The following is a 54,435-nucleotide window of genomic DNA, read 5'->3' on the forward strand; positions in this document are numbered from 1 at the left end:
GTAAATCAGGTCGGCGTCAACTCCTTTTGCAGCTCGCCGCTCAGCAACACTCCAAACTTCAGCGCCACTAAACTCAATCAACCCCCCCCGTCCCTGAGGAGCCGCGCATTCTACAGCCTGAAAGACCAACGTCAAGAACAATTTTCGAGTCTGGTGGTCTTAGAGCAGGAAATGTTGAGTTCGCTCCCGAGCAAGCCGCGCCAACCCGGCTCAAGCGCTCGGCCACAAGTATCAAGCGGCCTTCGGTGAGTACTCCTCGCAGGGGCCGAATCGATGCAGCCGGACGCACCACACTAAGCAAATCCGCTATGATCTCGCGCTCTTGATCGCCGCTCGAGCCGTCCCCGTTGGGTAGCACGCGCTCGATGCCTGGCACGGCGGATACTTAAGATGACTTGGCCTCGAGCCAAGGAGGAAGAATGGCGAGCATGAAATCTTGGGGCTCGTGGCTCATTTTAGGCGCAGGGTCGATCGGAATCGGATTCGGGACGGTCATCATGACCGACACGCTTCGCCTGGATCCCTGTCACCTTTGCATCTTTCAGCGCCTTCTGATGCTGATATTTGGCGGGCTCGCGATCGGCGCGGGACTTTCAGCTAGGAACCGCCCGACATCCTTAGCCCTGGGTACGCTCGCGCTTCTAACCGCAGTCGGCGGCGCCGCGACGGCAATCTATCAAAGCTGGATTCAGCTTCAACCGACAGGAGCAATTTCCTGCGTTGGCGCTCAACCGGGAACGATCGAGATCTTCGTGGAATGGCTGGGCGAACTCGCGCCTTCGCTGTTCCTCGCGACAGGCTTTTGCGAGGATGACGCCTTCAAACTTCTGGGACTCTCCCTCGCGAACTGGTCCTTGGTGTCATTCTGCCTTCTGGCGGTTGCGACCGCGTGGACAATCCGCCAATCGCTCCGCCCCACCACAGGGCGGTCGACTTCAATCGAGCACTCGAGAGCTTAAAGGAGATTTTGCATGCCCCTGAGCCGAAGACAGTTCAATAACCTCGTACTGACCGGATTGGTCGTCGCATCCGCACCGGAAGCCCTAAAGGCAGAGGAGCTGAAAGAGGGTCAAGACTGGCGCGCCATCAAGCCGCCTCAGCCCAGCGACGTCCCCGGGAAGATCGAAGTCCTGGAATTCTTCTCCTATGGCTGCCCGCACTGCAGCTCGCTCAACCCCTTGGCGAAGGCGTGGGCCAAGAAACAGCCAGAGGATGTTGCTTTTCGCCGCGTCCCGGTGACCTTCGGACGGCGCGCTTGGGCCAATCTCGCCCGCTTGTACTACTCGCTAGAGATCATGAACAGCTTGGAGAGGCTCGATCAAGAGATCTTCGACGCCATTCACGAGCAACGCCTTAAGCTGTATGCCGAGCCAGCGATGATCGATTGGCTGAAAGGGAAGGACATCGATACGGATCGATTCTCGGAGGTATTCAAGTCCTTCGATGTTGAGACGAAACTCGGGCGCGCCGATTATCTAGCCGGGAGATACGTCATTGACGCAGTCCCGACCATCACCGTCGGCGGGCGCTATGCCGTCCTGGCACGACGCGCGAAGACGCTGCCCGAAACCCTGGAGATCGCCGATCGGCTAGTGGAGAAAGCGCGCCTAGAAACGCCACCAGCCTAGCTTGACGCTGGAATCTTCCTCCACAAAATCGGAAGCACCGAGACTGAGCAAGGGTCCAGCTCAGACTAGAGTCCCGGCAAATGATCTCTTCTAACGCGCGACATTGATCACCGCGACCGGATTCCGCCACAGCCAACCCACGAAACCAAAGAGGCCGACAGCGGGCTTCTAGCCCACTGCCGGCCTCTAACGAATCGCTGCCGCAGCTTAGGGGACTAGACTAGGGCAGCTGATCCAGCCCAATCTTTGACGGGGCCCGAGCGCGAGGCGCGTATGAACGGATCGCCAAAGGAGTGATAACGATCAAGGCTGCCAGCAACAGCAGAATCTCGAAGGCGTAGACGAAAGCGTAGCCGGTTGCCGGATTAACCCATTGGGCCCCGAATGCGCCGCCGTCGGCAAGCCCGGAGACGATGTCGCGCAACGCACCTCCGAGCGCAACGGCAACACCGTTTGCCGTGGCCTGAACCGCGCCCCAAGCGCCCAAAGCTAGGCCACTGTGACCGCCTTCCGCCATGTCCATGGCAGCTGTCAAGGTACCCACCGCCAGCAACCCCGACCCGAACCCGATCAAGCCCGTCCCGATTCGAAAGACGTGCTCTGAACTCAGGGCCGCGGCATAAATGACCGCTGCAAAAGCGAAGACCCCAATGATCGCCCCGGCCGCACTGATGCGATAGGCATTACCTCCTCGCCCTAAGAGATATCCCGACAAGACAAAAGCGATCAAAGTCCCGCCCGCCAACAAGGCGGTCAGCGCGGTGGTCTGCGAGACCGTCATCCCAAGCACCTGGCCACCGTATGGCTCGAGAAGAATGTCTTGCATCGTGAAGCCGGCGGTTCCGAGGCCGACGACAACAAGCAGCTTTCCCGCTTGCCCGCCTTGCGCAAAGTCTCGCCAAGTTTCCAAGAACGGCGGACGCTCAACTGGCTTCGCAGCCCGCTCCGGATCGATCGCCTCTTGCTTCCAAAGTGCGACCACGTTCAATGCGATGGTGGCGACAGCCGCACCTTGAATCAGCTGTATGAGAAGCTGCTGCGAGAAGTTCGTCAGCAGCTGCCCGAACAGCAAAGCGCTGAGCAACATGCCGAGCAGCAAGGTGACGTACAGGAGCGCAACCACCCGCGGGCGTTTGTCCGGCGGCGCGAGATCGGTGGCCAGCGCAAGACCTGCAGTCTGCGTCGTATGGAGGCCCGCCCCAACCATCAAGAAGGCCAAGGCCGCACCGACCTTTCCAAGAAGATTCAGGCTATTCTCTACGTCGGCGAGAAGAAGCAGGGCGAACGGCATGATGGCAAAGCCACCGAACTGCAGCATGCTGCCGAACCAAATGTAGGGGACGCGCCGCAGACCGAAGGCAGAATGATGATAGTCAGACCGGTGGCCAATCAGCGCCCGGAACGGCGCGAAAACGAGCGGTAGCGCCACCATGGCTGCAACGAGCCAGGTCGGCACATTCAGTTCCACGACCATGACCCGGTTCAGAGTGCCCGTCAGCAGAACCATGGCGATCGCTACGGAAACCTGAAACAGCGACAGTCTTAAGAGTCGCTTCAGGGGTAGGTCCGGCGTCGCCACATCGGCGAACGGCAACATCTTCTTAACCAACACACGCCACGCAAGCAACCGTGGATCTACAGACTCACTCATGCCGAATCTCTACTCCGGAGTTGAAACGGGGCTGAGACCTACAGCAGATCGCAAGCAGGCGGTCCGGCAAAATCTCACACAAAACCCGCAGAAGGTCCAAACGAAAAGGCAGGCCTATGGAGCCATACCGCCGAAAAATCGCGATGTTACGCCCCTGCGCGCTGCATTGAAAGGGATGAGATCAACTCCGGCGCGCACTCATCAGGGACACACAGAGGTTTTCAGAGCGGCGCGGGGAAATCGGCCCATGGAAACAACGGTCAAGCCAAAATTACAACCCTATCTTCCCAGGCAGAAGGAGGTCATAGCGCCTTGTGAATGCGGAGGAGAGAGCATCGGAGGGGGCTTTCAAGAAAACATGCGGTGGATGAGAGGTGCAGAATTGCTCTGCATCCCATCCACCGCATCGACGTACTGCAACGTACGCCTTCTCGGATCCAACGTCACCTTGAAATGACGGGCTCCGAGCTGCAGAGGATCACTGCCAGCCGAGACCGACGGCGAACACGACCCAATGGACGGCGATGGCCAGAACCAGCAGGGCGTAGAAAAGGGGCATCAGCCAAGTAGCAGGATTCAGAACCAGCCAGATCTTCCAATCGTCTTCGGGGTTTCTGGGCTTTGCGACGTCGCTCATTGTATTGACCTCTTTTAGTCGAGAGCTAAAACTAGATTACCACCAAGGATTGGCAGCAATAACGAACAGGTGAGCCAGAGCGGCCAGACCGACGAAAGCGGTGTAGGTCACTTTGAACTGCTCGTGGAACTCTTTTGCTTGTTGCTCGGTCAGACCCGACAAGGATTGCTCGGCCATTGTAAATCTCCCAAGGGATTAGTGCGATTGCCTCTGTCTTTACAGACGGCAGCTATTCCACCGCGGCAACATCTGCCACGACGATACGAATTCAGCTAGCAGCAGCTTCAGCCGGCGCAGCTTCGACGGCCTCAGGAGCCGGCGCATGCCAACCTTGATCCTCAAGCGAGAACGCAGCGACGTGAACCAGAACTGCCAATGCAGCGAGGGCGATGAAGGTCGGAATCAACCAGGTAGCAGGATTGACAACCAGCCAGAATTTGTAGTCATTTTCGAGGGGCTTGTAGCCCATGAACTCAATTGCCATGATTCGTGATCTCCGATTACCACCAAGGATTCGCTGCAATGACGAACAGATGCGCCAGAGCTGCCAGGCCGACGAACGCAGTGTAAGTCACTTTGAACTGCTCGTGAAACTCTTTAGCTTGCTGCTCGGTCAAACCCGAGAGACTCTTCATATCAGCCATTGTTTGGCCTCCGTAAATTCTGATATCAACATTCACGCAACCTGTTGAGAACTTTGCTGCTTCCTCGTTCGGAGCCCTGTGACGGCCTCGAAGGTTCTCAACCTGGTTCAACACATCAGGACCCCGTCTAGATCCTGGGTGTCATCTTAGCTTGACATGGGTATATGTCAAGCCCCTTAGACAGCGTTCGATTGTAATGCGCGCCCAACTTGAGCGAGCGCAATATTTTGTGCTTCCGACGCCGGGAAAACGCTGTTTTTGGGCACTCTTGGAGCGGGAATAGTCGGGGAGAAGACGCGGTAGAGACTGGCCAATCGACTGAGTCAGGGGGGGGGCTTCCTGAAGCGGCTCGCGACAACATGAATCAATCTGGGCAGGCGACAGGTTGAGGAACTCAAGCCTGAGGTCACGCGGAGGACAAGAACAAGGCGGCCAGTCTTCGCGAAGAGGACGCAGCAAACCAAGCACAGGAGAGGAGAGGAGAGGAGAGGAGAGGAATCGAACAGAGAAGGTTAAAGCACGACCGCAGAAGGCGGAGAGCAAGGCCAGTGAGCCAAAACGCAACCGGGCGCGCTTATAAGCGCGCCCGGCCAACCGCAGCGACAGCTGTCGCCACGCATCTCGCTAGACGATCAAGCGTGCCAGCCGAGACCAACAGCGAAGACGACCCAGTGAACAGCGATCGCAACAGCGAGCACAGCCAGCAGGTAAGGCATCAGCCAAGTAGCAGGATTGACGACCAGCCAGATTTTCCAATCGTCTTCAGGATTTTTTGGTTTTGCAACGTCGCTCATTGTATTGACCTCTTTAAGTCGAGAGCTAAAACTAGATTACCACCAAGGATTGGCAGCAATAACGAACAGGTGAGCCAGAGCCGCCAGACCAACGAAGGCGGTGTAGGTCACTTTGAACTGCTCGTGGAATTCTTTTGCCTGTTGCTCGGTCAGACCCGACAAGGATTGCTCGGCCATCGATAAACCTCCCAAAGGGATGAATGAAATTGCCTCTGTATTTACAGACGGCAGTTATTCCACCGTGACAATGTCTCTGCCACGACGATACAAATCAGCTAGCAGCAGCCTCAGGCTCGACAACCACGACTGCCTCAGGAGCCGGAGCACTCCAACCCTGATCTTCCAGCGAGAATGCGGCGACGTGAACCAAAATGGCGGTCGCAAGAACAGCGAGAAGCGTCGGAATCAGCCAAGTGGACGGATTGACGACCAGCCAGAATTTGTAGTCATTTTCGAGGGGCTTGTAGCCCATGAACTCAATTGCCATGATTCGTATCTCCGATTACCACCAAGGATTCGCTGCAATGACGAACAGATGCGCCAGAGCTGCCAGACCGACAAATGCGGTGTAGGTGACTTTAAACTGCTCGTGGAATTCTTTTGCCTGCTGCTCGGTCAAGCCCGAGAGACTCTTCATATCAGCCATTGCTAGGCCTCCATACTCGATAAGTAGTGTCGCCATTTGCACGCTGGCGGTGGAGCAATCGGCAGCTTGCCGCCAGATGTACGCCAGCCCCAAATCTTGGGACTTTGAAACTTTAGGACCCCTCTGCGATCCTGGGTGTCATCTTAGCTTGACACAGTGAGATGTCAAGCTGGTTTTACATCCGCCAAGGCCCAGAAGACTAGACTCTTACCAGCTTCGCGAATCCTTTTGATCCAGCGCAAAAACTGGAGAAAACGCGAGTGAAGTTTCCGGCCTTGGGAAAGGTCTTTAGGGCAGCCTCGACCATCGCCAAACGACCGTACCGGGCGGGACGGACCTGCACAGCCTCAAGCGAGCCAGTTTTTTAGGTAGGTAATGAACACCGCCATCACAGCGATGGCCAGGGTGGCGATCACGGAAACCTTCCCCATGTAAAAAAGCATGGAGATCACCGGACTGAGATTTGGCATCCCAACTGGCGGATCCTCCTCCTGCCCCGCGTCGTCCGGTGCCGCCGGCGCCGACGGCTCCGGGGATGCTGCCTGCGTCTTGGGCTCGGCAGACTCAAAGGCGTAGGGAGAAGTACCGACAATCTTCATGAACCGAGGGCTCGGGCCGCCGTCATCCTTGGTCATGACAACAAGCTCGGTGTCAACCGGCAGCTGCTCGATCGCGGCGAACTCCGCCGCGAAGGCTTCAACGCTGTCTGCGTCGCCTTCATGCTCCCAGGACGACGCCTTCTCAGGCCAAGTTCTTTTCGCCGCAAACTTCACGAGCATTTCCTCTCTATATAGATGTGATTCGGGTTGGGGAGAGCGGCCTTGCGTGGAGGCAAGCAGCCTCATTGAGACGCAAGGACAGAGAGCGCCCGGGACTCAGCAGTGCATCCGCGCTATCAATGCCACAGTGGCAATGCCGCAGTGGATGCAGTTAGCCTACTGGAATCAGGGGATTGTATTTCGGCTGCGACCGCTTGTCATCGTAGCGCACTGACGGTGGTCAACGATGACACCTGCGCTGCTCCCAAACAGGGCTGACACCCAGCGTTAAGTACGCAGGCGCCAGTGCGCCCTGGGGCTCCACTGCAAGCGATTTTCTCGCACGCAGCAGTGCCCGTCGCGGTAGAGTCCATCTTTCTTGCAAGCTGGATGACGATTATCCGAGCATGCGGATGTCGATCCATTCCAAGCTGTTCCTCACCATACTCTTCGCCTGTCTCGTGGTCCTCGTCGGCTCGCACGCTGTGGTCCAGTGGTCCTTCCAGCGCGGCCTGGTCGAACTCGCCGACGCGCGAGAGCAGGACAGAATCAATCGCATCGCGGATCGACTCGTCGATATCTACCGCCGCCAGCTGTCCTGGGAGCCGCTGCTCGAAAGCCCGAGCCTGTGGGTAAGCGCACTCGTCGGTCGGCGCGAGCCCTTCTTCGAGATCGGCCCCGAGCCCGGACGACTGGATCGCCGCCCACCATGGATGCGGCACGCCCAGCCCCCGGCTGGCGTCTGGCCGCCCCATGAGGCGCTGGATCATCTGAGCAATCGCGAGCGCCCCGCACCCCTCGAGCTGCGACTCATGCTTCTGGATGCGCATGGCAAGGTGCTCTACGGCCGGGAGCCCTTCATCGCGGATGCGCGCCGCATCCCACTCGAACTCGAGGATGAGACGATCGGAGAACTCGCCCTGCTGCCGGGATCGCCCATTCCGGAGTCTGCGGAGCTGCGCTTCCGCGCCACCCAGGGAGACCGCCTCTGGATGATCGCCTTGGCTACCTTGCTGCTGTCAGCCGCCCTCGCCTATCCGCTCTCGGTTCGCTTTGTCCGTCCGGTACGCAGTTTTCAAGACACAGCACGACGCCTGGCCACGGGCGACTTCAGCGCCCGCGTGCGGACCTACGGTAGTGACGAAATTGCCCGGCTCGGCGGCGACATCAACGCCCTAGCCGCCGCACTCGACAAGAACGAGCGCGCACGCAGACGCTGGGCAGCCGACATCTCGCACGAGCTGCGTACACCCATCGCCCTACTGCGCGCCGAGATCGAGGCGCTACAAGACGGCATGCGCCCCTTCGATCGCAGCGCTTTGGATACGCTGCACGGCGACACCCTGCGGCTCGGGCGCCTTGTCGACGATCTCTATGAACTCTCGACATCCGATCTCGGCGCGCTTGGATACCGGATGGAAGAAACTGACGTCGTCGACGTCTTGGCCTCAGACGCCGATGCGTTCCGCCGGTCATTCTCAGACGCCGACCTAACGCTCGCGCTCAACATTGAGCCGACTGAGCCCGTCTACGTCCATGCCGACGCCCAACGCCTCTCGCAGCTCTTCCGCAACCTGATGAGCAACAGTCAGCAATACACCGACCCCGGCGGGGGCCTCAGCATCGCGCTAAGCCGCCGCGACAAAGAAGTCCTCATCGACTTTCAGGACACGCCACCCGACGTGCCGACGGAGGCACTCTCGAAGCTCTTCGATCGGCTCTATCGTGTTGATGCCTCGCGGAGCCGACACACCGGCGGTTCCGGCCTCGGCCTCGCCATCGTCAAGAACATCGTAGACGCCCACGACGGCACCATTTCCGCCCATCCCTCGCCAACGGGCGGCCTTTGGCTGCGCATAACGCTGCCTGTCGCCAGCTATGCGCGCATTCGCAAGAAGAAGCTCAAGCCCCTGCAACTATGACCAACCGCAACAAGCCACTCATTCTGATTGTCGAGGACGAGGAACGCCTCGCCACCCTCGTCGCCGACTACCTCAAGGCAGCAGACTTCAGCGTCCATCGCTTGAAGGAAGGCACCGGCGCTGTCGAATGGACCCGCGGCGAGCAACCAGACCTCATCCTCCTGGACCTGATGCTCCCAGGAAAGGATGGCCTGACCATCTGCAAGGAGATCCGCGCAGAGAGCCAAGTGCCCATCATCATGGCCACCGCGCGGATCGAAGAAATCGATCGCCTCCTCGGCCTCGAACTTGGCGCCGACGACTATGTCTGCAAGCCCTACAGTCCCCGTGAGCTGGTCGCCCGCGTCAAGGCCGTGCTTAGACGCACGGCTCAAAGCAGCCAAAGCCGCTCCCTAGGCCCCCTCACGCTCCTGCCAGATCGACTGCGGGTGCGCTGCGAGGACAGAGAGATCGAACTCACAGCAGTCGAATTCGCGCTCCTAGAGACACTGCACGAATCCCCCGGCCGCATCTTCTCGCGCGACCGGCTGATGGATCGCATCTATAAGGATCACCGCGTCGTCTCCGATCGAACCATCGATAGTCACGTCAAGAAGCTGAGGCGCAAGCTTGCTGAACTCGTCCCTGACCGCGAACTTATCCACTCCGTGTATGGCGTTGGCTACCGATACGAGGAATCAGAGGACTGACCAACGCCTCGCGACGCGTCAGGGTCGGCATGGAATGCATCGACACTCTGGGCCGGCTACCCTTCACCGGCGAAAAGGCGTCCGACCGGCAAGGGATGTCTCCAGGCGCCCCGGCATCCCACGCAGCTGGACCCACTTACTCAGGATCCAAATCTTTCCATGATGCCGAGAATTTCCTAAAGATTTTCTCGTCAGCATGAGCGTCGGCGTCACATGCACCCAGGCCGAACAAATCCGTCACACAAACCTGACTCAATAGTCACTTTTATGCGACATATTTGTACCATTTTGGCCTTGACGTCCCTAGGCATTAAGGCTCCTAAATTGCCCCTTCAAGACTAAATATCCTTACAGATCCGTAATTCACACCCTTAGCGACTGTCCTGCGTTTAGCTTTGGGCACGCTGCGTGCTAAAGGGACCAACTCGAACCTCCTTAGTGGGTAGCTCACGGAAGCTTCTCTGCAAGAAAGCAGGCGAGGCAAGACGAAGGGCGACCAGTGAAAACCGTCAGAATCTTTTGGATCAACGATAATGAAGCAACGAAAAACCTTGACGCGCGCTGCACTTACACTGGCTTTCCTCAGTGTCTCTGTTGCGGAGGCAGCCACATACACTTTTGATTTTTCAGGCGGAAATGGCTCGATCGGAAACACAGCGACCTTCACCGACACCACCGGGACCGTCTCGGTTGATGCGAGTGGGTGGACCCGCTCAAGAAGTACCAACGATCAGGTTAGCCTGGGCCAATGGGAACCTGGTCTGGGCGTCCAGTTCTCGGGAGACAACTCGCACACGGTGGATAACTCAGGGCCCGATGATTTCGTGCTATTCGACTTCGGCAGCTTGGATGTGACGGTGGAGACCATCACGCTCGCGCGCTACGGCGATGCCGACATATCCTACTCGTCCGGCTCAGTTTGGGATGGCAACCTAACTCATCAAAATAATCGCGGGGGAAGCGGGGGAAGCGAACTAACAATTGCACTGTCAAGCCTGGCCCCCGACAGCCTCTGGCGCTTCTTTGCAAAGATCGGAGACCGTGACGACAGCTTCAAGATCTCGGGCATGACTGTATCCGCAGTCCCGCTGCCAGCGGCGGCTTGGCTGTTTGGGTCTGCAGTGCTCGGTTTCGTAGGCATCGGCTATCGGCAACGCAGCCACGCCTCCTGAGCCTGCATCGGTGAGCTAGGGCTTGCGATTTCAGCCGATTCGCAGCCCACCAGGCATGGCCAAATCAACGCCTCGACTCAGGTCGAGGCGTTTTTCGTTCCGCGCGAAGTCGAGAACAAGGCCCGCGGTTTCAGTCCGCTGACTCGACGCCCCTCCCCTTCAGCAACTCCGCACTTGCAGGCAGTCCATCGCGACCAGCGGCGCGTCTCACTGTAGACTCTGCGATCCAGACACCGCACTCATGATCCAGAGTAGCCGAGCCGCACCATGAACCGCTCGATCAACATCCTCATTCCCATCCTGATCGCCCTGCTGACGGTCGCGGCTTGGTGGCTCTTGAACCGACCCAACGAGGAGCCGACATGGCCCAGTCGGATTCAGGGCTTTTCCTTCTCGCCGATGCAGGCCGATGACGATCCGAGCCAGGATCGCTTTCCTTCCGTCGAGGATATCGAGAGCGATCTCGCCTTGCTGGAAGGAAAGGTCCATGCCGTGCGGACCTACACCCTAGAGGGCACCCTCGGGGCTGTACCAAGCCTCGCTGCCGAGCACGGCCTAAACGTCACCTTGGGCGCCTGGATCGGCGACCGGCGAGAGGACAACGAGCAAGAGCTGGAGCGGCTGAGGGAGGTCCTGGCGAAGGGCAACCGCAATGTCGTCCGTGTCATGGTTGGAAACGAGGCCATTCTGCGCGACGACGTCGAGGTCGCGGAGCTGATCGAGTATCTGGAGCGCGTGCGCAAACTGACTTGGCTGCCGGTCAGCACCGCCGAGCCTTGGCATGTCTGGCTCAAGTACCCGGAGCTGGTCGAGCACGTCGACTTCATCACCATCCATCTGCTGCCCTACTGGGAAGGTGTCCCGCTCGACCAAGCCGTGGACTATGCGGTCAGCCGCTACGACCAGGTCAAAGAGGCTTACCCCAACAAGCCGATCATCATTGGCGAGGTCGGTTGGCCGAGCAATGGACGGCGCAACCGCGGCGCCGAGGCCTCGCCGGCCAACCAAACGCGCTTCCTGCGCCGCTTCCTCGCCAAGGCCGAGGCAGAGCACTACGTCTATTACGTCATGGAGGCCTTCGATCAGCTCTGGAAGCTGAAGACCGAGGGCGCGACGGGCACCTACTGGGGTGTCTACAACTCCAACCGCGAGCCCAAGTTCGATTTCACCAAGCCCGTCGTGCGCATCCCACACTGGCGCGAACTCGCGGGTCTATCCGTCGTTATCGGGGTCCTCTTGCTCGCCTTCCTTTACCGCGACAGCTCGACCCTCTCGAAGCGCGGCAAGAGCTTCCTGGCGCTCATTACCTACGCGATCTCGACCGCTGCCGTGTGGATCGTCTACGACTACACCCGTCAGTACATGACACCGGCAACCACTGCCGTGGGGCTTCTGCTCTTGATCGGCGGCGTCGGTGTGATCGTGCTCCTCATGGCAGAGGCCCATGAGTGGGCGGAATCCGTGTGGCTGCGTCAGTGGCGCCGCCCCTTCCCGCTGCGTGCCGTCCCGGACGATCAACTGCCGTTCGTGTCTGTCCATGTTCCGGCCTACAACGAGCCGCCAGAACTCTTGAAAGAGACGCTGGACGGCCTCGCGGCCCTGGACTATCCCTACTTCGAGGTCCTGGTGATCGACAACAACACCAAGGACCCGGCAGTCTGGCAACCCGTGCGGGACTATTGCGCGCAGCTCGGCGAGCGCTTTCGCTTCTTCCACGTGGATCCCTTGGCCGGCTACAAGGCAGGCGCCCTCAACTTCGCACTGCGCGAGACCAGCCCCATGGCCGAGGTGGTCGCCGTCATCGACGCGGACTACATCGTCAAACCCGCGTGGCTGCGCCACCTGGTACCGGCCTTCGCGGACCCCGAGGTCGCCATCGCACAAGCTCCCCAAGACTACCGCGACGCCCATCAGAACGCCTTCAAGGCGATGTGCATGGCCGAATACCGGGGCTTCTTTCACCTCGGCATGGTGACCCGTAACGAGCGCAACGCCATCATCCAGCACGGCACCATGACCATGATCCGGCGCAAGACGCTCGATGAGATGCAGGGCTGGGCCGAGTGGTGCATCACCGAAGACGCAGAGCTAGGACTGCGGCTGTTCGAGGCCGGCTACAAGGCGCTCTATATCCCCTGTACCTACGGCCGCGGGCTGATGCCAGATACCTTTGCCGATTTCAGAAAGCAGCGCTATCGCTGGGCCTATGGAGCAGTACGCATCTTGCTGCGCCACTGGCGCGAGCTTTTCGGAACGCGCAAGACGGCCTTATCCGCTGGCCAGCGCTATCACTTCGTGGCCGGCTGGCTGCCGTGGTTCGCGGATGGCTTCAACCTCTTGTTCAATTTCGCGGCGCTGGCCTGGTCCGTAGCCATGGTGCTCTACCCGCTCCAGGTCACCCCGCCCTATATGTCGATCGCCCTGATACCGCTCGTGCTCTTCGGCTTCAAGATGTCAAAGAGCCTCTTCCTCTATCGTCGCCGCGTCATTGCGACCTTCCGGCAGAGCCTCGCGGCCGGACTCGCGGGCCTCGCGCTCTCCCACACCATCGCCCGCGCCATGTTCGGGGGGCTGGTCACGGGCAAGCTGGGCTTCTTCCGCACCCCCAAGATGGCCGAAGCACCCGCCGTCATTCGCGCCCTGGGTGATGCCCGGGAGGAAGCGCTGCTGGCCTTCGCCTTCCTACTCGCAGCCTTTGGGGTCATGTTGCGGGATGATGCCTTTATGTTGGATGTGCGCATCTGGGTCGCCGTGCTCGTCGTCCAGGCCATTCCCTACTTAGCCTCGGTGCTGGTTTCCCTGACCAGTGCCTGGCAGCACCTTTCAGCCGACCTCATCGGCCCCATGTCCGATATGGGCTGCGAGACGACCGCGGCCGTCGATCAATCCGTCAGCCGCGAGGCCTAGGGCGGGGCTCAGAGGCTGTCTGGAAATCATCGTAGAGGCTCCGAGGATCCTTGAGGGCGCAAAATGCTCGCAGATGAGTCAAATTTCGATGAAGCTTCCGACCATCCAAGGCCCGTCGGGATCGGGATCGGGATCGGGATCGGGATCGGGATCGGGATCGAACCGACGATAGCGATTCCGATCCCGATAGCGATCCCGACGGCATGACTCGTCGGTCTGAGGCGAAGCCTCCCTAGGAGTTTCCAGACAGCTTCTCAGAGCCAAACAGACAAGCCAGCCGTCGGACTGGGGAGGGAGTCTTAACCCGGCTTTCAGTGATGGTTCCGGATCTCGGAACCTCCTGGAAAACCTCGCGCGACACCTTGGAGCGACCACGCGCTTTCACGATATCTGACGAATTCAGGGTTTACCCCACATAGGGTTTTCCCTAGAATCGCGCCTCATTACAGCATTAGAGGCATCCCAAGCACGCGCGACAGGGGATGCGCCCTTGATGAATGAGGTTTCCTGCATGAGAAAAACGCTTTTCACGGCTGCACTACTGGCCAGCTTCGTACCCTTCGCCACCACTGCATTGGCCGCGAGCGCCACGCCTGGTCAGACGCAAAAGGGCGTCGCGTCTTACTACCATGACAGCCTGAACGGCAATAAGACCGCCAGCGGCCAGATCTACAATAAGAATCGCCTAAGCGCCGCGCACAAGACGCTCCCGCTTGGCACCAAGGTGCGCGTGACGGATACCAAGACCGGCCGGAGCATCGTCGTCAAGGTCAACGACAGGGGCCCATTCGTGAAGGGGCGCATCATCGATCTGTCAAAAGCCGCCGCTCGCAAGCTCGGCATCGTCAAGCGCGGCGTCGCCAAGGTTGAGGTCAAGGTGTTGAGCACACCGAAGGGATAGCGATCAGCAACCAGGGGGCATGTGGAAAGATGCCCCCTGCAACGTCACAAGACCGACCTCAGACCGCCTCCCCGACCGCCTCCCAGCGAAAATCTACTCCCAGCGAAACATCCAGGTCGCAAGGCCCAGGAAGAACACGGCGAGCACGAGCAGCAGCCCGACCTGAGGCAGCACATCCACGACCCCCGCCCCATCGATCATCACCTTACGCGCCGCCTCGACCAAATGCGTGAGGGGCAGCAGCCGCGAGAAGGACTGCGCCAAGGCACTCGTCCCTTCCATCGAGAACCACACGCCTGACAGCAACAGCATGGGCCAGGAGATGAGATTCAGCAGACCATCCGCCACCTCCTCGGTGCGCAGACGTGCGGCGACGATGAGCCCCAGACTGATGGTGCACAAGGCGCCGGCCACATAGACGAGCCCCAGCGCGATGAAGGATCCGCGCATCGGGAAATCCAGCACCAGCTCGGCACCGAGATAAACGATCAGGCTCGCACTCAGCACCACAAAGAGGCGTGAGACCACCTGTGCGGTCAGAAACTCCCAGGGCCGCAGCGGCGTCGCCTTGAGGCGCCTGAGCACGCCGTTCTTGCGATAGCGCACGATCACCCATCCGACACCCCAAAGACTGGAGAACATGACATTCATCGCCAGTACCCCGGGAAGCACCCAGTCGACATACCTTAGGGCCTCACCGGTGACCGTGGCGCGCCGCGGCATCCCCTCCGGAAGCGCGCTATAGGCCCCCAGCAGCAACCGCTCCGCGAGATAGCCATTGGCGGAATTGAGATTCACCCAATAGCTCGGGCTCGCGCGCAGATCCAGCAACAGGTCCAGCTGGTGGCGCTCGATCTTGAGGATGGCAGCTTCGGGCGCGTCGAAGGCGACGAAGGTCAGATGCTTCAGTGCCAACAATGGGGACTCGACCGCCGTGAGGTCGCCGTCCGGCGCGATGACGCCGACCTTCAAGAGTCCCTTCTCATCGGTTTGAAAGATGAAGGCGAAGGCCAACACCATCAGAATAGGCATGAGCAGGTTCCAGCCCAGCCCCGCGCGATCCCGATAGAACTCGCGATTTCTGGCGACGAGCACAGTGATGATGCGCTTCAGCATGATTCAAGCCCTGAGCGCGTGGCCGGTAAGCTTCAAGAAGAGATCCTCGAGATTGGGTGTCGCCACGCGCAGCTCGCTCAAGTCAGCGCCAATGCGCTCCAGCTCGGCGAGCATCGCGGACAGGTCTTCCGCGTACAGCTCGATCTCGCCGTTGCCGGCGAGTGCGCCCTCGAGCAAGGGCGTCTGGTCCGGCCACGCGGTATCCGGCAGGCGAATCACGCGCGCAGGAAAGTGCTGTCGAACCAACTCCGCGGGACGGCCCGCGGCGATGATGCGGCCACGATCCACGATGGCAACGTGATCGCAGAGCCGCTCGGCCTCCTCCATGTAGTGGGTCGTCAGGATCACCGTGGTCCCGCGCCGTCGCACGCGCTCGATCAAACCCCAAAAGTTGCGGCGCGCCTGAGGATCCAGGCCAGTGGTCGGCTCATCGAGAAAGACCAGCTCCGGATCGTTGACCAAGGCGATCGCGAGCAGCAGCCGCTGGCGTTGGCCACCCGAGAGCTTGCGCGTGTCGCGATCCAAGATGTCACCGAGATTGCACAGGCGAATCAGCTCGTCGCGATCCGCGCTCTGGCGATAGAGGCTGGCGAACATCTCCAGTGACTCACCAACCGTCTGAAACTCCTGCAGCGCCGTCGCTTGGAACTGGATGCCGATGGATTCGGCATGGGTGCGGTTCAGGGGTTGGCCCTTGAAGAGAATCGTGCCCGAGGTCGGCGCCTGAATCCCTTCCAACATCTCAAGCGTCGTCGTCTTGCCCGCGCCATTGGGACCGAGCAAGCCATAGCACTGCCCCATCTCGACGGCGAAGCTGATGCCATCCACGGCGCGCACACCTGGATAGAGGCGTACAAGATCCCGGGCTTCGATAAGAGGTGTCATTCGCAGCGGCTATCCGGTGTTGCGCATGCCCGCCGCGACCGCGTTGATGGAACGCAGTAGAGGGTCGAGCCAGGCTTCGCGTTTCTCTTCATCCTCCTCTGCGCGATAGCGCTCGAGGACCGCCACCTGAATGTGGTTGAGCGGGTCAAGGTAGATGTTGCGGCGGGCGAGCGAGTGTTGCAGGTCGGGCGTCTCCTCCATGAGCGTTCGCAGACCCGAGACATTCAGCACCTGCGTCAGGGTGCGCCTGTACTCGTCCTCGATAATCTTGAAGATGGTCATCGCCTGCTCTTGATTCTCCGCGAGTCGGAGGTACTCGCGGGCGATGCGCATCTCGGCCTTGAACAGCGACATCTGGGTATTCGACAGCAAGGCACGGAAGTAAGGCCACTCCTGGTACATCTTCTGTAGCTTCGCCAAACGTTCGACGTCAGTGCCGCGATAGCGCTCGATGGCATAGCCGATGCCCAGCCACGCCGGCAGCGTGTGGCGCGACTGGCCCCAACCGAAGACCCAGGGAATTGCCCGAATCGAGCCGAGCGAGCGGTCGGCCTTCTTGCGGTGCGAGGGTCGCGAGCCGATGTTGAGCAGCGCAATGCCATCGAGAGGCGTGCATTCGTAAAAGTAGTCGAGGAAGCCGTCGGTCTCACGCACCAGCTTGCGATAGGCCTCTTCGCCATAGCGCGCCAGCTCATCCATGATCCCCAAGTAGTCGTTACGCTCTTCCTGCGGAGGCTCGATCAGACAGCGGCTCGCCTTGATGAGCCCGCTGATCCCCAGGGTGAGTTCGTAGCGCGCGGTCTCTGGATTGGAATAGCGGTAGGACAGCACCTCACCCTGCTCGGTGAACTTGATCTGGCCATGCACGGTATCCACGGGTTGCGCCAGAATGGCTTCATGAGTCGGACCGCCCCCGCGCCCCACAGTACCACCGCGACCGTGGAAAAGCCGGCAGGCAACGCCTCGATCGTCCGCCAGTGCGATCACCTTCTTCTGCGCCTCGAAGAGATTCCAGCTCGAGGACAGGATGCCGCCATCCTTGCAGGAATCGGAGTAGCCCAGCATGACCTCTTGCTGATTCCCGGACGCCTTGAGAAGTCCTTGGTAGGTCGGATTGTCGAGCAGCGTCTGCATGACCTGCTCGATATGGCTCAAATCGTCGATGGTCTCGAACAGCGGCGACACCTGGATGCTGCAAAACCAGCCCTCGGCATCCTTGCCAACCAGCCCAGCCAGGCGCGCCAGCAACATCGCCTCCATGACGTGGCTAGCAGAATGGGTCATGGAGATCACGTACTGACCGAAGGCCTTCTCACCAATCTCGGCGCGCATCCGCGCGACGACCTCGAAGACCTCCAGCGTCTCCCGAGTCTCGGCGGTCAGTGTCGCCTTGTCGATGACAAAGGGATGCGGATGGGCGATGGCCTCGGCCAGTGCCATGAGTCGCTGCTCCTCGGTGAACGCCTGGTAGTAGGGCGCCCCGGCCTGACGCGCGAAGAGTTCGGTAACCGCTTCGGTGTGCCGTGTCGACTCTTGACGGATATCCAGATGAACCAGGTGAAAGCCGAAGGTCTCTGCCAGCCGGATCAAGTCCTGCAGCGGCCCCCGCGCGGCGTTGGCGTCGCCATGATGCACCAGTGAGTCGCGGATGAGATAGAGATCGTTGAGGAAGTCCCGCTCGTCGCTGTAGCCCTCGGGCAGTCCCTCATAGTCCCGCCCTTCCATCCGCGCCAGCACGCGGTCCAAGTTCGCCCTTAGGCGGTGACTCATCATCGCCAGCTTGCGTCGATAGGGCTCATAGAGGAAGAGCCGCTGGCGCTGCCCCATAGTATCGACCCAGTAGTCTTCGTCGGCGTCCAGGCTGTCGAGGAATTCGGGGGAGGGCTGACAGAGGGCGCTGGAGTGGCTGAGCATCCGCCTGAGACCCTTGATGCGCTCCAGATAGAGTTCCAGCACCAGCTCAGCATGCATGCGCACCGCGAGTTCCGTGGTCTCGGGCTTGACGAAGGGATTGCCGTCGCGATCACCACCGATCCAAGAGCCGAAGCGGATGAAGCTGGGCACCCGGATCCCGCATGTCGCCCCATAATTGCGACGCACCGCTTTCTCCAGAAAGCGGTAGACCAAGGGCACCGCATCGAAGAGGGATTCGCGGAAAAAATGGAGCCCTTGCTGGACTTCCTCCATCACCTGCGGCTTGTGCACCCGCACCTCGTCCGTCTTCCAGAGGATCTGGATATGGGTGAGGATCTCCTGCAGCTTCTCTTCCAGCTCCTCCTCGTTGAGCTTGCGCCGATGCAGATCCTGGCCGACGAGGAAGATGCGGCGAAAGGTATCGGAAATGGTCCTGCGCTTGGACTCGGTAGGATGCGCGGTGAACACCGGCAGATAGACCAAGTGCTCCAATAGACTCTGGAAGTTCTCGGGGCTGACACCCTCCTCCGCGAACTTGCGAATCGTGTCATCAAAGGAGCCGATCCAGAGCCGCTCGCCAGCGGAGATCAGATCCATGCGGCCCAGGTGGGCATTTAGCTCCTCGGCGACGTTCACCAGGCCGAAATAGATGGTGAAGGCGCGAATCACCTCCGACAGGGTCTGGTGATCCAGCCCCTCGATGCGCTTCATGAGCTTGTCGCGCAGCTCCGCGTCTTCCTCCTCCCGCAGCTGCATGAAGCCGTCGCGCAGCCGCTCCACGATGACGAGGACGCGCTTGCGACTGTGCTCGCGCAAGACCTCGCCAAGGAGTGCCGTAAAGAGCTGGACATCACGCTCCAGCGTCTGTTCTTGGGTCAAATCGTTCATTGGGGTAGTACTCGATACCGACGGCCGAAACAGGGCAATGTGGTGCGGATACTACCCCGCCCGAGCGCGGCGAACAAAAACCATATCCTTCATAGGGAACCCCGGTGGTTGGCGCGAGCGGGCATCCTCAAAGGCTGGCGCATCGCCGGCCTCGTCTGGACAAGGCAACCAGCCGGTCGCCTTCAGCTATCGACGCGCAGACAATGCACGCTGAAAAGCTGCTCGGGATCCGTCCAAACCTGCTCCGACTCGAAACCGGCGTCTCGTGCAAGGCACTGAAAATCCGCGATGCTGTACTTATAGGAGCACTCGGTATGAATGGTCTCGCCCTTGCCGAAGGGAATCTCGCGCCCAGCGACCCGCACAACCTGGTCGCATAAGCTCTCCAGATGCATCTCGATCCGGCTGACCTCGACGTTGAAGAAGGCCTTGTGCCGAAAGTCGCTCGTCTCGAAGTCGGCGCCCAGCTCGCGATTGATCCGGGTGAGCAGATTCAGGTTGAACGCGGCGGTAACCCCCTGGGCGTCGTTGTAGGCCGCGTTCAGGATGCTCGGATCCTTGCGCAGGTCGACCCCGATGAGCAGCCGGCCGCCCTGCCCGAGCACTGCAGCCACGCGCTGCAGGAGCGCCCGTGCCTCGGATGGCTCGAAGTTGCCGATGCTGGATCCGGGAAAGAAGGCCGCGAGCTGGGTCCAGCCGGAATCCAGCGGCAGCTTGAAGGACCCGGAGTAGTCGGCGCAGGCGGCGCGAATCCGCAGATCAGGGAAGCGTTCGGCCAAGGCCTGAGCGGACTCCAGCAGATGTTCCTTGGAGATATCGACGGGCACATAGACAGCCGGCCGCAAGGCCGTCAACAAGGTCTGAATCTTGAGACTGCTCCCGCTGCCCAGCTCGATGAGGACGTTCTCACGCCCCAAGCGATCGGCCATCTCCTCGCCGTAGACATCCAGGATGCCGATCTCGGTCCGGGTCGGATAATACTCGGGCAGCTCGGTAATGGCGTCGAAGAGTTTCGAGCCACGCTGGTCGTAGAACAGCTTCGGTGAAAGCCGTTTCGGCGACCGTCCCAAGCCCAGGAGAACTTCCTCGCGCAGATCGGCGATCGTCGGATGATCATCGTAAAAGCTGACCCGGGCGTCTGGCGTCGGCCCTGCCGAATCCGCAGCATCTTCTCGGGCTGAATTTTCTGTGTTCCGATAGGCTGCTGCTGCAGCGGTTTGCATCATCTGAGTGTCTCCGCGAGTCGGAATCCTTTGAACTGCCAGCGCTCGACTGGATAGAAAAAGTTGCGGTAGGTCGGGCGGATGTGGTCCAGCGAAGTGGCACAAGAGCCACCGCGGAGCACCATTTGGTTCGACATGAACTTGCCGTTGTATTCCCCGAGCGCGCCGGCCGGCGCACGATAGCCCGGATAGGGCAAGTAGGCGGAGCCGGTCCATTCCCAGACATCCCCGAAGAGCTGCTTGAGCCCCTCACCCTCGGGTGCAGGACGCGGATGCAGCCAGCCGTCGTCGACAAAGTTACCCGTGATATCAGCCTCCTCGGCGGCATGCTCCCACTCGGCCTCCGTAGGCAGCCGCTTCCCCGCCCAGGTCGCGAAGGCCTCGGCCTCGTAGTAGCTCAGGTGACAAAGGGGCTCCGCAGGATTCAGCGGACGCATCCCGGACAGCGTCATGAGCTGCCATGCGCCGTCCACCTGCTCCCAGTAGAGCGGACAACGCCAGCCTCGCGCCTGCACCTCGGCCCAGCCGTCCGAGAGCCAGAGCGCCGGGTTCTCATAACCACCATCGCCAATGAACTCGAGATACTCACCATTGGTCACCGGGCGATCCGCAAGCGCGAAGGGCTCGAGGAAGGCCCGGTGCCGGGGGCGCTCGTTGTCATAGCCGAAGGCCTCGTGCGGACCGCTGGTTTCAAGGCCCAAGCTCACAACGCCGCCCTCGAACGCCCTCCAGCCCAAGGGCACGGGATCCGCGATAGGTGACTGGGGCAGGTCTTGGATGTAAGCAGGGCGCAGCGGGTTATAGGCGAAATGGCGCTTGATGTCGGTGACGAGGAGCTCTTGATGCTGCTGCTCGTGATTCAGACCAATCTGCAAGCGCATGGCGACCCGTGGCCAGTCCGATGCATTGCATTCGGCAAGGAGCCGAAGCATCGCCGCATCGACATGGTGGCGGTAGTCGTAGACCTCGGCAACCGTCGGGCGAGACAGCAGCCCGCGCTCCGCACGCGGCCAGAAGCCGGCGCCAGTCTGCTCGTAATAGCTGTTGAAGAGGTATTCGAACCGCGGATGGAAGACGCGATAGCCCGCTAGGAAGGGGCGTAGTAAGAAGGTCTCGTAGAACCAGGACACGTGCGCCAAGTGCCACTTGGGCGGACTCGCCTCCACGACCGTTTGCAGACCATAGTCCTCGGTCACCAGGGGCTCGCACAGTCTCTCCGAGAAGGCTCGGACGCGCCTGAAATCTGCACTCAGCGCATTGCGCAAATCATCGGCCCCGTCCTGCGTGGTTGGCGTTTCCTGCATGGTTTCCTCGTTGGTGGGCTCCGACGCCGTTGGGCTCCAACGCCGCGCGCCCAGCCGAATTGATCCAGTTGCTCGATCGGTTACTCTGCCCTAAACGTCCCACTCAGGTCGCAAAGGGCCGCCTTTCAGGGTTGATGCGCGGACGAACCGATCAACGCCGGGCGCGCATCTGACCGCTGATTGTGCGGCCAGCTTGAACCATTTCCACCAAGTGAGTGGGTCGGGATTGCAGGTGAGCGGGAGCGGAGAGAAAGCAGACCAGCAAAAGATTGATGTCGCAGAGGCTCTCGAGGCATCGCGCGCGGCGACGCTGCACGAACGCCGTATCAGGCATTGATCTCACCGCATCGAGGGCGATCAGCGCTCGCCAGGGGAGCGTCGCTGAGCAGCCGAATCGCCCCCTCGGTATCGCCGAGCTGCCGCGACTCGCCAGCGGCCGCCTCCAAGATGGCTCGCCCCTTTTCCGCAGCGGTCCAGGTGTAGGCAAGACTCGCACCCTTCCGCATGACCTCGAAGCAGAAGCCCACCGCCTTTACCGGGCTGTAGAACCGTGATTGACACCCCATTTAAGGCCGCAACACAAGGCCAATCTGCGTCGGCCCCTCGCATCGGGGGGTGACAGCCCGTCGGAGCCCGGAATACATGATGACTCGCAATCCCTTCTTTCCCAAGTTCTCGGATCTCCCGAGCGAGATTCCGATCTTTCCACTCGCGGGGGCCGTGGTGATGCCGGGCGTCCAGCTTCCGCTCAACATCTTCGAGCCCAGATACATCAACATGGTGTTCAGCAGCCTGGCGTCGAATCATCTGCTCGGAATGATACAACCGACGAGCGAGACCATGATGGAGGACACACCCGCGATCCACCGCGTTGGCTGCGCCGGGCGCATCACCTCCTACAGCGAAACGACCGACGGCCGCATCGTCTTGGTCCTGACCGGCGTGTGCCGTTTCCAGGTCTCGAAGGAACTGGATGAGCGCGACGGCCACAGGCGCGTGAAGGCAGATTGGGAGCGATTCGCCGCCGACTACCACAGCGACGAAGGCCAAGCGATCGGCGATCGCGAGGGCTTTCTCAGCTCACTGAAGAGCTATTGCAGCCTGCGCGGTGTCGAGATCCCCTGGGACGACATCGAGAAGATGGCCGACGGCGAACTCATCAACCTGCTCTGCGCCCATCTCCCCCTCAGTCCCGAGGACAAACAGGCCTTGATCGAGACGCTGCAAACGTCGGAGCGCGCCTCACTCATGCGGGGGCTCCTCGATATGGCCGCCGCATCCAGCATGCGGGTCGCCGAGCATCGGCACTGACCCTCGGCGCGCGTCTAGCAGGACACGCGCGTCTCGCAGGACACGCGCGTCTAGCAGGACAGCCGAGCCAAGAGCGCGCGCAGTGTGCTCTGCTCTAGGGGCTTGACCAAGTGATCATCGAAGCCGGCAGCAAGCGAGCGCTCGCGAGCATGCTCATGGCCGAGCCCGGTCAAGGCGACGAGCATCAGACGACCCGGATCCGGGTAACGCTGGCGCAACCGCCGCGCTAGCTCCAGGCCGTCCATCCCCGGGAGTCCGATATCCAGTAGCGCAAGACGCGGCCTGAAGTCGCTGACCAGGTCGAGCGCCTCATGACCCGAGCTTGCCGTCCGCACCTGGTAGCCCTGGATCTCGAGCAGCATCGCCAGGGCGCTTGACACGTCAGCGTTGTCGTCCACGACCAAGACCTTGAGCGCCTCGGCACAGCCCGCGTCGACCTGTGCCACGGCAGGTGTGTCTGCGCTTGTCAGGCGATCATCGCTGAGCAGCGGCAGGTAGAGCCTGAGTTCGGCCCCTCGTCCAGGCCCATCACTCAGCGCCTCGAGTCTGCCACCATGGAGTTCGGCCAGGCGACGTGCAATGGTCAGCCCGAGCCCCAGCCCACCGGCCGCTGATTCGGGCGGCGGTACGCCTTGAGTGAAGGCACCGAACATGGATTCGATCTGGGCTTCCGACATGCCCTGCCCGTTATCCTTGATCTCCACGACAACCTCGGCGCCCGCCAAGACGTAATCGACACGCACCTCTCCCTGGTTAGCTGTGTATCTCGCCGCGTTAACCAAGAGATTGAGAAGGATCTGCGACAGCCGAACAGGGTCGCCTTGGACACGCACTTCCGCTGGCGGCAGCTCGTAATGGAACTGATGGCCGCGCTCCTGCATCATGGCGCGGACCCCATCCACGGACTGCCGCACGACGTCCCTGAGCGCGATCTCGCGCGACTCCAGCTCAATGCCGTCACGCAGGATGCGCGAGACATCGAGCAAGTCGTCCAGCAATCGCCCCATATGGGCCGTCTGGCGATCCAGCACCTCGACGGCCCAGGCGATGCGTTGATCCTCACCGATCCCGATGGCGCGAATGATCTCGACCGCGTTGCGGATCGGGGCCATGGGATTGCGCAGCTCGTGTCCGACCATGGCCAGGAACTCGTCCTTACGGCGGTCGCCCTCGAGCAGTGCCTCCTCGGCCGCCTTCTCCTTGCGAATGTCGCGTGTGACCGTCGCGTATTGGAGCGGCCGACCAGTCTCGGGATCGTCGATGCGCAGGGCGTCGTAGAAGACAGCAATGGGCTCTTGGGTGCGGAAATGGCGAAAGCGAAACTCCCCCGCCCAACGCCCGCTGCGCTCGACGGCCCGCATGATGGTCTCGCGGAAGAAGGGGAGGTCTTCCGGCAGAATGAAGTCGTCGATCCTGAAGGCTTCAGGCTCGGCGTCAGGATCGAGCCCGACGAGCTTCTTCCCTGCTTCGTTGAGATAGGCACCACGGCGATCCAGGCTCGCAATGCCGATGAAGTCGGACGAACACTCGACCACCGCCGCCAGCTCCCGCGCCCGGGCCTCCGCGGCGCGCCTGTCCGTGATATCGATGATGGCGGCCAGGGCGCGGAGGGGATGACCCGCCTCATCACGAATGAAGGTCGCGTTGACGAGCGCCCAGATCACCCGCCCATCCTTACGGATGTAGCGCTTCTCGACGAAGTAGTCGGTATCCTCCTGATGAAGCGCCCCTTGATAGCGAATGGCATCGAAGGCAAGGTCATCAGGGTGGGTCAGCTCACTGAAAGTCATGCGCAGCAGTTCATCAGCCTCATAGCCCAGTAAGCGACAGAGCCGTTCATTGACGCGCAGCAGCCGACGCGTCTTGGGCTCGACGACCACCATGCCGACGGTCGCGAGTTCGAACATCAGCCGAAACTGATGCTCACTCTCCCGCAGCGCTTGCTCGACCTTCATGGTGTCGGTGACATCGCGATTCACGACACGCCGCCCCGCGAAGGAGCCATCGGGCCAATAGACCGGCTTGCAGGCATGCTCGATCCAGCGCACCTCACCACTCGCATGCTGAAGACGCAGACGTAGCTGACTCCCGGGCTGGCAGGAGGGCTCCCCGCTGAGGTGATCGCTGAAGCGGTGACGATCCTGAGGATGCATAATGGCGACCAACAGCCTGGGATCGGCCTGGAACTCATCCGCACTGTAACCGGTCACCTCTTGGCATGCGGGTGAGATCCAGCGCAGCCCACCATCGGATCCGATCCAATACTCCCAGTCGAAGGTATGCTCCGCCAGGAGTTGGCAGATCTCAGCCTTGCGCGACAGCTCGCAGAGCGCCGCCTCCATCGGCGTCAAATCGACGGCGCATAGGGTCAAACCACAGCGCTGCCCGGCCGCATCTTGCGACGGCGCCAGGGTAAGATCGAGCTGCCGCTGCCCGGCTGGCTCGTCGAGGACGAAACGGCCTTGATAGGAGCAGCCGCTCTGCATGACCTGTTCCGCCAAGTCCGCGAACTCGGCCGATTGAATCAAGACGTGCTCCCAGTCGCCACCAGATTCCGAGCGCGCTGGCACCGCATCCCCCTGCGGTCGTCTCACCCAGGTCGGAACGCGTTGGAGATCCAGTGAGCAAATGGCGATCGCGAGAGAGGCGTCTGGCTGTGAGGCGCTTCGCTTAACGGTTGCGGACGCAGAGAGATGGGAAGACAAGGGAAAATCAGCGCAATGGAACGGCGATATCGAGCTGACGATACTCGCCGAATAATCACGATTCAACCTTGAAATCAGGCGCTTTCATGTCTAATTCCTGACCGATGTCACAATTTGAATCCAGAGGTCCATAAGATGGCAGTCACACTTACCGAAGCCGCCGCGCGGCACGTCGCGAGCATGATCGAGAAGCGCGGACATGGGCTGGGGCTGAGGGTAGGAACCAAGAAGAGCGGATGTAGCGGCTTCGCCTACGACGTTGATTACGCCGATAGCCTGGAAGGCAGTGACCAGGTCTTCGAGAGCCATGGGATCAAGGTTGTCGTCGACGCAGCGAGCATCGAGCGAATCGACGGCATGGAGATCGACTTCGTGAAGTCGAACCTGCTGAACCAGGGCTTCGAGTTCAAGAACCCGCGCGCCAAGGACCAGTGCGGCTGCGGCGAATCCTTCAACGTCTAACGCTTAGAGCGAGCCCGAGCCAAGAGACCGCTTCATGGAAAACCCCGAGATCCGAGAGATCATCGAGAACTTCGAGCTGCTGGGCGACTGGGACCAGCGCTACCAGTATTTAGTCGAGATCGGCGAGCGTCTTGCGGCCATGCCTCAGGAACTCAAGACCGACGAAAACCGCGTCGTTGAGTGTATGAGCCTGGTGCATGTCGCCGCCGAGCCGGATCCGTCTCAGAGTGGTCGCCTCCTCTACCAGGGTGATTGCGACACGGCCATCATCAAGGGCGTGGTCGCCCTATTGGTCGGGCTGCTGTCGAACAAGACGCCGGCGGAGATCGAGGACATCGATGTCGACGGGCTCTTCAAGGGACTGCAGCTCGAAGAGCATCTAAGCCCGAATCGCCACGTCGGCGTCTACGCCATCGTCAACAAGATGAAAGGGCAAGCCCAGGCCGTCCCCTGCTGAGCGGCGGACGCCCCTGCCGGCATCAGAGCCCACCCAAGCGAATTGGCAGCGAGCGAATCGACTTCCCCGTCAGGACACGCACCGCATTCGCTACGGCAGGCGCAATGCCAGGAACCGCGAGCCCGCTCACGCCACCCGGATCAGCCTCATTCGGCAGGAGATCCACGACCACCTCGGGCATCTCGTCGAACCGCAGCAGGGGGTAAGCATCGAAGCCGAGCTGATCGACCTCGCCGTCCGTGAAGGTAATCTCGCCCTTGAGCGCCGCCGTAAGGCCGTAGGCAATGCCGCTGCGAATCTGCGATCGGACCAGCTCGGGGTGAAGCACGCTGCCGCAGTCCACCGCGCAGAGGACACGATGGACTTTGATGCGCTCAGCTTCGATAGACACCTCAGCGACCTGCGCAATGTGGCTCGCGAATGCCGAGACCAAGGCAAGGCCACGTGCGCGTCCATCGGGAGGCGTCGCACTCAAGCCAAACCGCGCTTCAACATGATCCAAGAGCTTTTGTTGACGCACACGCCCGACCAGAAGCTGCCGCCGCATGGCGATGGGATCACGGCCGGTAAGGCTGGCAAGCTCGTCAATGAAGCACTCGACCGCAAAGCAGTTGTGGGCATATCCGCCACCGCGCCACAAACCGATGGGAGCTGGCGTGTCGGCGCGACGATACTCGACGCGCAGCGCGGGGATCTCGTAGGGAAGATCCGCCGCGCCCTCGACCATGGCGCCGTCGATACCGTCGCGAATCGCTTCCGGTTTGAGCCGCGCGAGGACCGAGGGACCAACGACACGGTGAAACCATGCCGTGACTTGGCCCTGATCATCGATACCCCCGCGCAAGCGATGCAGCGTCATGGGCCGAAAATAGTCGTGGCGAAAGTCATCCTCGCGCGTCCACAGGACCTGCACCGGGCGGCGCGCTGCCTTCGACAGTTCGACCGCTTCGGCGACGAAATCCTGCTCCAGCCTGCGCCCGTAGCCACCGCCGAGGAAGCTCGTGTGAACCGTGACGCGCTCGGACGGCAGCCCTGTCATCTGGCATGCGACAGCGCGAGCGGCTTCCTGAGCCTGGGTCGGAACGTATAGCGAGCAAGTGCTGGAGCGCACGTCGGCGGTACAGCTGATGGGTTCCATACAGGCGTGCGGCTGAAAGCCGATCTGATAGATCGCCTCGATCTCTTGAGCGGCGCTAGCCAGTGCAGCGCTCACATTGCCGCGCTTGCGTGCCACGGCCGAGCGGCCCTTGAGCCCGATACGCAACCGTGCCTCGATCCGCTGAGTATCCAGCCGCGGATTGCTGCTGGGTCTGCAGCTGACATCCAGCTTGTCGCGCCCCTTGATCGCCGCCCAAGTCGAGTCGGCCAAGACAGCAACGCCGCTGCGCACGGCAAAGACATCCTGAACGCCTGGCACCCGCATCGCCTCCGCAGCCACCCAAGCTTGCACACGACTCCCTGGGGTCGGACAACGGTAGAGGGTCGCGAAGAGCAGACCAGGCAGTCTGACGTCGAGACCGAAGCCTGCGCGCCCACGCACTTTCTCAGGCACGTCCAGACGCTGGGGCGAGGTACCCAGTAGGCGCCAGCGCTCGGGCGACTTGAGGGCGACTTGCTCAATGGGTGCGAGTCCGGCAGCCACCTCGACCAGCGCGCCATAGCTCAGATGGCGCAGACCATCGCTGTGATGAACGGCGCCGCGCTGCGCGTGGCACTCAGAGGTCGGCACTTGCCAACGAGACGCCGCCGCGCGGATCAATAAGGTCCGCGCCGTTGCGCCCGCGTCGCGCAGCCTGACCCAGGCATCGCGGACCGAGGTGCTTTGGCCGGTCGCTTGCTCACCAAGAAGCCTGTTCTTGTAGGCCGGAGCGACGGGCGCCATCACGACACGCACCTGATCCAGTCCGACCTCCAGTTCTTCGGCGATGAGCATCGACAAGGCTGTCATCACCCCCTGCCCCTCCTCTGAGCGCGCTAACATCAGCTCAATGCGATCGTCCGGATAGATGCGAATCCAGGCATTGGGGGCTAGCTCACCGGGAGGCGGCGAGGTCGTCTCCACGTCAGCGCTGGCGTCGAGGCGAAAACCAAAGGCGAGCCCACCGCTGGCCATGAGGCCGACCTTGAGCAGCGTGCGCCTGCTCAGTCCTGGGCCATTTGCCGCATCAGCCATTCTGAACCTCGGGATTGGCGGCACGATGAATGGCACGCCGAATGCCGTCATAGGTGCCGCAGCGGCACAGGACGCGCGACATGGCCTCGTCAATCTGGGCATCCGTGGGCCGGGGATGCTTGTTGAGAAGCGCAGCCGCCATCATGATCTGACCAGGCTGGCAGTAACCACATTGAGGGACCTGCTCGAGGATCCAGGCGAGCTGCAATGGATGACGTCCGTCTGGCGAGAGCCCCTCGATGGTCGTGATCGACCGACCTGCCACCTGAGCTAGGGTCGTCGCGCACGCCTGCACAGGGGCGCCATCGAGATGAATGGTGCAGGCGCCGCACTGCGATCGACCGCAGCCGTACTTGGTGCCCATGAGCCCAAAGTAGTCGCGAAGCACCCAGAGCAGCGGCATCTCGGGGTCCAGATCGAGCGCGTGCGGCTCGCCGTTTAATGTAAAGGAGATCATCGCATCCCAAGTCAGGATCAAAGGACCGTAAGGCGCGGTAGCATTGCAGATTCCAGGGAAAGGCGAAAGCAAGCCCGCCAAAGAGCCAATCATTCAGAGGCCTGCCGCTCACGGCGCAAGGCGCGGCTTCTTGGCGGCAGCAATCGACCGCCGGAGCGACGTCACCGAGCTGTCCGGATCACCGACCTTTCCGGATCACCGACCTTTCCGGACCACCGCGGCCGCGCATGATGGACCAGGCCCCACGCCGAAACAACGCGAACCATCGCTCAGCGACAGAGTCAACATCTAGCCAACACAAGCCACCAAAGACACCTCAGCCAAGATGCCGCATATTAAGCTCGTCCCTCTCTTCACGCTCCTTTTCCTTCAAGCGACCCTTTTCCTTCAAGTGACCGCCGCCCAGCCGAGCGGCAGCCCGCCGGAAAAACCGACTCCCGTCTTCGTCGCGGAGGTCCGCGTGGAGCCTCTGACCGAGCGCGTCGAGGCACTTGGCACGCTCAGGGCCAACGAATCCGTCGCCATCACCTCAAACGTCACCGAGACCATCTCGATCGTGCATTTCGAGGACGGACAACGGGTGAATGCTGGCGCCCTCTTGGTCGAGATGACCAGCGCGGAGGAGCACGCCTTGCTGGAAGAAGCGCAAGTGCGCGTGAACGAAGCGGAGCGCCAGTACAAGCGGGTCAAGTCTCTGGTCGCGCAGCGCTCGGCGTCGGAGTCCTTGCTCGACGAGCGCAAGCGTGACCTGGATACCACCCGAGCCGTCTTGGTCGCGCTGGAGTCGCGCCTCGCGGATCGCATCATCAAGGCGCCCTTCAACGGCGTCCTGGGGCTACGTAACATCAGTCGCGGGGCCCTGGTCGAGCCAGGCGACCTCATCACGACCCTTGACGACGACCGGCTCATGAAGCTGGACTTCTCGGTCCCGAGCCTCTATCTGAGCGATCTCGAGCCAGGGCTCAAGATCGAGGCGACAACAGCCGCCTTCGGCAACGAGGTCTTCACCGGCGTGGTGAGCGGCGTCGATAGCCGCATCGATCCGATCACGCGCTCGATCATCGTTCGCGCGCTGGTGCCCAACCCCAACGCCAAACTGAGGCCCGGCCTGCTGATGCAGGTCGAGCTGCTGACCAATCCGCGCCAAAGCCTCGTCATCCCAGAAGCCGCGCTGCTGCACGAGGGCGAGAAGCACTTCGTGATGGCGCTGACGCAAGACGATCAGGGCACGACCGCCGAGCGTCGCGACATCTTGATCGGTACCCGCCAGCCCGGTCTGGTGGAAGTGCGCGAAGGCATCGCCGAGGGGGAGCGCGTCGTCATCGACGGCAACGACAAGATCCGACCAGGGCAACCGCTCAAGCCCATAAAAATGGACGATGAAGCGCGCGATCTGCGCGCCATGACGGAGCGCGCTCAGTGATCATCTCGGACATTTCGATCACGCGCCCCGTCCTCGCGAGCGTCCTGTCAATGCTGCTCGTCGCCTTCGGGCTGGTGTCCTTCGACCGTCTGCCATTGCGGCAATATCCGGACACGGACCCGCCGGTCGTCTCGATCGAGACGATCTACCCAGGCGCGGCCGCCATCGTCGTCGAGAACCGCATCACCCAATTGATCGAGGACCGTATCGCCGGCATCGAGGGCATCCGCACCATCGAATCGACCAGCGAGGACGGCCGCTCGCAGGTCAACGTCGAGTTCAGCATCGACCGAGATATTGACGGCGCAGCCAATGACATACGCGACCGCGTCTCCGCCATCCTCGACCAACTCCCCGCCGAGACCGAGCCGCCCGAGATCCAGAAGGTCGACAGTAACGAAGACGTCATCATGTGGCTCAATCTAACGAGCGACCAAATGACCGTCCCCGAGCTAACCGACTACGCCCGCCGCTACCTGGTCGACCGTTTCTCGGTCCTGGACGGTGTAGCGCGCGTGCGCATCGGCGGGAGCCAGGTGTTCGCAATGCGCGTCTGGCTCGACCGCAAGGCACTCGCCGCGCGCGGCCTCACGGTGGCCGACGTGGAAGACGCGCTGCGCGCCGAAAACCTGGAACTGCCCGCGGGAGAGGTCGAGTCCATCGACCGTCAGTTCACGGTCCGCGTCAATCGCAACTTCAACAGCGCAGAGGACTTCGCGCGACTGGTGCTAGCCCGCGGCGAGGACGGTTACTTGGTCCGCTTGAGTGACGTCGCCCGCGTCGAGCGCGGGACCGAGGAAGACCGTACTTTTTTCCGCGGCAACGCTGTGCCCATGGTCGGCATCGGCATCATCAAGCAGTCGACGGCCAACACCATCGCGGTCGCCGAGGCCGCCAAGGCCGAGATGACGCGCATCAACCCCACGCTGCCCAAGGGCATGGCAATCAAACAGAGTTATGACACCTCGGTCTTCGTCAAGGACGCCATTCTCGAGGTCTATAAGACGTTGGGGATCGCCATTGGCCTGGTCATCTTGGTCATCTATCTCTTTCTCGGCAGCGTGCGCGCCACGCTGGTGCCAGCAGTGACCGTGCCCGTCTCCATCGTCGCCACCTTCACCGTCCTGCTGGCGCTGGGCTTCTCCATCAACATCCTCACCCTGCTCGCCCTGGTCCTGGCGATCGGCCTGGTGGTCGACGATGCCATCGTGGTCCTGGAGAACATCCACAGACGGATGGAGGAGCACGGCGAGACGCGACTGGTCGCAGCCTATCGCGGGACACGCCAGGTCGGCTTCGCGGTCATCGCGACCACCCTGGTCTTGGCGTCGGTCTTCATCCCCATCGCCTTCCTGCAAGGCGATATCGGACGCCTCTTCGCGGAGTTTGCACTGACCATGGTCGCCGCCGTGGTGTTCTCCTCCTTCGTCGCGCTCTCGCTCTCCGCCATGCTCGCGTCCAAGGTCCTGCCGCAGAGCCATGGGGGTAAGGCGAGCGGCGGCAGTCTGCTCGAGCTGACGGACCGTGCCTTCGACTGGGTAAGGCGCGGCTATGCGCGCCTACTCGGCTTCCTGATGCGACAGGCCTGGATCGTGGTGCTGAGCCTGGTCGCCACCATCGGGGCTGCCGCGTGGCTGTTTCAGCACATCCCGCAGGAATACACACCCAAGGAAGACCGCGGCGCTTTCTTCATTTTGGTCAACGGACCAGAGGGCGCCTCGCATGCCTATATGAAGACGTACATGAACGAGATCGAGCGCAGGCTGTTGCCCTACGCCGAAAGCGGCGAGGCGCTGCGCGTGCTGGTGCGCACACCGCGATCCTTCTCGAGCACGGCGACCTTCAACTCGGGCATCGTCATCATCGTCCTGGCCGACTACGCCGAGCGACGCTCGGCTTGGGCCATCATGGGGGAGATCCGCGCCAAGCTCGCTGATCTGCCCGGCGTCAAGGCCTTTCCGGTGATGCGCCAGGGCTTCGGCGGTCGCACGCAAAAGCCCGTCCAGTTCGTTCTCGGCGGCGGTACCTATGAAGAACTCGCACAGTGGCGGGACAGGCTGCTCGCTGAGATCGAGAAAGACAACCCTGGTCTTATCGGCATCGACTGGGACTACAAAGAGACCAAGCCGCAGCTCGAAGTCGAGATCGACTATGACCGCGCCGCCGACTTGGGTGTCACCGTGGGAACCATCGGACGCACCTTGGAGACCATGCTCGGCTCCCGCAAGGTCACCACCTATCTCGAGAGCGGCGAGGAGTACGACGTCATCCTCGAGGGTGAGCGCGACACCCAGCGCACCCCAGGCAGTCTGGACAATCTCTACGTCAGCTCCTCGCGCAGCGACGCGCTCATCCCGCTCGCCAATCTAGTCAAGGTCACAGAGTCGGCGGATTCTCAAAGCCTCAACCGCTTCAATCGCATCCGCGCCATCACCCTGGAGGCAAGCCTCTCAGATGATCTTGCACTGGGCGAGGCACTCAGCTACCTCGAGCGCAAGGTTCGGGAGCACCTCCCGGAGCGCGCCCAGATCGACTACAAGGGACAGAGCCGCGACCTGCGCTCCAGTAGCCAAGGCGTGCTCTTCGTCTTCCTGCTCGGCATCGCTGTCGTCTACCTGGTCCTCGCCGCCCAGTTCGAGAGTTGGGTGCATCCCTTTGTCATCATGCTCACCGTGCCGCTCGCAATGGGCGGCGCACTCTTGGGGCTCTGGGCGACGGACCAGACCCTCAACATCTACAGCCAGATCGGTCTGATCATGCTGGTTGGCTTGTCCGCAAAGAACGGCATTCTCATCGTCGAGTTCGCCAACCAGCTACGCGACCAGGGCTGGGAATTCCGCGCGGCCCTGCTGGAGGCATCCAGCGTGCGACTGCGCCCGATTCTCATGACGGGTATCACCACGGCCGCGGGATCCATTCCTCTCCTGCTCTCAAGCGGCGCAGGCTCGGAGACACGGATGGTCATCGGCACAGTCATCCTGGCTGGCGTCTTGGCGGCAACCTTCTTTACCCTCTTCGTGGTACCCGTCGCCTATGATCTACTCGCGCGCCATACCGGCTCACCGGGCGACGTCAAGCGGCGACTGGAGCATGAATTGAGCGAATCCTGAGCCGAGTGAAACCTGAGCGACTCAGCCTTGCGGCGCTTGCCGATCTCATGCGGAGCCAAATCCATGCCGAGCAACTTGCCGATCTACCTCGCTGCCCTGACGGCTATTGGGATGCTGATCCTGCTTTGGGTGCTGACCCGCTACATGCAGCGAAAGCACCGAACCCTGGCCTTCGCGCCGAGCTTATTGGAGGGACGTCACTACCGCTGCCCCGACTGCGGTCGCGACATGCGCATCGGGTGGGTGATGCTAGGCCGCGGCGCCATCTGGTCTCCCCTCGACAAGGGGCCGCCAGGGAGCTTCGCCCACATTGGCTCCGCACTGCCCAACACCATCAGTATGGCGCTCAAGCCAGCAAGCAATCTCAGCTGGCATTGTCCGGATTGTCAGCTGCTCATCGTCGACCACTCGACGCTGATCAGCCCGCCCAAGTGAGACTGAGCTAAGGCGCGCCTAAACATGGGGGACAGGCGCGACGGATGCACCTGATTGGGATCCCGGCGCTCAGCGCCGGGTGCGCTGAGCGCGCAGAGGACGTGATTTTTGCCGCACATCCCTGTGCTGCGCACAATTCAGGCGACTCAGCGAGGACCGCCCGAGGGCCTTTGTCCGGGGATCGAGACGCTTGAGATCGCACAAGGCAGCCATGCCGCGAGTCGGATGCAGGGCTGGGATGCTGCGCCCTAGGAGCGCTGGCTCCAGGTCCCGTCAGTTATCTTGTGCCCCTTGTGAAATCCAGCTCCCGATGAGAGCGATCTGTGGGTCAGTAAGCGGATCCTTCTGATGCGGCATGCGGATGGACGGATCGACCTCACCCGCAACCAAGCGATAGAGGCTGCTCGAGAGCGAGTCACCCGGGACGATCACGGGGCCGAACTTGGTCCCCTTCATCAGCGAGTCATAGGACTCGATCAGAAAACCGCTGGCCTCGAACCCGGCACCACCCTTCAGATGACATTCGGCACAGTGCGTTTGCAGAATCGGCTGAACGTCTTCGGAAAAGCTCACCTGCGGATCTTGGCCACAGCCAACAAGCATGAGTGCGGCTGGCAGCCCAAGGACGGTGGAATATTTCATGATTTTTCTCATTTCGTTATCTCCTTCATCGGACAGATCAAGGCTGTGCGTGCAGCCACCGAATCACTTCGCCACCGGCTAACCCGTCCTTCGGGCAACGAAGCACCTGCACCGAAGGCGGAGCGTCTGACGCTCTAACCATAGCGCCTGTGCGTTGGAAAAAACTATGAACAAGGCAACAGTTTGAGGGGACGAGGGATAGACTTTTTCTATGACAGCGGGGAAGAAGCGTTGCGGACCCGCTGAAGGGAAGAGGAAAAACTCGGAACGCAATGCCAAAACAAGGCTTTGCGCTGGCGGTTGAAAACTGATCGCTCTACTTGGGTTTGTCCGCTTGGCGCTGCCCGCAGTTCAACGAGTTTCCTTGGACTCAAGGATGCGCCTCACCGGGCCGAAGCTCGAGCGATGGTGGGGCGTGGGGCCAAGGCGTGCGAGGGCCGCGAGGTGCGCGGCCGTCGGGTAGCCCTTGTGTGAGGCAAAGCCATATCCCGGCCAGGCGTCGTCTAAGCGCTCCATGAGGCGATCACGAGCCACTTTGGCGAGGATGGATGCGGCGCCAATCTCCAAGACCAAGCCATCGCCGCCGACGATCGCCTGCGCATCCATCCTGAGCCTGGGGCAGCGATTGCCGTCGACAAGGACAAGACCGGGAACCACCTCCAGCGTCGCAACCGCACGCTGCATGGCGAGCAGAGATGCCTGTAGGATGTTGTACTGGTCGATCTCCTCCACGCTCGCGGAGGCGATCGACCAGGCCAGCGCGGACTCGCGAATCTCGACATCGAGACGCTCGCGCCGAGCCGCCGTCAGGCGTTTCGAGTCAGTGATTCCAGACAAGGGTTGCACCGAGGGCAAGATCACCGCGGCCGCATAGACGGGGCCGGCTAAAGGCCCGCGGCCGGCCTCGTCGACCCCTGCGATTAGCACGCGACACCCCTCCCCGAGGCCGGATGGCCGATGAGACCCAAGACCGCGATCGCGGCCGAATCGGCGGCATTCCGACGCAGGTGACGATGAATCCTGTCGTATTCAGCGGCGATGAAACGACGATGCTCGGCGTTGTCCAGCAGGTCAAGGAGCGCTGGCGCCAACAACTCCGGACGGCAGCGATCCTGAAGAAACTCGGGGGCCAGCTCACGACCAACCAGCAGGTTCGCCATGGCCACATAAGGCACCTTGACCAGCCGCAGCGCCTTGACGAGATGGTAGGAGAGGGGATGGACGCGGTAACCCACCACCATGGGACGCTTCAACAACAGGGCCTCCAAGGTCGCGGTACCTGAGGCCGTCAGCACGCAGTCGGCCGCCGCCAGCGCGTCACGACTTCGGCCATCCACGAGATGAATGGGTAGCTGAGGTGCTCGACGCTGAAGCGTCGCCTCGAACAAGGTGCGCAGACGCTTGCTCACCATGGGCGCCACAAAGGTCAAGTCCGGCTTGGCCTCGACGCAGCGCAGAGCGGTCGCGATAAAGGGTTCTGCCAAGCGCGAAACCTCGCCCATCCGGCTCCCCGGCAGGATAGCCATCAACTGGCCTTGGTCAGGCAAGCCGAGCCCCTGGCGCGCCGCAGCGCGATCGACGTCCAGCGGGATCTCTTCGGCCAGCGGATGCCCGACGTAGGTCGCAGGGACCTCATGCTCGCGCAGAAAGGCCTCCTCGAAGGGAAAGATGCTGAGCATCAAATCGACGGCGCGACGGATCCCATGGACTCTGCCGGGACGCCAGGCCCAAACGGTGGGGCTGACGAAATGAACCGTGCGAATGCCCTTGTCACGTAAGCGGCGCTCAAGCCCGAGATTGAAGTCCGGGGCGTCCACGCCGATGAAGACATCGGGTGGATTGGCGACAAAATAGCGCTCGAGTTCGGTGCGAATGGAAAGCAGCTCACGCAAGTGCGCGAGCACCTCTGTCAGGCCCATGACGGCAAGACGCTCTTGATCGAAGAGGGTGCTGCATCCGGCCTCCAACATGCGGGGGCCCGCGACACCCACGAACCGAGCATCTGGAACCCGCGCCCGAATCGCCCGGATCAGAGAGGCCCCGAGGAGATCCCCTGACGCCTCGTTGGCGACGATGCCAACGACGAGTGAGGCCGTGCGCTCAACCATGCTCGGCGCTCCCTGAGCATGCGCACCAATGGGCTGCCAAGGCAGCTCGCCGTCCTGAGATCCAGAAGCGCGAGGAAAGCGGATCGACCAGCGGCTGACCCAGTCGTGAATGAGAAGAGGCGCGCTGCGGCATCAACGAATGATGCTTCGGGCGGACGCCGAGATGAAATCGAGCAGTGCCTTCAGCTCGGGCGCACCCTCAGTCATGCCAAGAATGCGCTCAACGGCCTGGTCACGCCTGAGATTGGCCATGTAGAGCGCCCGATAGGCACGCTTGATGGCCTGGATGGAATCGGCGGGAAAACCCCGCCGCCGCAGCCCTTCCGCGTTGATCCCGTGCGGCTCGGCAGGATGGCCGCCCACCATGACGTAGGGAGGCACGTCCTTCGACAGCACCGAGCCCATGGCGCAAAAGGCATGCGCCCCGATGCGGCAGAACTGATGGACGATGGTGAAGCCGCCCAGGATGGCCCAATCATGGATCTCAACGTGCCCGCCCAGCGAGGCGGCATTCGCCATGATGACGTGATCTCCGATCACGCAGTCATGGGCAACATGGGTATAGGCCATGAAGAGATTGTCATCGCCAATCCGCGTCACCCCTTTATCTTGGGCGGTTCCGCGATGCAGGGTGACAAACTCGCGAATCTGGTTGCGGTCGCCAATCTCTAGCCGCGTCGGCTCGCCGCCGTACTTCTTGTCCTGAGGATCCTCCCCGACGGAGGCAAACTGGAAGATCCTGTTGTCTCGTCCGATCCGCATCGGGCCTTTGAGCACCACGTGCGGCCCGATCTGGGTTCCCGCATCGATCTCTACACTGGCGCCAATGACAGCGAAGGGGCCGACTTCGACACTGGAGTCGAGCACGGCGCCAGCATCAATGACGGCCGTCGGATGGATCAAGCGGTAAAGTCTCTTGCGGTACACATGATCTCGGCGGTGGCGACGACACGATCGTCGACCCTCGCCTCACCATCGAACTTCCAGATTCCACGCCGCACCGGCCCCAGCTTGACTTCCATGATCAGCTGATCGCCGGGCTCGACCGGCCGCTTAAACCGAGCCTTGTCGATGCCGACGAAATAGTAGAGCGACTCTCTACCGACCTCTTCCGGGCGCGATGCCATCGCCAGCAGCCCCGTCGCCTGAGCCATCGCCTCGACGATGAGGACGCCGGGCATGACAGGGCGCACCGGAAAATGCCCAGTAAAGAACGGCTCATTGAAGCTGACGTTCTTGAGTGCAACGAGATAGTCGTTGACCTTGAAATCGATGACCTTGTCGACCAAAAGAAAGGGATAGCGGTGCGGCAAGAGGCTCAGCACCTTGTGAATATCCATCGTGCTCACAAATGTCTCCGCACTCTTGTCTTGCTCTGTACTGCCGTCCTGCTCTTGGGAATTCATCGGCGCCTGATGTGATCCATCCATCAGGATTCGCTCCGGCCTTTCTTTTCGCTCATTTTTTCAATTGCTGCTTCTAGTTGTTTCACCCGGCGCACAAGCTTGTCGAGATGCCTGAAACGCGCCACATTGCGCCTCCAGTCCCCGCTCGGCATCGCTGGGATGCCGCTGCTGTAGGACCCTGGCTGCGTGAATGATCGCGTGACCATCGCCATGCCGGCGAAATGAACATCGTCGCCAATCTCGAGATGCCCGGCCATGCCGACCGCACCGGCGATCGTGCAGTTGCGTCCGATCCGGGTCGACCCCGAGATGCCGGTATTCGCTGCTACTGCCGTGTTCTCGCCGACGACAACGTTGTGACCGATTTGGATATGGTTATCCAGCTTGACACCGTTGCCAATCACAGTGTTCTCAATGGCGCCGCGATCCACCGATGTATTGGCCCCGATCTCGACATCATCGCCAAGCACCGCGCGGCCGATCTGCGGGATCCGCACCCAGCGCGAACCATCTCGCGCGAATCCAAAGCCTTCGCGGCCAATCACCGCACCCGGGTGGATCAACGCCCGCTTTCCGACCTGCGTCCCCGTGCAAAGCGTCACGCGGGCGACCAGCCGACTATCATCGCCGACGCTCACCCCCTCGCCCAGAATGCATCCTGGGCCAACAAAGACACGGGCGCCGACGACTGCGCCGGCCTCCACGACCGCCGTGGGGCCAATCCATGCGGACGCGTCGATCTGGGCGCTCGGATCCACGACCGCGGAGGGATGCACGCCGCCAACCACCGACGGCGCCGGGTAGAGAATGCATGCGGCCCGCGCATAGGTGAGGTAAGGATTCTCACTGATGAGCACAGCAACCTTGGCGAGATCCGCATCAGCTTCCTTCAGGATCACCGCACCGGCGCGCGTATGAACCAGATGATCGCGATACTTGGAGTCGCCGAGAAAACTGAGACTCCGCGAATCGGCATTGGCGAGCTGGGCGACGCGCGACACCACGGACTCGCCGTCACCCCGCAAGGGAACGCCCAAGCGCGTGGAGAGTTCTTTGAGACGGACCTCCAATGGATTGATCTCCGGGGCAGGCTGCGTTTTCGTCGGACCCTGCTAGTGTTTCCGTGCCAGGCAGGCACCGCGCACCGGCGTCACTTCTTCTCGAAGACTTCTTTCAGGCGCTCGATGACGAGATCCGAAATGTCAATACGAGGATTGGAATACACCAAACCATCGCTGATGATGAGGTCGATGTTCTGCTCCTTGGCCAGCTCGACGACCACTTCCTGCACTTGCCGCCCCAGCTTCGTCCTCAACTCGTTCTGACGCAGGGCGAAGTCCTCTTGGAACTCATCGCGGGCGTATTTGACACGGCGCGTGCGACTTCGGATATCGTTTTGCAAACGCTGTATCTCGCTCTCGCTCATGAGCGGACCATCCTTTTCGAGCTGGCGCTGCAGCGCGGCGATCTGCTCCTGCTGCACTCTGAGTTCACGCTCACGGTCTTCGATCTCGGTCTGCAGCGCATCGCGCGCCGCCTCATACTGCGGCGACTGCTCCACAACCCGGTTGGGATCCACCACGGCGATGCGGTAGTCGCCCGCCTCGACCTGAGTCAAGGCGAGCACACCAGAGAGCGCCGCCATGCAAAGCAGATGCGTCTTCACAACAAGCCCCGCTTACGCTAGAAGGTTTGACCGAATCCGAACTGGAACATCTGAGTGTCGTCGCCGTCCTTTTCGTTGAGCGGAAAGGCCAGGCTGAGCGAGAGCGCGCCAACCGGCGACAACCAGGTGACTGACAGCCCGGACGAGTAGCGCAAATCGCCGATGTCGAAACCGTTGGGTGTGAGCAGGTCGGAATCATAGGTCGACCACACATTACCGAAGTCGAGGAAGGCACCTAAGCGCAACGTCTTCTCGAACTGACCACCAACGGGCGCGGGCGCAAACAACTCGAGGCTACCGACGAGCTTGAGATTTCCGCCAACCGGATCGTCGGTGCTGATCTCGCGCGGCCCCAGCGAGTTGGCTACCCAGCCACGCACAGAACGCGGGCCGCCAGCGTAGTAGTTCTCGAAGAAAGGCAGGTAGCTGATATCGCCGTAGCCATCGCCATAGGCGATATCCGCCTTGAGCGAGAACACGAAGCGCGACGTCAAGGGAACGAATTGCTGCCCCTCTAAGCCAACCTTGTAGTACTGAAGGTCACTGCCCGGCACCGCCAACTCGACGGTGGCCGTCGTCAAGCTACCGCTTGTCGGGAAGATGGCGGTGTCGCGCGTATCGTTGACGTAGCTCGCGGAGATCAAGAAATCGTTAAAGGTGTTGCCGTTGTCTTCGACAAACTGCTGGGCGATGTCGGACTCACCTGCGGTGAAGTCCGTGTATTGATAGCGAAAGCCCAATCCGGCGCGGCTGGTGTCGGTAATCGGCAGGCCGAAGTTCACCCCAGCGATTCCGACGTCGGTCGAGTAGTCGGCACCGATCAGCTGGTCGAAATCCGTCTCACGATAAGAAAGATTGAAACCACGGCTGATCCCGTCCACGGTGTAGTAGGGATTGTTATAGCCGAGTTGATAGAGTCTCGTTGCCGAACTCGTGTTGAATGCCAGTGACACCCGTTTGCCCGTGCCGAGAAAGTTGTTCTGGGTCACGCTCGCGTTGAGCAGGAGGCCCTGGGATTGCGAGAAGCCGATGCCCGCGGCCAAGTTGCCGGCCGGCTTCTCCGTGACGGAAACGTCCACGTCGACCTGATCAGAGGAACCAGGAACGGCTGGCGTCTCGATCGACACATCCTCGAAGTACCCCAGCCGCTGCAAACGCTCACGCGACTTGCGAACAAGGTCGGCCGAGAACCAAGCGGTCTCGAGCTGGCGCATCTCGCGCCGCAGGACCTCGTCGCGCGTGCGGGTGTTGCCCTTCATGTTGACACGGCGGACATAGACACGCTTTCCCGCATCCACGAAGAAGGTCACGGTGACCTCTTTGGCCTCTTCGTTGATCTCCGGAACCGTGTTGACGTTCGCAAAGGCGTAGCCCTCGTCGCCAAGTAAGTTCGAGATACGCTCGGCACTTTCGGTCGTGGCCTTGCGCGAGAAGTACTCGCCGCGCTTCAACTGGATGAGCGGAAAGAGCTGCTCGACAGGAACGGAAGGGTCACCGGCCAGCTTGATGTCACTCACCCGGAAGGGCGCTCCCTCCTCCACCGAGATGGTGACGTAGATCTCCTTCTTGTCGGCACTGATGGAGACCTGCGTCGACTTGATGTCGAACTTGATGTAGCCGCGGTCAAGGTAGAAGGAGCGCAGCGACTCGAGATCACCGGCGAGCTTTTGCTTCGAGTATTGGTCGTTCTTGCTGTAGAAGGAGTTCCAGCGGGTCGGCCCAAGCTCGAACTGCTTCAGCAGCTCATCGGTGTCGAAGGCTTGGTTGCCGATGATGTTGATCTGCTTGATACGTGCCGTCAGTCCCTCTGTGATATCGATGTTGATCGCAACACGATTCCGCTCGAGCGGGGAGACCGTCGACTGGACGATGACGCCGTACTTACCGCGCGCGAAGTACTGGCGCTCCAGCTCCTGTTCGATCCGATCCAGCACGGAGCGGTTGAACACCCGCCCCTCCTTGAGACCGATATCGGTCAGGGCCGCAGTCAGCGCCTCGGTGTCGATATCCTTATTGCCGGTGATCTTGATCTCGGCAATCGCGGGGCGCTCGCGAACCCAGATGACCAAAACGCTCCCGTCGCGCTCGACCCGCACGTCGTCGAAGAAGCCGGTGCGATAAAGCGAGCGGATGATGCCGCCGGTGACGTCATCGCCCACCGTATCCCCGATCTGAACGGGCAGGTAATTGAAGACGGTCCCGGGCGCGATCCGCTGCAGTCCTTCGACCCGAATATCGGACACTTGGAAGACTTGAGCGAAGACTGGCAGCTGCACGAAGGCCAGCAGCAGGCACGTAAAAGCAGCCCGTCGAGCACCAGGGCTGAGATTCCAAGTGATGTTGCGCAAGATGGGCTCCCCTACATCAAGCCGAGGGCCGTCAGAGGGACGGCATCCAAGGCGCGCTAGTATAAGGGATCAGCCAGAATTAGCCCAATAGCCTGGAGAGATCGACGTAGAACGCGAGCGTCATGAGCGCGGCCAGCAAGATAAAGCCGACCTTTTGTCCTTGAAGCTGCGCCTGCTCCGAGAGGGGACTGCCCTTGACCCACTCGGCGAGGAAAAAGAGAAGATGCCCGCCATCCAGCACGGGAATGGGCAAGAGATTGAGGACCCCCAGGCTGATGCTCACGATGGCCAGAAACTTGATGAAGGAGTCCAGCCCATAGCTCGCGGTTCGACCTGCGGCCTCAGCGATGGTGATGGGGCCACTGAGATTGCGCACGGACGCCTCGCCGGTCAGCATGCGTCCCATGACACGCAGCATGAGGCCGCTCATCTCGAGGGTCTTGCCAACCGCCTGCCCCATGGCCTCCACTGGACCATAACGCACCTTGACGAGATAGCCCGCCATGAGATCGTCTGGGACGTCGACACCAGCGCCGATGCGCCCAACTTCCTGACCATCGCTGTCGATCACGCCCGGCGTGATCTCGACATCATGGAGGAGACGGCCATCGCGCTCGACGTCGAGCAGCATGGGCGCATCGGGGCGGTCGCGCACCATCGCGACCCAGGCCTGCCAAGACTCAACCGGGGCGCCATCCACTGACAGGATGCGGTCGCCCACCTCGAGACCAGCCTGCTCCGCCGACTCACCCGGAACGATCTCGCCGATGACAGGCGGGATCTTGGGCCGCTTCGGCTCCAGCCCGACTCGGCGGAGCAAATCAGGCTCATCGGACAGCTCGGCTACCGCATCGCTTGAGATAAGGCGCACGCGATCCTGACCCTGGGCGTCACGCACGCGCACGCTGAGAGCGCCCCCGTCCATGGCCTTGACGGTCACCGCGAAGACGGCGGTCTCCCAGCTACGTGCCAAACGGTCGCCGACCTGGAGCAGTTCATCACCTGGCATGAAGCCGGACTCGGCGGCGATGGAGTCGGGCTCCACGGCACCGACGATGGGCTTCAGCCCTGTGTCACCCGCCATGAAGATCGCCCAATAGGCGAAGATGGCGAAGAGGAGGTTGAACAGAGGACCAGCAACGACGATGGCCGAGCGCTTCCAGAGCGGCTGGCGATTGAAGGCTTTGTCGAGCAAGGCATCAGGAACCTCCTCCTCGCGCTCGTCGAGCATCTTGACGTAACCGCCGAGCGGTATCATCGCGATGACGTATTCGGTGTCGTCGGGATGACGCTGCCACCGCCACAAGGCCTTGCCGAAGCCGATCGAAAATCGCAGCACTTTGACGCCAAGGCGACGCGCGACCCAGAAGTGACCAAACTCGTGCACGGCGATGAGGATCGCCAGGGCGACGACGAAGGCGCCGATCGTGAAGAGTAGATCCATCGTAATCAGTTAACTCTTGCCAGCACTGACTGCTCGGCAGCCTCACGGGCACGACGATCGACCTCGAGGAGGAACTCCAGCCCCTGGTTTTCGACGGATTCGTTCGGCAGCTTATCCAGCGTGTCGGCAACGACGGCAGCGATTCCAGGAAGGTCGACACGACGATTGAGGAAGGCCTCAACAGCCACTTCATTGGCTGCATTCAGCACCGCGGGGGCCGTTCCGCCAAGACGCGCGGCCTCGAAGGCTAAGCCAAGGCAGGGAAAGCGCATCAGGTCAGGCTCCTCGAAGTCGAGCCGGGCGACCGCGAATAGATCCAAGGGTGCGACACCAGAGTCAATGCGGTCAGGCCAAGCCAGGGCGTGAGTGATCGGCGTACGCATATCTGGGTTACCGAGCTGAGCGAGGACGGAGCCATCATCATATTGCACAAGCGAGTGGATCATGCTCTGCGGATGCACCACCACCTGTATGTGGTCGGTATTGGTGCCAAACAACCAACAAGCCTCGATCACCTCGAGGCCCTTGTTCATCATGGTCGCGGAATCGACAGAGATCTTGCGCCCCATGGCCCAGGTGGGATGGGCACAGGCCTGCTCGGGCGTGACGCTCGAGAGTCGCTCGACGGGCCAATCTTTCAAAGGCCCACCCGAGGCCGTTAGCAGGATGCGTTTTACCCCGACCTTGGACAGACCATCGGCGAAATTCGGCGGCAGACACTGAAAAATGGCATTGTGCTCGCTGTCGATCGGCAGGAGTTCCGCGCCACTATCCGACACCGCCTCCATCAGCATCGCACCCGCGACCACAAGCGACTCCTTATTGGCGAGGAGCACGCGCTTGCCCGCGCGCGCCGCAGCCAGGGTCGGTCGCAAACCGGCTGCGCCGACGATGGCAGCCATCACGTAATGGCTCTCTGGGAGCGCGGCAACCTGCTCGAGCCCCTCGACGCCTGCCAGCACCTCGGGCCGCCCAGGCATGTCGGCAAGTAGCTCACCGAGCCGCACCGCAGCATCCGCATCAGCCATGACTGCAAAATCAGGACGATGCTGTCGACACTGCTCAGCGAGCCGCTCCGCATCGCGGTTGGCGGTCAATGCCACCGCCCGGAAACGATCAGGATGCCGCGCCAGCACATCGAGCGTACTGACACCGATGGAGCCCGTGGCCCCGAGAACGGTCACGCCAATCAAAATCCACTCCGCATCAGGTTAGGGCCCAAACCACACCGAGGGCGAACACAGGGGCAGCCGCAGTGAGGCTGTCGATGCGATCCAAGAGCCCCCCGTGTCCGGGCAAGAGTTGACTGGAATCCTTCATGCTGCGCTGGCGCTTCAAAAGACTCTCGTAGAGATCTCCCACCACGGAGATGAGGGCCGCGGCAGCGCAAATGATCAAGGCCAGCAGCGTATGACGACCGTCGAGCCCGAGCGCCCAAGCGAGCCCAAGACCACAGACTGCGGCTCCCACCAATGCGCCGTAGACACCGACCCTGGTCTTTCCGGGGCTGACGGCTGGCGCAAGCTTTGCCCGCCCCCAGCGTCGCCCAACGAAGTAGGCCGCCGTATCTGCCGTCCAAATCAGGATTAGGAGAAAGAGGACCAAGCCAGGCCCGACGTCCGGGGCGCGGTGTAGCTGCATCACCGCCGCCCACGGCGGCAGCAGAACCAGCAAGCCGGCGACCAGTTGCAACGCCCGCGGCCCCTCTATCAGGTCGATTTTCCGCGTCATGAGAATCTGAACGGCCTGAAACAGCCACCACAGCGACCCAAGGACAAGCGACGGCCCCTGCAGGCTCGGAAACAACCAGAGTATCCCGACGCAAAGCCCGACCAAGCCCAAGTAGCCAAGGCGATGCTCTGCCTTGGTGATCCCTGAGAGGCTGCCCCATTCCCAAGCAGCAAGGAGCAGCACCAGCAAAAAAAAGAGCCCGAAGGCTGAGGTTGGCAGGAACAGAACTGCGGCGATGACCAGGGGCCCCAGGGAGAACGCCGTGATGGCGCGACGCCGCAGACTGCTGGATGCCAGCGCCATGCTAGCCTCGCGCATAGCGGGATACCGGCGCCACGGACTCGACCTGATCACCCGTGAGTCCGAAACGCCGCTGCCGGCGACCATAGTCGTCGAGTGCCTGCCCGTAGGCAGCCTCGTCGAAGGCAGGCCATAGCGTGTCGGTAAAGTAGAGTTCGGCGTAGGCGGACTGCCAAAGCACGAAGTTGCTCAGACGCTGCTCGCCCCCGGTTCGAATAAAGAGATCAGGCTCCGGAAGATCAGGAAAGGACAGGTAGCCTGAGAAGAGGGCCTCGTCGATCTCCTCGGGGTCGATGCGACCGGCCCGCGCCTCTGCGGCGAGACGTCGCGCCGCCTGCATAATGTCCCAGCGCCCGCCGTAGTTTGCCGCGACCTGGAGGTTGAGCCGACTGTTCTCGGCTGTGAGCGCCTCGGCCTCAGCGATACGATGCTGCAGCTTCTCGGGAAAGGCAGCGCGCTCACCGATGACGCGCAGGCGCACTTGGCTCTCGTGCAAGCGCCGAACCTCGCTACGTAGCGCGCTTATGAAAAGCTCCATGAGAATATTGACCTCGCTGCGAGGGCGCTGCCAATTCTCGCTACTAAAGGCGAAGAGCGTCAGGATCTGAACACCACGGCGCACGCTCTCCTCCACGACCGCGCGAACGCTCTTGACACCCTCGCGATGTCCGGCCGTGCGCGGGAGACCGCGCTGTTTGGCCCAACGTCCGTTCCCGTCCATGATGATCGCGACATGCCGAGGCGTCCGACCATCAGGATCGGACGGGAGAACGACTGGGGTTGCGGTTTTCACGATAGCTTTGGTGATCGCTCGAGGCCCACAGACCTCAAATCGACATCAGGTCTTGCTCTTTCTCGGCCAGAACGGCGTCGACGTCCTTGACATACTGATCTGTCAGCTTCTGAACGATCTCTTGGCCACGACGCTCATCGTCTTCAGAAATCATCTTCTCTTTGACCAGCTCTTTCAGATCGTGATTGGCGTCACGCCGGATGTTGCGAATCGCCACGCGAGCTTGCTCGGCCTCATGACGCGCCACCTTGATCAGATCCCGTCTGCGCTCCTCCGTCAGAGGCGGCATGGGCACCCGAATCACGGTTCCCGCAGTATTGGGGTTGAGCCCCAGATCCGACTGCATGATCGCCTTCTCGACGGCCTGAACCATCCCCTTCTCCCAGGGCTGAACAGCGAGCGTCCGCGCGTCTTCGGCATTGATATTGGCGACCTGACGGATCGGCATGTCCGAGCCGTAATAGGACACCATAATGTGGTCGAGCAATGATGGATGTGCGCGACCGGTGCGGATCTTGGCCAACTCATGAGAGAGCGCCTCGACGCTCTTGCCCATGCGGTCGGCCGCATCTTTCTTGATATCGTCGATCATCTTAGCTCTCGCTCACGACCAAGGATCCGACGTCTTCGCCGCGAATCAATCGCAGCAAAGCTCCGGTCTCGTTGATATTCATTACGCGCAGCGGCATGGCGTGGTCACGGCACAGCACAATGGCCGTGGTATCCATCACCCGCAAGTCTTGCTGCAACACCTGATCATAACTGAGGCGGGGATAGAAGGTTGCCGTTGGATCGGTTACCGGGTCGGCGGAGTAGACGCCATCAACCTTGGTGGCCTTGATCAGCACGTCGGCACCGACCTCGATCGCCCTTAGGCTCGCGGCCGAATCCGTCGTAAAAAGGGGATTTCCCGTCCCGCCAGCGAAGATGACGACACGCCCGCACTCCAGATGCTTAATGGCGCGCCGACGCCCGTAGCCTTCGCAGACCTGGTCAATCTGGAGGGCAGACATGACAGGCGCGGCAAGACCCAACCGCTCCAGTGCGTCCTGCATCGCGAGGGCATTCATCACCGTCGCGAGCATCCCCATGTGATCGCCGGTCACGCGCTCCATGCCACGCGCGGCAAGACCAGCGCCGCGGAAGATATTGCCCCCGCCGATGACAAGCGCGACCTGGGAGCCCGCTTCGACAAGTGCCTGCACCTCATGGGCAAAGCGCTCGAGCACGTCCGGGTCTATCCCGTGAGTGCCCTCGCCCATCAGCGCCTCGCCACTGAGCTTAAGCAAAATGCGTCGATAAACGAGGGCGGTCATAGCCCGGACTCCCATAGCGCCTGGATCTTTAGCCGACCAGGATACAGCAACTACTCAGCTGCCGCGAACCTGCGCCATCACCTCGTCGGCGAAGTTCTCGGTCTTCTTTTCGATGCCTTCGCCCACCTCGACGCGCGCAAACCGCTTCACCTCCGCGCTCGCCTGCTTCAGCAGTTTCTCGACGCTTTGATCGGGATCCTTGACGAAGGCCTGCCCAAGCAGCGTCACCTCTTCCAGGTACTTACGCACGCGGCCCTCGACGATCTTGTCCATGATGGCCTCAGGCTTGCCGCTCTCGAGCGCCTGCGCCTTGAAGATCTCCCGCTCTTTGGAGAGGGCCTCCTCAGACACCTGATCGGCACTGATGCAAATCGGATTGCTTGCCGCAATGTGCATCGCCAGATCGCGACCCAGGGCCTCATCACCGCCAACGAGGTCGACGACCACGCCGATCTTGAGACCGTGCCGATAGCTGCGAAGGGCGCCCGCTGCGGCATCGAAGCGCAACAGACGACGCACCTGGACGTTCTCACCGATCTTGGTGACCAGCGCCGCGCGCGCCGTCTCGACAGTCTGCGAGGAATCACCCGCCAGTGCCGCCGCAGAGAGCCCTTCCACGTCCTGCACATCGCTATTCAGGGCCGTTTCAGCGGCAGCCTCGGCGAAGGTCTGGAAGTTGGCATCCTTGGCGACAAAATCCGTCTCGCAGTTGACCTCGAGCATGACGCCGCGCTTGCCGTCGTCCGAGATCTTGATCACGACGACACCCTCGGCGGCGGTTCGCCCGGATTTCTTCGCCGCCTTCGCCTGACCGGACTTGCGCATCGCCTCGATCGCCGCCTCAATGTCGCCCTTGGCGTCGACGAGCGCCTTCTTGCACTCCATCATGCCAGCGCCGGTGCGCTCGCGGAGATCCTTAACCAGTGCGGCTGAAATCGCCATCGCTATCTCACCTCTCGCCCGCTGTGGGCTTTCACGAATTCTAGATACGAAACCGCCGCTGATCGCGGCGGCCGAAAAACTGGAGGGGCTCAAGCAAGCAGGCCACGAGCGCCGACGCATGCGGCGCGCGCGACTTGCTCGACGCCCTAGCTGGAGACGGCCTCCGCGGCCTCACCCAAGGCGGCCTCCTCAGCGCCGTCGCGGCGGCCGACCATGGCCGCAGCGGTATCACGACCGTCGAGGATGGCATCAGCCGCGCCCGCAATGTAGAGGCGCACGGCGCGAATCGCGTCGTCGTTACCCGGAATGACGTAGTCCACCTTGCTCGGATCGTTGTTCGTATCGACGACACCAACAACAGGGATGCCCAGCTTGTTCGCTTCGGTGACCGCGATCTTCTCGTGACCGACGTCAATCACGAACATGGCGTCGGGCAGGCCGTCCATGTTCTTGATTCCACCCATGCTCTGCTCCAGCTTATCGCGCTCGCGCGAGAGCCCTAGCGCCTCCTTCTTGTTGAAGCGCTCGATGGTCCCGCTCTCGAACATCGTCTCGAGCTCTTTGAGGCGCTTGACGGAGTGGCGAATCGTCTTGAAGTTGGTGAGCATGCCGCCCAGCCAGCGGTGATTGACGTAGGGCATACCACAGCGGATCGCTTCTTCCTTAATGGCGTCGCGGGCAGCACGCTTGGTGCCGACGAAAAGAATCTTGCCCCCATTCGCGGCGAGCGTCCCGAGATAATTGACGGCCTCTTGATAGAGCGGCAGCGTCTTCTCAAGGTTGACGATGTGGATCTTGTTGCGGTGCCCGAAAATGAAGGCACCCATCTTCGGGTTCCAATAGCGCGTCTGGTGGCCGAAGTGCACTCCGGCCTCCAGCATTTGTCGCATCGTAACTTCGCTCAACGTATTCACCTTATTTAGTCTTGGGTTAGGCCTCCACGCGCCCCACACGACAACCCGAGTGAACGGGCACCCAGTCGTATGTGTCGACACGTGTGTGGACAAAACAACACGCCGCCGCGATCATCGCTGCCAGAACACGGGGACACCCCTACTCAGCCGAGCGACGCGATGAGCATCAGCTCGGACCGCGCGAAGACTCGACGCTAAAGTTGGGGTAAGGATCGGCAGGGATCCCAACGGACGACGTAAGTGCGACCAACGTCTCCGAAAATTCAGCCCAGGTCAGGAGCAAGCCTCACTTGGGGCGGCTGAGCCCGCCCTTACTTAACGACTCAGCGCAAGCAAGGGTAGAGACGCCGTTTGCGGCTCAGCGCCGCGTTTTATACCATAGCGGGTCTTTCGCAAGCAATTGACTCCAACGGGTCGGGAATCGACACCACAGTCGTGGACGCCTCAACAAGTACTATGAGTGTGCAGATCAAAACCCCGGAGGCGATCGCGAAGATGCGAGTCGCCGGCCGGCTCGCGGCCGACGTTCTCGATATGGTCGAGCCCCACGTCCAGCCTGGCATCACCACCGAGGAACTCAACCAAATCTGCCATCGCTACATCACCGAGGTCCAGGAGGCGATCCCCGCCCCCCTGGACTACCGCGGGTTCCCGCGATCCATCTGCACCTCGGTCAATCATCAGGTCTGCCATGGCATCCCCAGCAGCCGACGCCTTAAAAAAGGAGACATCGTCAATATTGATATCACCGTCATCAAGGATGGCTACCACGGAGACACCAGCAAGATGTTTTTCGTCGGTGAACCCTCTGTGCTTGCGCGCCGACTGGTCACGGTGACCCAGCAAGCCATGATGATGGGCATCAACTGCGTGCGACCCGGGGCAACGCTGGGCGACATCGGCCACGCGGTGCAGACATTCGTGGAAACTCATGGCTATTCCGTGGTGCGCGAGTATTGCGGACACGGCATCGGCAGCGATTTCCACGAGGAGCCCCAGGTCCTGCATTACGGCAAGCCTGGGGAGGGACTCACATTGCAGGCCGGCATGTGCTTCACGGTCGAGCCAATGGTCAACGCCGGCAAGCGCTTCATCAAGGTGCTCCCGGACGGTTGGACAGTCGTCACCAAGGACCGCAGCATTTCCGCCCAGTGGGAGCACACGATTTTGGTCACCCCCGATGGTCACGAAATCCTGACCTTGCGCGCGGAGGAGCGGGGCGACCCCGCATCCTCCTGAGCACCGGGCGACCCGTTCAGTGGATGTCGCGCAAGGCCAGCCCCCTCACAACAGCGCGCCTGCACCCCAGGCGCCCGTCTCCCCCATTGCTGCATTCAAAGACAGACTGCGCAAAGGCACCGAGCAGCTCTTCCGCCATTTCGATCAAGGCACCCCGATCGCCAGCCTGGTGCTCGAGCGCAGCCAACTGATCGATGAAGTCCTGCGGGACGCCTGGGCCATGCACCTAGGAACATCCCAACACGCCTGCCTAGTCGCGGTCGGCGGCTATGGACGACAAGAGCTGCAGCCCGCCTCCGATGTCGACATCCTCATCCTCATCGAGCCACAGCGCGAGGGCGAGCTGACCGAGCCACTCGAGCAGCTCGTGATCTTTCTCTGGGACATCGGCCTAGAAGTCGGCCATAGCGTTCGGACCGTTGACGATTGCGTGCGTGAGGCCTCCGACGACGTCACCGTGATGACCAACCTCATGGAGGCGCGCCTACTCTGCGGAGACGACGGGCTCTTCCAGCGGATGCGCGAGGTCACCGGGCCCGATCGCATCTGGGACAGCGAGGCTTTCTTCGCCGCCAAGACCCGTGAGCAGCGCGCGCGCTGGCAGAAGTACGGGGACACGGCCTACACCCTTGAGCCCAACATCAAGGAAAATCCCGGCGGCCTTCGGGACATCCAGATGATCGGCTGGGTCGCCAAGCGGCACTTCGCCGCCGAGACACTGCATGAGCTGGTGGATCACGGGTTCCTGACGGAGGCCGAGCACGAGACGCTCGTCGGAGAGCAGACGCTGCTCTGGTGCATCCGCTTCGCCCTGCACCGCCTCGCCGGCCGCCGTGAGGACCGCCTCTTATTCGATTATCAGCGCAGTCTGGCACAGGGGTTTGGATTCTCGGACGGTGAAAACAACCTCGCCGTCGAGCAGTTCATGCAGCAGTACTACCGCACGGTTCAGGAACTCAACCGTCTCAACGAGATGCTCCTGCAGCTGTTTCGTGAGGCCATCCTGCTGCGCGACGAGATCGGCCCCCCCGTCCCCATCAACAAGCGCTTCCAGTCCCGCAGCGGATTTCTCGAGGTCACCTCACCCAGCGTCTTTTCGCGCTACCCCATCGCCTTGCTGGAGGTCTTTCATATCCTCCAGACCCACCAAGAACTCGAGGGTGTGCGCGCCAGCACCATCCGCATGATCCGCGAGAACCGCCACCGCATCGACGACAACTTCCGTGCGGACCTGAGGGCACGCAGCCTCTTCATGGAGATTCTGCGCGAGCCTACCGGGATCACCCACGCCTTCCGCCGGATGAACCGCTATGGCGTGCTGGCAGCCTATATCCCGGCCTTCGCCAACATCGTCGGGCGGATGCAATACGACCTACTGCATGTCTACACGGTGGACGAGCACACCCTGGTGCTGGTGCGCAACCTCCGCCGCTTCACCATCCCCAAACACGACGAAGAGTTCCCGCTCTGCAGCGCGGTCGGCCGGCGCATCCCCAAGCTCGAACTCCTCTATCTCGCGGGACTCTTCCACGACATTGCCAAGGGGCGCGGCGGGGACCACTCCATCCTGGGGATGCGCGACGCCTGGGAATTCAGCCGCTTGCACGGCCTGAGCGACTTCGACAGCCGCCTCGTCGCTTGGCTGGTCGAACAGCACCTTGTCATGTCCATGACCGCCCAGCGCAAGGACATCAGCGACCCCGAGGTCATCCAGGCCTTCGCGGAGCTCATCGGCGACCCGACCAGACTCGACTATCTCTACCTGCTCACCGTCGCGGACGCGCGCGCGACCAACCCCGAGCGCTGGAACAGCTGGCTGGACGCCCTGCTGCGAGAGCTTTACTACAGCACCCGGCGCGCACTCTTGCGCGGGCTCGACAATCCACAGGCCCAAGACGAACTCATTGCTCAGAAGCAAGCGGAGAGCATGCGCCTGGTCGCGCGCTATGGCGTCGACCCAGAGGCCTGCAACGCGCTCTGGCGCAAGTTCGGCCTGGATTTTTTCCTCCACAACTCACCGGACGAGATCGCCTGGCAGACTCGCCAGGTCTTAGAAGCACACCCGAGCCAGTGCCCCTTGGTCGTCATTCGCCCATTAACGGCGCGCGGCGGCACCGAGGTCTTCATCTACTCGCGCGATCGGGCCAACCTGTTCGCCCGCACCACCGCAACACTCGACCAGATGGGCCTCAACATCATGGATGCCCGCGTCATCACAACGGACGACGGCATGGCGGTCAACAGCTATCAAGTGCTGGGGCCGGACGGCGCGCCCGTCGACGACCCGCTCCAGATGGAAGAAATCCGCGCGACGCTCGAGACCAATATCGCTGAACCCCTGGAGACTGCCATCAAGGTCGCCCGCTCGGTGCCACGTCGGCATCGCCATTTCCCCACTGAGACCCGCGTCACCTTTTCGGCGGACACACCGAATCAGCGCACCATCATGCGGCTGACAACACTCGACCGCCCGGGATTGCTCGCCGAGGTGGGCGCGGTCTTCCATAACTGCGGCATCCGCCTGCAAAACGCCAAGATCGCAACTGTCGGCGCAGAAGTCGACGACGTCTTCTTCATCACCAGTGACGAAGCAGCCCCCATCACTTGCGAGAAGGCCCTGGCGTGCTTGAGGGAAGAGATCCATGAGCGACTCGAACGGCAAGACGCTCAAGGCTGAGCGATCCGCACACCCCCGCGCACAGACGCATGCGCTTCGGCCGCGCCTGACGGCTTGGCCCGCAATCATCGCCCTAGGCATCGCCTCGGCCAGTCTCCTTGGTGTCGCGCGAGCAGAGTCGACGGACGACCCCGGCGCGCCATTGCAGGACGACTGGATGGGGGCCGCGGAGACCGCTTCACCCTGGCTCGACGAAGTGCGCGCACAGCGTCACGCATGGGAACTCAGGCGCAAAGCGGCACGAGAAGAATTCGAGGCGAGACGGCGCCGCAACAATCCCCGCGCCTCGGCACGCCAAGAGGCGTGGGAAGAGGGCCTGCGCCAGCGCCGCGCCGAGCGTCAGGAACGCATTGAGCAAGAGCGGGAGCTGTTCCGCAGCCTTGGCCCGACGCCACCCACTCACTCGACGCCACCACCGCCCAGCGACCCGGGCAACGACAGCCCGTCTCCGCCCCAACCAGACCCGATGCTCAAGCCACCTGGCTGGAACAACCTCTGGTATTTTCGCGGATTCTAGAGACCTTAAAGCCTTAAAGCTGTCTGGAAACTCCTAGTGCTTCGCTGCGCAAGTTCCGAGACCGTTGCCTCCTCGTTGTCGTTGTCGTTGTCGTTGTCGTAATCGTGGTCTCGACATGGCGAATATTCGATTACGACAACGACAACGACCTGAGACGGTCTCGGGACTTTCGCACAGTTG

Annotated in this window: 51 protein-coding genes; 16 read left to right on the plus strand and 35 right to left on the minus strand. The window is 61.6% G+C overall.

Annotated elements, in window-relative coordinates:
- Nucleotides 1-419 precede the first annotated feature (419 nt).
- Both G3480_RS08350 and G3480_RS08355 read left to right on the plus strand, forming a co-directional pair.
- A complete protein-coding gene (locus G3480_RS08350) occupies nucleotides 420-959 on the plus strand; it encodes a disulfide bond formation protein B (RefSeq protein WP_164653419.1) in 540 nt (179 codons plus the stop codon).
- A 12-nt stretch (nucleotides 960-971) separates the two neighbouring features.
- A complete protein-coding gene (locus tag G3480_RS08355) occupies nucleotides 972-1,628 on the plus strand; it encodes a thiol:disulfide interchange protein DsbA/DsbL (RefSeq protein WP_164653420.1) in 657 nt (218 codons plus the stop codon).
- A gap of 220 nt (nucleotides 1,629-1,848) precedes the next feature.
- Here G3480_RS08355 and G3480_RS08360 read toward each other — a convergent pair whose 3' ends face one another.
- From G3480_RS08360 to G3480_RS08405, 10 genes are all read right to left on the minus strand, one after another.
- Nucleotides 1,849-3,279 (minus strand): BCD family MFS transporter, encoded by a 1,431-nt coding sequence (locus G3480_RS08360; RefSeq protein ID WP_164653421.1) that lies wholly within the window; start codon nucleotides 3,277-3,279, stop codon nucleotides 1,849-1,851.
- Between the two features lie 478 nt (nucleotides 3,280-3,757).
- The gene (pufA, locus tag G3480_RS08365; RefSeq protein ID WP_164653422.1) at nucleotides 3,758-3,916 is read right to left on the minus strand and encodes a light-harvesting antenna LH1, alpha subunit; all 159 of its coding nucleotides are present in this window, start codon (nucleotides 3,914-3,916) and stop codon (nucleotides 3,758-3,760) included.
- A 36-nt stretch (nucleotides 3,917-3,952) separates the two neighbouring features.
- Nucleotides 3,953-4,093, minus strand: coding sequence for a light-harvesting antenna LH1, beta subunit (gene pufB / locus G3480_RS08370; protein ID WP_012971756.1), 141 nt, complete (start codon nucleotides 4,091-4,093; stop codon nucleotides 3,953-3,955).
- Between the two features lie 91 nt (nucleotides 4,094-4,184).
- Nucleotides 4,185-4,400, minus strand: coding sequence for a light-harvesting antenna LH1, alpha subunit (gene pufA / locus G3480_RS08375; protein WP_164653423.1), 216 nt, complete (start codon nucleotides 4,398-4,400; stop codon nucleotides 4,185-4,187).
- Between the two features lie 16 nt (nucleotides 4,401-4,416).
- Nucleotides 4,417-4,560 carry a light-harvesting antenna LH1, beta subunit gene (gene pufB / locus G3480_RS08380; RefSeq protein WP_007042216.1) on the minus strand — a complete coding sequence of 48 codons (144 nt, stop codon included), beginning with the start codon at nucleotides 4,558-4,560 and terminating at the stop codon, nucleotides 4,417-4,419.
- Between the two features lie 632 nt (nucleotides 4,561-5,192).
- Nucleotides 5,193-5,354: a light-harvesting antenna LH1, alpha subunit gene (gene pufA, locus G3480_RS08385; RefSeq protein WP_164653424.1), complete on the minus strand. Its 162-nt coding sequence runs from the start codon at nucleotides 5,352-5,354 to the stop codon at nucleotides 5,193-5,195.
- A 36-nt stretch (nucleotides 5,355-5,390) separates the two neighbouring features.
- The gene (gene pufB, locus G3480_RS08390) at nucleotides 5,391-5,531 is read right to left on the minus strand and encodes a light-harvesting antenna LH1, beta subunit (protein WP_012971756.1); all 141 of its coding nucleotides are present in this window, start codon (nucleotides 5,529-5,531) and stop codon (nucleotides 5,391-5,393) included.
- Nucleotides 5,532-5,625: 94 nt separating this feature from the next.
- Nucleotides 5,626-5,841 (minus strand): light-harvesting antenna LH1, alpha subunit, encoded by a 216-nt coding sequence (pufA, locus tag G3480_RS08395; protein WP_164653425.1) that lies wholly within the window; start codon nucleotides 5,839-5,841, stop codon nucleotides 5,626-5,628.
- A gap of 15 nt (nucleotides 5,842-5,856) precedes the next feature.
- Nucleotides 5,857-6,000 (minus strand): light-harvesting antenna LH1, beta subunit, encoded by a 144-nt coding sequence (gene pufB, locus G3480_RS08400; protein ID WP_007042216.1) that lies wholly within the window; start codon nucleotides 5,998-6,000, stop codon nucleotides 5,857-5,859.
- Nucleotides 6,001-6,347: 347 nt separating this feature from the next.
- On the minus strand, nucleotides 6,348-6,779 hold the full coding sequence (locus G3480_RS08405) for a hypothetical protein (RefSeq protein ID WP_164653426.1): 432 nt from the start codon (nucleotides 6,777-6,779) through the stop codon (nucleotides 6,348-6,350).
- A 392-nt stretch (nucleotides 6,780-7,171) separates the two neighbouring features.
- Here G3480_RS08405 and G3480_RS08410 point away from each other — a divergent pair, with 392 nt between their 5' ends.
- The 5 genes from G3480_RS08410 (at nucleotide 7,172) to G3480_RS08435 (ending at nucleotide 14,349) form a co-directional block, all read left to right on the plus strand.
- A complete protein-coding gene (locus tag G3480_RS08410; RefSeq protein WP_240905682.1) occupies nucleotides 7,172-8,680 on the plus strand; it encodes an ATP-binding protein in 1,509 nt (502 codons plus the stop codon).
- Nucleotides 8,677-9,369: a response regulator gene (locus G3480_RS08415; protein ID WP_164653428.1), complete on the plus strand. Its 693-nt coding sequence runs from the start codon at nucleotides 8,677-8,679 to the stop codon at nucleotides 9,367-9,369. The genes G3480_RS08410 and G3480_RS08415 overlap by 4 nt, the downstream gene beginning before the upstream one ends.
- Nucleotides 9,370-9,902: 533 nt before the next feature.
- A complete protein-coding gene (locus G3480_RS08420) occupies nucleotides 9,903-10,541 on the plus strand; it encodes a hypothetical protein (RefSeq protein ID WP_164653429.1) in 639 nt (212 codons plus the stop codon).
- Nucleotides 10,542-10,808: 267 nt separating this feature from the next.
- Nucleotides 10,809-13,448 (plus strand): glycosyltransferase family 2 protein, encoded by a 2,640-nt coding sequence (locus G3480_RS08425; RefSeq protein WP_164653430.1) that lies wholly within the window; start codon nucleotides 10,809-10,811, stop codon nucleotides 13,446-13,448.
- Nucleotides 13,449-13,959: 511 nt separating this feature from the next.
- Nucleotides 13,960-14,349, plus strand: a complete 390-nt coding sequence (locus G3480_RS08435; protein ID WP_164653431.1) for a septal ring lytic transglycosylase RlpA family protein — start codon at nucleotides 13,960-13,962, stop codon at nucleotides 14,347-14,349.
- Between the two features lie 93 nt (nucleotides 14,350-14,442).
- Here the strand turns inward: G3480_RS08435 and G3480_RS08440 are convergent, their stop codons facing one another.
- From G3480_RS08440 to G3480_RS08465, 6 genes are all read right to left on the minus strand, one after another.
- Complete coding sequence (locus G3480_RS08440; RefSeq protein WP_164653432.1) at nucleotides 14,443-15,465, minus strand: ABC transporter permease; 1,023 nt, start codon at nucleotides 15,463-15,465, stop codon at nucleotides 14,443-14,445.
- A 3-nt stretch (nucleotides 15,466-15,468) separates the two neighbouring features.
- Nucleotides 15,469-16,350: an ABC transporter ATP-binding protein gene (locus G3480_RS08445; protein WP_164653433.1), complete on the minus strand. Its 882-nt coding sequence runs from the start codon at nucleotides 16,348-16,350 to the stop codon at nucleotides 15,469-15,471.
- 9 nt (nucleotides 16,351-16,359) lie between these two features.
- The gene (gene ppc, locus G3480_RS08450) at nucleotides 16,360-19,152 is read right to left on the minus strand and encodes a phosphoenolpyruvate carboxylase (protein ID WP_164653434.1); all 2,793 of its coding nucleotides are present in this window, start codon (nucleotides 19,150-19,152) and stop codon (nucleotides 16,360-16,362) included.
- Between the two features lie 182 nt (nucleotides 19,153-19,334).
- Nucleotides 19,335-20,378: an L-histidine N(alpha)-methyltransferase gene (egtD, locus tag G3480_RS08455; RefSeq protein ID WP_164653435.1), complete on the minus strand. Its 1,044-nt coding sequence runs from the start codon at nucleotides 20,376-20,378 to the stop codon at nucleotides 19,335-19,337.
- Nucleotides 20,375-21,679: an ergothioneine biosynthesis protein EgtB gene (egtB, locus tag G3480_RS08460; protein WP_164653436.1), complete on the minus strand. Its 1,305-nt coding sequence runs from the start codon at nucleotides 21,677-21,679 to the stop codon at nucleotides 20,375-20,377. The genes egtD and egtB overlap by 4 nt, the downstream gene beginning before the upstream one ends.
- A gap of 326 nt (nucleotides 21,680-22,005) precedes the next feature.
- Nucleotides 22,006-22,245: a hypothetical protein gene (locus G3480_RS08465; RefSeq protein WP_164653437.1), complete on the minus strand. Its 240-nt coding sequence runs from the start codon at nucleotides 22,243-22,245 to the stop codon at nucleotides 22,006-22,008.
- A 79-nt stretch (nucleotides 22,246-22,324) separates the two neighbouring features.
- On the opposite strand from G3480_RS08465, the gene G3480_RS08470 reads away from it, so the two are divergent.
- On the plus strand, nucleotides 22,325-22,990 hold the full coding sequence (locus tag G3480_RS08470; protein ID WP_164653462.1) for an LON peptidase substrate-binding domain-containing protein: 666 nt from the start codon (nucleotides 22,325-22,327) through the stop codon (nucleotides 22,988-22,990).
- 50 nt (nucleotides 22,991-23,040) lie between these two features.
- Here G3480_RS08470 and G3480_RS08475 read toward each other — a convergent pair whose 3' ends face one another.
- Entirely contained in the window at nucleotides 23,041-25,584 is a 2,544-nt protein-coding gene (locus G3480_RS08475) for a hybrid sensor histidine kinase/response regulator (RefSeq protein WP_338114097.1), read from the minus strand.
- A gap of 246 nt (nucleotides 25,585-25,830) precedes the next feature.
- Between G3480_RS08475 and G3480_RS08480 the strand changes: the two genes are divergently transcribed.
- Nucleotides 25,831-26,157 (plus strand): HesB/IscA family protein, encoded by a 327-nt coding sequence (locus G3480_RS08480; protein WP_164653438.1) that lies wholly within the window; start codon nucleotides 25,831-25,833, stop codon nucleotides 26,155-26,157.
- Nucleotides 26,158-26,191: 34 nt separating this feature from the next.
- Nucleotides 26,192-26,614, plus strand: a complete 423-nt coding sequence (locus G3480_RS08485; protein ID WP_164653439.1) for a SufE family protein — start codon at nucleotides 26,192-26,194, stop codon at nucleotides 26,612-26,614.
- Between the two features lie 22 nt (nucleotides 26,615-26,636).
- On the opposite strand, the gene G3480_RS08490 is transcribed toward G3480_RS08485, so the two are convergent.
- Nucleotides 26,637-28,787, minus strand: a complete 2,151-nt coding sequence (locus G3480_RS08490) for a xanthine dehydrogenase family protein molybdopterin-binding subunit (protein WP_164653440.1) — start codon at nucleotides 28,785-28,787, stop codon at nucleotides 26,637-26,639.
- Nucleotides 28,780-29,244 (minus strand): (2Fe-2S)-binding protein, encoded by a 465-nt coding sequence (locus G3480_RS08495; RefSeq protein WP_164653441.1) that lies wholly within the window; start codon nucleotides 29,242-29,244, stop codon nucleotides 28,780-28,782. Before G3480_RS08495 ends, G3480_RS08490 begins: the two co-directional genes overlap by 8 nt.
- A 325-nt stretch (nucleotides 29,245-29,569) precedes the next feature.
- Here G3480_RS08495 and G3480_RS08500 point away from each other — a divergent pair, with 325 nt between their 5' ends.
- The 3 genes from G3480_RS08500 to G3480_RS08510 all read left to right on the plus strand — a co-directional run bounded on the left by G3480_RS08500 (nucleotide 29,570) and on the right by G3480_RS08510 (nucleotide 34,212).
- Complete coding sequence (locus G3480_RS08500) at nucleotides 29,570-30,667, plus strand: efflux RND transporter periplasmic adaptor subunit (RefSeq protein ID WP_164653442.1); 1,098 nt, start codon at nucleotides 29,570-29,572, stop codon at nucleotides 30,665-30,667.
- On the plus strand, nucleotides 30,664-33,777 hold the full coding sequence (locus G3480_RS08505) for an efflux RND transporter permease subunit (RefSeq protein ID WP_164653443.1): 3,114 nt from the start codon (nucleotides 30,664-30,666) through the stop codon (nucleotides 33,775-33,777). The genes G3480_RS08500 and G3480_RS08505 overlap by 4 nt, the downstream gene beginning before the upstream one ends.
- A gap of 63 nt (nucleotides 33,778-33,840) precedes the next feature.
- Nucleotides 33,841-34,212 carry a PF20097 family protein gene (locus G3480_RS08510; RefSeq protein WP_164653444.1) on the plus strand — a complete coding sequence of 124 codons (372 nt, stop codon included), beginning with the start codon at nucleotides 33,841-33,843 and terminating at the stop codon, nucleotides 34,210-34,212.
- 273 nt (nucleotides 34,213-34,485) lie between these two features.
- Here G3480_RS08510 and G3480_RS08515 read toward each other — a convergent pair whose 3' ends face one another.
- The 16 genes from G3480_RS08515 to rpsB all read right to left on the minus strand — a co-directional run bounded on the left by G3480_RS08515 (nucleotide 34,486) and on the right by rpsB (nucleotide 49,798).
- Nucleotides 34,486-34,854: a c-type cytochrome domain-containing protein gene (locus G3480_RS08515; protein ID WP_240905684.1), complete on the minus strand. Its 369-nt coding sequence runs from the start codon at nucleotides 34,852-34,854 to the stop codon at nucleotides 34,486-34,488.
- 351 nt (nucleotides 34,855-35,205) lie between these two features.
- The gene (gene rnhB, locus G3480_RS08520; RefSeq protein WP_164653446.1) at nucleotides 35,206-35,781 is read right to left on the minus strand and encodes a ribonuclease HII; all 576 of its coding nucleotides are present in this window, start codon (nucleotides 35,779-35,781) and stop codon (nucleotides 35,206-35,208) included.
- Nucleotides 35,775-36,962: a lipid-A-disaccharide synthase gene (lpxB, locus tag G3480_RS08525; protein WP_164653447.1), complete on the minus strand. Its 1,188-nt coding sequence runs from the start codon at nucleotides 36,960-36,962 to the stop codon at nucleotides 35,775-35,777. The genes rnhB and lpxB overlap by 7 nt, the downstream gene beginning before the upstream one ends.
- A 132-nt stretch (nucleotides 36,963-37,094) precedes the next feature.
- On the minus strand, nucleotides 37,095-37,865 hold the full coding sequence (gene lpxA / locus G3480_RS08530; protein ID WP_164653448.1) for an acyl-ACP--UDP-N-acetylglucosamine O-acyltransferase: 771 nt from the start codon (nucleotides 37,863-37,865) through the stop codon (nucleotides 37,095-37,097).
- Nucleotides 37,862-38,392, minus strand: a complete 531-nt coding sequence (gene fabZ, locus G3480_RS08535) for a 3-hydroxyacyl-ACP dehydratase FabZ (protein ID WP_164653449.1) — start codon at nucleotides 38,390-38,392, stop codon at nucleotides 37,862-37,864. The genes lpxA and fabZ overlap by 4 nt, the downstream gene beginning before the upstream one ends.
- Complete coding sequence (gene lpxD / locus G3480_RS08540) at nucleotides 38,392-39,438, minus strand: UDP-3-O-(3-hydroxymyristoyl)glucosamine N-acyltransferase (protein ID WP_164653450.1); 1,047 nt, start codon at nucleotides 39,436-39,438, stop codon at nucleotides 38,392-38,394. The genes fabZ and lpxD overlap by 1 nt, the downstream gene beginning before the upstream one ends.
- Nucleotides 39,439-39,518: 80 nt before the next feature.
- The gene (locus G3480_RS08545) at nucleotides 39,519-40,013 is read right to left on the minus strand and encodes an OmpH/Skp family outer membrane protein (protein WP_164653464.1); all 495 of its coding nucleotides are present in this window, start codon (nucleotides 40,011-40,013) and stop codon (nucleotides 39,519-39,521) included.
- A gap of 38 nt (nucleotides 40,014-40,051) precedes the next feature.
- Nucleotides 40,052-42,325, minus strand: coding sequence for an outer membrane protein assembly factor BamA (gene bamA, locus G3480_RS08550; protein ID WP_240905692.1), 2,274 nt, complete (start codon nucleotides 42,323-42,325; stop codon nucleotides 40,052-40,054).
- 136 nt (nucleotides 42,326-42,461) lie between these two features.
- Nucleotides 42,462-43,826, minus strand: a complete 1,365-nt coding sequence (gene rseP, locus G3480_RS08555; RefSeq protein ID WP_164653452.1) for an RIP metalloprotease RseP — start codon at nucleotides 43,824-43,826, stop codon at nucleotides 42,462-42,464.
- 5 nt (nucleotides 43,827-43,831) lie between these two features.
- The gene (gene ispC, locus G3480_RS08560; RefSeq protein ID WP_164653453.1) at nucleotides 43,832-45,019 is read right to left on the minus strand and encodes a 1-deoxy-D-xylulose-5-phosphate reductoisomerase; all 1,188 of its coding nucleotides are present in this window, start codon (nucleotides 45,017-45,019) and stop codon (nucleotides 43,832-43,834) included.
- Nucleotides 45,020-45,032: 13 nt separating this feature from the next.
- Nucleotides 45,033-45,860 (minus strand): phosphatidate cytidylyltransferase, encoded by an 828-nt coding sequence (locus tag G3480_RS08565; protein WP_240905686.1) that lies wholly within the window; start codon nucleotides 45,858-45,860, stop codon nucleotides 45,033-45,035.
- Between the two features lies 1 nt (nucleotide 45,861).
- On the minus strand, nucleotides 45,862-46,650 hold the full coding sequence (locus G3480_RS08570) for an isoprenyl transferase (RefSeq protein ID WP_164653455.1): 789 nt from the start codon (nucleotides 46,648-46,650) through the stop codon (nucleotides 45,862-45,864).
- Nucleotides 46,651-46,684: 34 nt separating this feature from the next.
- On the minus strand, nucleotides 46,685-47,242 hold the full coding sequence (frr, locus tag G3480_RS08575) for a ribosome recycling factor (protein WP_164653456.1): 558 nt from the start codon (nucleotides 47,240-47,242) through the stop codon (nucleotides 46,685-46,687).
- 1 nt (nucleotide 47,243) lies between these two features.
- Nucleotides 47,244-47,966 (minus strand): UMP kinase, encoded by a 723-nt coding sequence (pyrH, locus tag G3480_RS08580; RefSeq protein ID WP_164653457.1) that lies wholly within the window; start codon nucleotides 47,964-47,966, stop codon nucleotides 47,244-47,246.
- Between the two features lie 54 nt (nucleotides 47,967-48,020).
- Nucleotides 48,021-48,908 (minus strand): translation elongation factor Ts, encoded by an 888-nt coding sequence (gene tsf / locus G3480_RS08585; RefSeq protein ID WP_164653458.1) that lies wholly within the window; start codon nucleotides 48,906-48,908, stop codon nucleotides 48,021-48,023.
- A 146-nt stretch (nucleotides 48,909-49,054) separates the two neighbouring features.
- On the minus strand, nucleotides 49,055-49,798 hold the full coding sequence (rpsB, locus tag G3480_RS08590) for a 30S ribosomal protein S2 (RefSeq protein WP_164653459.1): 744 nt from the start codon (nucleotides 49,796-49,798) through the stop codon (nucleotides 49,055-49,057).
- Between the two features lie 480 nt (nucleotides 49,799-50,278).
- Between rpsB and map the strand changes: the two genes are divergently transcribed.
- The 3 genes from map to G3480_RS08605 all read left to right on the plus strand — a co-directional run bounded on the left by map (nucleotide 50,279) and on the right by G3480_RS08605 (nucleotide 54,255).
- Nucleotides 50,279-51,061, plus strand: a complete 783-nt coding sequence (gene map, locus G3480_RS08595; protein WP_164653465.1) for a type I methionyl aminopeptidase — start codon at nucleotides 50,279-50,281, stop codon at nucleotides 51,059-51,061.
- Nucleotides 51,062-51,146: 85 nt separating this feature from the next.
- Nucleotides 51,147-53,738: a [protein-PII] uridylyltransferase gene (gene glnD, locus G3480_RS08600; RefSeq protein WP_420824612.1), complete on the plus strand. Its 2,592-nt coding sequence runs from the start codon at nucleotides 51,147-51,149 to the stop codon at nucleotides 53,736-53,738.
- Complete coding sequence (locus G3480_RS08605; RefSeq protein ID WP_164653461.1) at nucleotides 53,704-54,255, plus strand: hypothetical protein; 552 nt, start codon at nucleotides 53,704-53,706, stop codon at nucleotides 54,253-54,255. The genes glnD and G3480_RS08605 overlap by 35 nt, the downstream gene beginning before the upstream one ends.
- Nucleotides 54,256-54,435 lie beyond the last annotated feature (180 nt).

It is taken from the genome of Thiorhodococcus mannitoliphagus (assembly GCF_010915725.1).
Taxonomy (GTDB): domain Bacteria; phylum Pseudomonadota; class Gammaproteobacteria; order Chromatiales; family Chromatiaceae; genus Thiorhodococcus; species Thiorhodococcus mannitoliphagus.

What these genes read in the sequence shown, in the direction of transcription:
- G3480_RS08355 (WP_164653420.1), top strand. Translation starts at nt 972, where the DNA reads ATGCCCCTGAGCCGAAGACAGTTCAATAACCTCGTACTGACCGGATTG.
- fabZ (WP_164653449.1), bottom strand. Translation starts at nt 38,392, where the DNA reads ATGGATGGATCACATCAGGCGCCGATGAATTCCCAAGAGCAGGACGGC.
- G3480_RS08435 (WP_164653431.1), top strand. Translation starts at nt 13,960, where the DNA reads ATGAGAAAAACGCTTTTCACGGCTGCACTACTGGCCAGCTTCGTACCC.
- pufA (WP_164653422.1), bottom strand. Translation starts at nt 3,916, where the DNA reads ATGAGCGACGTCGCAAAGCCCAGAAACCCCGAAGACGATTGGAAGATC.
- G3480_RS08480 (WP_164653438.1), top strand. Translation starts at nt 25,831, where the DNA reads ATGGCAGTCACACTTACCGAAGCCGCCGCGCGGCACGTCGCGAGCATG.
- G3480_RS08405 (WP_164653426.1), bottom strand. Translation starts at nt 6,779, where the DNA reads ATGCTCGTGAAGTTTGCGGCGAAAAGAACTTGGCCTGAGAAGGCGTCG.
- frr (WP_164653456.1), bottom strand. Translation starts at nt 47,242, where the DNA reads ATGATCGACGATATCAAGAAAGATGCGGCCGACCGCATGGGCAAGAGC.
- G3480_RS08485 (WP_164653439.1), top strand. Translation starts at nt 26,192, where the DNA reads ATGGAAAACCCCGAGATCCGAGAGATCATCGAGAACTTCGAGCTGCTG.
- G3480_RS08350 (WP_164653419.1), top strand. Translation starts at nt 420, where the DNA reads ATGGCGAGCATGAAATCTTGGGGCTCGTGGCTCATTTTAGGCGCAGGG.
- egtB (WP_164653436.1), bottom strand. Translation starts at nt 21,679, where the DNA reads ATGCAGGAAACGCCAACCACGCAGGACGGGGCCGATGATTTGCGCAAT.
- G3480_RS08605 (WP_164653461.1), top strand. Translation starts at nt 53,704, where the DNA reads ATGAGCGACTCGAACGGCAAGACGCTCAAGGCTGAGCGATCCGCACAC.
- pufA (WP_164653424.1), bottom strand. Translation starts at nt 5,354, where the DNA reads ATGAGCGACGTTGCAAAACCAAAAAATCCTGAAGACGATTGGAAAATC.
- pufA (WP_164653423.1), bottom strand. Translation starts at nt 4,400, where the DNA reads ATGGCAATTGAGTTCATGGGCTACAAGCCCCTCGAAAATGACTACAAA.
- G3480_RS08360 (WP_164653421.1), bottom strand. Translation starts at nt 3,279, where the DNA reads ATGAGTGAGTCTGTAGATCCACGGTTGCTTGCGTGGCGTGTGTTGGTT.
- G3480_RS08445 (WP_164653433.1), bottom strand. Translation starts at nt 16,350, where the DNA reads ATGACACCTCTTATCGAAGCCCGGGATCTTGTACGCCTCTATCCAGGT.
- lpxB (WP_164653447.1), bottom strand. Translation starts at nt 36,962, where the DNA reads ATGGTTGAGCGCACGGCCTCACTCGTCGTTGGCATCGTCGCCAACGAG.
- G3480_RS08490 (WP_164653440.1), bottom strand. Translation starts at nt 28,787, where the DNA reads ATGGCTGATGCGGCAAATGGCCCAGGACTGAGCAGGCGCACGCTGCTC.
- pufB (WP_012971756.1), bottom strand. Translation starts at nt 5,531, where the DNA reads ATGGCCGAGCAATCCTTGTCGGGTCTGACCGAGCAACAGGCAAAAGAA.
- rseP (WP_164653452.1), bottom strand. Translation starts at nt 43,826, where the DNA reads ATGGATCTACTCTTCACGATCGGCGCCTTCGTCGTCGCCCTGGCGATC.
- pufB (WP_007042216.1), bottom strand. Translation starts at nt 4,560, where the DNA reads ATGGCTGATATGAAGAGTCTCTCGGGTTTGACCGAGCAGCAAGCTAAA.
- G3480_RS08515 (WP_240905684.1), bottom strand. Translation starts at nt 34,854, where the DNA reads ATGAAATATTCCACCGTCCTTGGGCTGCCAGCCGCACTCATGCTTGTT.
- tsf (WP_164653458.1), bottom strand. Translation starts at nt 48,908, where the DNA reads ATGGCGATTTCAGCCGCACTGGTTAAGGATCTCCGCGAGCGCACCGGC.
- map (WP_164653465.1), top strand. Translation starts at nt 50,279, where the DNA reads ATGAGTGTGCAGATCAAAACCCCGGAGGCGATCGCGAAGATGCGAGTC.
- G3480_RS08545 (WP_164653464.1), bottom strand. Translation starts at nt 40,013, where the DNA reads ATGGCGGCGCTCTCTGGTGTGCTCGCCTTGACTCAGGTCGAGGCGGGC.
- G3480_RS08410 (WP_240905682.1), top strand. Translation starts at nt 7,172, where the DNA reads ATGTCGATCCATTCCAAGCTGTTCCTCACCATACTCTTCGCCTGTCTC.
- G3480_RS08425 (WP_164653430.1), top strand. Translation starts at nt 10,809, where the DNA reads ATGAACCGCTCGATCAACATCCTCATTCCCATCCTGATCGCCCTGCTG.
- G3480_RS08565 (WP_240905686.1), bottom strand. Translation starts at nt 45,860, where the DNA reads ATGGCGCTGGCATCCAGCAGTCTGCGGCGTCGCGCCATCACGGCGTTC.
- ppc (WP_164653434.1), bottom strand. Translation starts at nt 19,152, where the DNA reads ATGAACGATTTGACCCAAGAACAGACGCTGGAGCGTGATGTCCAGCTC.
- G3480_RS08420 (WP_164653429.1), top strand. Translation starts at nt 9,903, where the DNA reads ATGAAGCAACGAAAAACCTTGACGCGCGCTGCACTTACACTGGCTTTC.
- pyrH (WP_164653457.1), bottom strand. Translation starts at nt 47,966, where the DNA reads ATGACCGCCCTCGTTTATCGACGCATTTTGCTTAAGCTCAGTGGCGAG.
- G3480_RS08495 (WP_164653441.1), bottom strand. Translation starts at nt 29,244, where the DNA reads ATGATCTCCTTTACATTAAACGGCGAGCCGCACGCGCTCGATCTGGAC.
- pufA (WP_164653425.1), bottom strand. Translation starts at nt 5,841, where the DNA reads ATGGCAATTGAGTTCATGGGCTACAAGCCCCTCGAAAATGACTACAAA.
- G3480_RS08415 (WP_164653428.1), top strand. Translation starts at nt 8,677, where the DNA reads ATGACCAACCGCAACAAGCCACTCATTCTGATTGTCGAGGACGAGGAA.
- G3480_RS08440 (WP_164653432.1), bottom strand. Translation starts at nt 15,465, where the DNA reads ATGCTGAAGCGCATCATCACTGTGCTCGTCGCCAGAAATCGCGAGTTC.
- G3480_RS08470 (WP_164653462.1), top strand. Translation starts at nt 22,325, where the DNA reads ATGACTCGCAATCCCTTCTTTCCCAAGTTCTCGGATCTCCCGAGCGAG.
- G3480_RS08465 (WP_164653437.1), bottom strand. Translation starts at nt 22,245, where the DNA reads ATGGGGTGTCAATCACGGTTCTACAGCCCGGTAAAGGCGGTGGGCTTC.
- G3480_RS08500 (WP_164653442.1), top strand. Translation starts at nt 29,570, where the DNA reads ATGCCGCATATTAAGCTCGTCCCTCTCTTCACGCTCCTTTTCCTTCAA.
- pufB (WP_007042216.1), bottom strand. Translation starts at nt 6,000, where the DNA reads ATGGCTGATATGAAGAGTCTCTCGGGCTTGACCGAGCAGCAGGCAAAA.
- egtD (WP_164653435.1), bottom strand. Translation starts at nt 20,378, where the DNA reads ATGATGCAAACCGCTGCAGCAGCAGCCTATCGGAACACAGAAAATTCA.
- rpsB (WP_164653459.1), bottom strand. Translation starts at nt 49,798, where the DNA reads ATGCGACAAATGCTGGAGGCCGGAGTGCACTTCGGCCACCAGACGCGC.
- G3480_RS08510 (WP_164653444.1), top strand. Translation starts at nt 33,841, where the DNA reads ATGCCGAGCAACTTGCCGATCTACCTCGCTGCCCTGACGGCTATTGGG.
- pufB (WP_012971756.1), bottom strand. Translation starts at nt 4,093, where the DNA reads ATGGCCGAGCAATCCTTGTCGGGTCTGACCGAGCAACAAGCAAAAGAG.